Consider the following 57,671-nt stretch of genomic DNA (forward strand, 5'->3'; position numbering starts at 1 on the left):
TGAAATAAAATTTTGAATCAACAGCTTTAAACATTTAAAATCAATACGCATTTGAGATATGGTTCTGATAAATGAGTTTATGATATCTGGAATACTTCTGGGATTTGCATCCGGTATATCGCCGGGTCCGCTGTTGGCCATGACTATTTCTGAATCACTTAAGCATGGTTCACATGCAGGAATTAAGGTTGCAGTGTCCCCGTTTATAACAGATATTCTTATAGTTTCCATAATCCTGCTTTTCCTTCTGAAATTTGAGAATTACGATCCCGTTATTGCATTAATCAGTCTGGCAGGTTCCCTTTATCTGATTTCCCTTGGAATTTCATCCTTAAAAACAAAGAGTGTTAATCTTAAGCTTGATACACAAAAACCTGATTCTTTAAAGAAAGGAATTATTGCCAATTTCCTCAGTCCTCATCCATACCTTTTCTGGATTGCAATAGGCGGGCCAATACTTTTCAAAGCCCAGGAAGCAAGTACTTTTTCAGCGATATTTTTCATTGCAGGATTTTATGCTTTGCTTGTCGGGTCTAAAATCGTTATTGCAATGATGGTGGGAAAATCAAGAGGATTTTTAAAAAGCAAGTATTATCTATATACAATTCGCTCATTGGGAATTGTTTATATGGTCTTCGCATTCTATTTCCTGAAAGAAGGATTGGAGTTGCTGAATTAAAGAAGAAACTGCAAGAATCTATGTAATGATTCCAATAGCCTGTAGCACATAACAGCAAATCTACATGGGGAATATTGTTATTAATACATATTTTTCTTGTCAACTTTATTCTGCTAAAACAGATATAATTAATTATGCCCTGACAACTATAAAACCTGAAATTGAAGTAACTTTTAAGTTGATTTTATGGAATAAACATTTTTGTTCGTGCCAAATAATTAAAAAATCCTGTTAAAATTCCTTATTTAAATATTATCTTTTTCAAAAATTAAAATTTCCATCTCTATATTTAGCAATAAGTTAACACCGTTATCAAAACATATATATGCTTCATTATATAATTATTTCTATATATCATATGTGAGGGAGTTTCTATGACAGAATGCGAATTACTTTCAAAATGTGGTTTCTTCAACAAATACCAGAATGCTAAACAGGCAGCATGCAGTGGTTTCATTGCCATGTATTGCAAAGGGCCAAAAATGGATGTATGCAAAAGAAAAGCTTACAGGGCAGAACACGGTGTTGCACCGCCGGATGACATGATGCCAACCGGTTCTATGGTCATAGAATAATGTCGTTTTCCTGTATTCACAGGAAACCTATTTCTTTAGTGTTACTTTTTTGTTGTATTTCTATCTACAATAAACATATTTATATATTAGTCTCTATCAATTAAAAATTAGGTATTTTATATTATTGACTTATTCTGAGGGGGTTTTAAAATAGGAAACTTACTGGAAGATTTTTTTGAATTGAAAAAACATGGTACTGATGTAAAGACAGAAATTATGGCCGGAGTTGTAACTTTCATGACACTGGCCTACATTATTGTAGTAAATCCTGCAATTCTGGAAGCTGCTGGAATACCATTTGGTCCTTCAATGGTTGCAACAATTCTGTCTGCGATATTTGGAACACTGATAATGGGTATATATGCCAAAAAACCACTGGCAATTGCGCCTTATATGGGTGAGAATGCTTTTGTTGCCTACACGGTTGTAGGTGTGTTAGGATACTCATGGCAGACAGCTCTTGGAGCTGTATTCATAAGTGGTGTGCTTTTTACGGTTCTGACACTTTCAGGCCTGCGGGGGAAAATGATAGATGCTGTCCCTGACAATCTCAAATACAGTTTTGCTGTTGGTATTGGTCTTTTTATTACTTTTATCGGACTTGTTAATGCACAAATAGTGGCACTTGGAGTCGAAGGAGCTCCTCTGCATGTGGGGGCTCTCAACACAATACCTGTTGCTCTTGCACTTTTCGGCTTTCTTCTGATAAGTGTGCTAATGATAAAGAACGTTAAAGGTTCCATTCTCATTGGCATCCTTGTAACGGCAATATTTGGATTCATTCTGGGTGTTGCACAGGCACCTGAACAGGTGATCAGTATGCCACCAAGCATCGCACCAATACTCCTTCAGCTTGATATTACAGGTGCACTTACCTGGGGTTTTTTTGCTGTGATACTTACCATGTTCACAATGGACCTCATGGATACAATGGGAACTCTGGTCGGTGTTTCAATGAAAGCAGGTTTCATGGATGAGCAGGGAAATCTTCACGACCTCGACAAACCATTTCTGGCAGACTCCCTTGCAACAGTCTTTGCTGCTCTTGCAGGTACAACAACTACAGGAACTTACATTGAATCTGCTGCCGGTATTGAAGAAGGTGGTCGAACAGGTTTAACTGCAGTTGTTGTTGCTATACTTTTTGCCATGGGACTTTTCTTTTCTCCGTTGTTCTCAGCTATACCTTCCGCGGCAACTGCACCTGCATTGATAGTCGTAGGTCTTATGATGATGAGTGCAATTAAAAAAATAGATATGGAAGACCTCACAGAGATGATACCTGCAATGGCAGTAATAGTTCTTATGAGTTTTATCTACAATCTAGGAGTAGGTCTTTGTGCAGGTTTTGTTTTGTTCCCGTTGCTCAAACTCATAAGTGGAAAAGGCAGTGAAGTTAAACCGATTGCATGGGGACTTTTTATCCTGTGTTCAATGTTCTTTATCTTCTACCCTTATTGAGGAATCAAAGTGCATAAAATCTGCACGCTTTATTTTCTTCCTTTTTCATTTTCTTTCAGGATATTACAACACCATATTTTGCAAATACTTTTGCAAACGCAAGCCTGAGCTTTTCAGCATCTTCCTTTAACAGTGTGGAATTTCCGGTTGATGCAGATTCTCCAAGAACTTCTATTGCAGTATCTACAGTTGCCAGTGACTGGTTGTAATTATCATCTGCGCTTGGTGGTTTTTCTGCATTTTTAACATCCTGCCATTCACTTTTAAGAGTTGGAATATATGAGCTAACTGTTTCTGTATCATTTACATTTGCAGCGTCAATTGCTTCCTCCATGTTCATATGGAATCTAGTAAGATAATCTCCCATATGCAGAACGTTGTTTCTTTCATGCAGACTGAAGAAAAGATCCCTCATAGGTTCAAGTCCCTCATGGGAAGCTTCTATATCTCCCTCTTCAAGCATCTCCTGTGAATGCTTTGCTATCAGCACTGACCTTTTGATCTCTATCTCCCAATTCCTGTCTTCAGAATACATTTCAGGAGGATTTTCTCCGTATGTATCATATACATAGCTCAACTTGTTCACCAGTTCATTAATGGAGGATTGTGATGCGTTTACGTTCTTCTGGCTGGTTGATATAAGCGCATTAACGTAAGCTGTGTTAGCTTCTTCCATTATTTGTTCAAATTCAGTTTCATTCACAACTACAACAGGATCTTCAGTTTCTTTTGTCTCATCCGTATCTTCAACACAACCGGATACCAGAGCAAGTGATATTGCAAGAAAAATACATGTGAACAATGTTAACAGCATTCTGATCTTCATATTGGCAACCCATGAGAAGAATGCTTTAAAAAATAAAATATTTTTCCAGTCTAAATAATGTCATGGTAAATTCTTCTGAGGTGTGGGTACCGCTTAAGACGGGTGAGGACAACTAGGAGGATTCAGAGAAAGAAGCCACACCTCAGAACTAAAATTCACTATACCACTGCTATATTATATTTAATGTATTTAATAATTTGTGGTGTATATATAAATCAATTTATAACTATTTTCTCACTTCGCATTTTCTGTCCTGCTGTATGTCCATATATGTTAGTCCCCACTGTGCCAGGGCTTCAAGTACAGGGATGATGGTTTTCCCGAAATCTGTGAGTGAATACTCGACTCTGGGAGGTATTTCAGGGTACATTTTGCGGTTCACAATTGCGTCATCTTCCAGTTCACGAAGTTGTTTTGTCAGCATACGGGGGGATATGCCGGGTAACATCTGCTGAAGTGTATTGTAGCGAAGAACATCTTCTTTTAGCTGCCAGAGTATAAGTGGTTTCCATTTTCCTCCAATAACGCCAAGTGTTGCTTCCACAGGGCATCCACAGTCGGTTTTTTTAGTATTTTCCATGTTTTCCCTCCTCTTTGTTTTCTTTATTTCTTGTCCTTTTCTTGATGTTATTATTACTATACTTTTTGTTAGTGACTATCAAAAAAGACTGTATGCGGTATAAATATAGTGCATACACATCTACATTTTGAATATTTTACAGTAATTTACGATTCAAGCTTAAAGGAAATGGTCAAAATGAAAGTAGTAGGTTTTGTAGGAAGTCCAAGAAAGAACGGTAACACCGACGTACTTGTCCAGCAGGTTCTTGACGGAGCTGCAGAAGCAGGAGCAGATGTGGAGAAATTCTACATTAATGAAATGAACATAAAAGGATGCCAGGGATGCACATACTGCAGGGAAGTTGATGCATGCAAACTAAAAGATGACATGTCTAAAGTCTACGATGCTCTTAAAAATGCGGATGGCTTTGTATTCGGCTCCCCTATTTATTTCTTCCAGTTCACAAGCCAGATGCGTCAGGTAATTGACCGCTGCTGGGCACTTGTAAATCCTGATTTCACACCCCGTATCGAGGCTGGAAAGAAGGCTATTATTGTAAGTGCACAGGGCAACCCGGAACCAGATGCTTTCAAGGGAGTCTTTGAAGAATTTGGCCAGATACTCCAGATGTTTGGAATGGAAGTTAAAGGTACCTTTGTAGATGTCGGACACCATGCACCTGGTGAGGCAAAAGAAAATGCAGAGCTTATGGGCCAGGCTAAAACCGCAGGAACCCAGCTGTTTGCTTAATTGATTTTGTATTCCTAAAGGACATGCATCCTGCATGTCCCTTTTTCTAAATTCAGGTTTTTTACTGAAAAATCTTTTTTGCGGTTTTAATCCTCGTCATTTACTGCAATAAATTCCGCATAAACCGGGTAGTGATCAGATACTGCCACAGTTTCATTATAATCAAGTCCGTATTCAAGATCAAACCTGAAAACACCACTATTGCCTGTGAAGTCTGAACTGTCAGTCAGGATTATACGGTCATAACTGTAATCAGTGGATTTTGTAGTTGTATCTACACTGTTGTTTATTATCCATTCATATGTATCGAGATCATTTGTTGAATCCTCATCAAAATAGGAACCGTCTGCATTCAGATCCCCAAGGATAATAAAATCCTTTTCATAAGGATACTCATTTTGTGAATATTCCAGAACGTCATCCAGCGCATTAATTTCTTCAGTGGCTTCATCGGGATCAGTGTGAATCACCATAAGGACTGCGTCAAAGTTACCTTCTGTGGAGCTGAAAGCTGCAATAAAAGGTTCCCTGTGGAATGGGTCTGTTCCATTTGCTTCGGGATACGTCTGAGGATCACCGGTAATTTCGACAGTATCAGTATTGAATATGTATGCGTATTGCTCTTTTGAGGATGTTCTTCCAAGTCTCTCACTGATTACATAATCGTATTGATACCCATCAGAGTTCACCATGTCCATAAGTGCGGGTAAGCTTGTCTGAGATGCGTCTCTTATTTCCTGTATTGCAATAATGTCATAGTCATGGACTATCTTTACAATGGTTTCCATAACTTCTGTTTTTCCTGCTTTTGTTACTCCAAATACCTGGATGTTGAAAGAACCTATTTTCAGCATTTCCACATTATTTGTAACCGGTTCCGGTTCAGGAGCAGTTTCAATGTTTGTGTTTTCTTCAATATCTCCTACGGAAGTAAGTTGCGATTCTTCACTGAAGTTCTTATGGTCATTGCTATATTCATCGGCAATTGTATTATTTTCTGTAATGTCACTAATGTTGTTTGTATTTTCATGGTCATTTATGACCATAGTTTCAGGCAATTTAGATTCCAGGTCAGACAGGCATCCTGAACTTACACAGGCTAATATAATTAATGTAACAAGTGTAATAAAAAGTATAATATTCGGTTTATGCATCGTATGATACTCCTTTTGAATATCATATGATTGGTTGCTATTGATTTATACTTATAGTTTCTCTAAATGAGTCAATTGCATATTTTTTAAGAACTGTTGAATATAAAAAATCCGAAAATGCGGATATCTGAATCTTTTAAAAGACTCAGATATGTAAGTTACAGGGATTTGCTGAAAGTTATTTTTCAAAAAAAGAATTATTCTGGTAAAAAAGCGATAATTCGATGTGTTTTTAAAACTCAGGATTCAATAATCCCTGCTTCTTCCAGTTCTTTTTTGAGTTCAAGGTGATTGTTGTCAACAGGACAACCTTCTAGAATATTTTCAGAAACAATTACTGGTACCGGGTTTTGCATATCCGGATGGCTACAGTAATATGCAGTTCCAACCCTTGCTCTTCCGGGAACACCTGCACATTTAGAAAATAGGGGAATATTTTTTTTATAGCTACATGTCCTACAGTCCATTTTTCTTCTCCTAATTGTAATTTTGATAATTTTAGCACAGTATACTAATTAATATATTTTCAAATTTTATATATTTGTGTTCACGTTTATATTCCTTGTGTTCTCCTTTGAATTCCATTTCGATACATTATTATTATCAATTTTATATTTTTTAGACTAGTCCGGTCATATTTTATATAGTATGTCTTCCATATAGTTACTAAGACAATGGGAGCTGAAATTACCACCATCGTCTCATTATTGTACCATACCAACCAGTTTTTGATATTTTGAGAACACAGGCTCCCATTGCTCCATGGAGCAATACTCTATTTTACCAAGTCGTTTAAGACTGAAAACTCATATTTATGAAAGTTAATGTACTAAATATCTGAAAAAGGAGGCAAGGATGATAGACAAAAGATTTCTGCATGGGTCAGTACTTCTTTTTATAGGAGTTCTGATAGGACTTAGTGTAAGCTCTCTTTCATGTGGTCCTGTACCGGTGGAAGGTCTGATTTTTGTGGAGAGCGTTATGTCCGGTCACTCTGGAAACGATAGCTTTACTGAAGTATATAACTACAACATGACGTTTTACAATAGTGGCAACGAAGATATCTATGTAAATACTATCGAACCTGTTCTTTCTTCTGACTCCAGAATACTTTCAACTCAGCAGTCATTAATCAGTGAAATTGAACGGTATGTTCCCGCAGGTTCGGTTGTGTCGATTGAAGGCAGTATTTTAATCAATTCTGAGAACTCAACTAAAGAAGAAATCACTGGAATTGAAATTATTAAATGCATAAATATGACCTCTACGGAAACGATTCATTGTTTTAATTATCCACCCGCATGATTCCTGTTGATTAAATAGAACATATGGATACGATACTAATATATGATTAAATGCCATAAGCCTCATTATAGGCAACAGGTGTTAAAATGAAGCTTGACCAAAAGGATAAGGATAGGATTGTATCAATTGTAGCGTCACGCTATTTTTCTGAACAGGGCTGGAAATGGATTGATCTTAATACTGATATTTCAAAGATACACAAGGCACATGATGACCTTCGGGATCAATATGCTGCATATCCTTATATGAGCAGGGACTGGTATGTCAGCAATTCCGCTACAAAAAGTACACATATGTGTGAAAACTGGGAGGAATTGAGTGAACTTGTGGAGTTTCTGAATGCTTACGGACATCATTTTGATTTCCTGGTGAAAGATTCTAAAAAATCCTTATGCATCGCCAGTACAGATGGAAACCTTAGTCATGAGGAAAAAACAGCTATCTCGGCTGCCAGGAGATCAAGGTATAATGTTTTTGTTTTCAGGGTAGATGTTCCTGAAGATATAGATTTTGAGCTGATGCAGATAGGCGGGGGAATGTAAGTAGCCATTCCCAGCGACATATTCATATTATGTGTGCACAATTTCGGCCTACCTTTATATAGGATATATCAGTATTATACGCTTCGTGGTTACATTTATGTAGCAAGTCATATTGTAAGTGACCTGTTGCTTTATAACTATTATAATAGTATCGATTATAAAATTTATAGTTAAATTTACATTTAAAATCAGAATAAAATTAAACTTTGAGAGGAGTTTTAATATGGAAGCATTAATTTATCTTGCCCCTCTTGCTGGTCTCGTTAGTTTGTTATTTGCTGGTTTCTTTGCAAAAAGTGTCCTTAGTGAGGATGCAGGTTCAGAGAAAATGCAGGAAATAGCAGGTGCCGTCCAGGAGGGTGCGATGGCATATTTGAATCGTCAATATAAAACAATAGCAATCGTTGCTGTCATTCTTGCAGCACTTATCTTTGCTCTTCTTCCTGAAGGTGGCAAGATAGCTGCCGGTTTCCTTGTTGGTGCACTAAGTTCTGCAGCAGCAGGTTACGTAGGTATGAACGTGTCTGTAAGGGCAAACGTCAGAACCGCAAGCGCAGCATCAAAGGGCCTTCAGAAGGCAATGTCCGTTGCATTCCGTGGTGGAGCTGTAACAGGTCTTGCTGTGGTCGGTCTTGCACTTCTCGGTACAAGTGGTTTCTACATACTTTACGGTGATGTGGATCTTGTAGTCGGTTTCGGTTTCGGTGCAAGTCTTATCAGTCTCTTCGCAAGGGTTGGCGGTGGAATATTCACCAAGGCAGCCGATGTGGGTGCAGACCTTGTAGGTAAGGTTGAAGCAGGAATTCCTGAAGATGACCCACGTAACGCTGGTGTAATTGCTGACAACGTAGGTGACAACGTTGGTGACTGTGCCGGTATGGGTGCTGACCTTTTCGAAACATACGTAGTAACAGTTCTCGCATCAATGCTTCTTGGATCACTCATCCTTGATACATTCTCTAACGCAATTCTTTACCCATTGATTCTTGGTTCAGTGGCAATCTTTGCTTCCATCATTTCTGTTTTCTTTGTGAAGGTAGGCAGTGATGGAAAGATTATGAAAGCTCTTTACAAGGGAGTTGCAGTTTCAGCTATTCTTTGTTTGATTGCATTCTACTTCGTAACTCAGTACCTTGAAATGAGTATGAGTTTCTATTATGCAGCTGTTGTGGGTGTAGTCATCATGGTTCTCATGGTGGTTTTCACTGAATATTACACTTCAACTTCATTCCGTCCTGTAAAGACAATTGCAGCAGCATCCGAAACAGGTGCCGGTACAAACGTAATTTCCGGTCTTGCAATTGGTTTTGAGAGTACAGCACTTCCTGTAGTCATCATCATTGTGGGTATTCTGGCTTCATTCTTCATAGTAGGTGGAGCAGCAAGCCCTGCAATCGGTCTTTACGGAATTGCAATCGCAGCAGCAGCAATGCTCTCAACAACCGGTATGATAGTAGCTCTTGACTCATACGGTCCAATCACTGACAATGCCGGTGGTATCGCAGAAATGGCAGGTATGCCATCCAGCGTACGTAAGATCACTGATGCACTCGATGCAGTAGGTAACACCACAAAGGCTGTTACAAAGGGATACGCAATCGGTTCAGCAGCTCTTGGTGCACTTGCACTTTTCGCAGATTACACAGGTAAGGTAGGCCTTACAGGTGCAGATCTCAGTCTTACAAAGCCAGTAGTTCTTGTAGGTCTCTTTATTGGTGGACTGCTTCCATTCGTCTTCAGCGCTGTAACAATGCAGGCTGTAGGAAAGGCAGCATTCAAGATCGTTAACGAGGTTCGCCGCCAGTTCCGTGAAATTCCAGGAATCATGGAAGGAACTGCAAAGCCAGAATATGGTAAGTGTGTTGACATCGTAACAGCAGCAGCAATTAAAGAAATGGCAATACCTGGTGCTCTTGCAATCTTCACACCACTTATTGTAGGTCTTGTACTCGGTCCTGCAGCTCTTGGTGGTCTTCTTATCGGTATTATTGTCTGTGGTCTTTTACTTGCACTCACAATGGACAACGGTGGTGGAGCATGGGACAATGCCAAGAAGCTTATTGAAGACGGAGAGCACGGTGGAAAAGGCTCAGAAGCTCACAAGGCAGCTGTAGTCGGTGACACTGTTGGTGACCCATTCAAGGACACATCCGGACCTGCACTTAACGCTCTGATCAAAGTAGTGAACATGGTTGCAATCCTGTTCGCATCTCTGTTCATCGGTGCAGGACTGTTCTAAGTAAAATAAACAAATAATTCCGGCTTTTGCCGGAAACTCTTTTTCTTTTTATTATATCTGTTTTCTGCTCTTACCGTATTTGATAATTTCAGTACGCTAAGCATGTATTCTATAACTGTATCTTAAATTAATACTAAAATCAGACAAATGCTATCAAAAATGCAAAGCTGAATCTCAATTTGTTATTGAAAGTATATACAGAAAAGTCATATAAAAAAGATTATTGTGTTTGCACGGGTGGTTGGGTTTAATGTATTTGGGGAGTGGGGTTTAAGTGTGGGAGTGGGTTTAGTGTATGAAAAGAGCCACCCGCGCATGAACAATTTAGTAAAGGCATAATTCTATTTATATCTTTTGTTTTGTCCTTGCACTTTTACTCAGAAGTAATTTTTTTACACACTTTATGATCAATATGGCATTTCTGTTTTTCCGGAATAAATATGGGATGAGAATATATAATAGAGAAACGTACTGTCAGTATCTCCGGAGCAATATTGATGGTAGAAGACATTGGAACACTCGTTCGAAAGGGATTTGGAACATGGACTGGCAATCTCAACCTGTGTGTGCCATTCATATTGAAAATAGTGACATCTATTCTCTTTTTCATGTTTTCTGTGGGATTATTCACGATACTATTCATTGTTCCTGCAATGTCAGATACAGTAGATCCGGCAAACATGACACAGGATGAAATGCTTGACCTTATGTATTCCGTATTCTATGAACACATGCTGTTTATAGTGATTTTCTCGATTGTCCTGTTTTTAATATACCTGGTAATTGATGCTTTCATAATGGCCGGTGCTATTGGAATGGCCAAAGAGGCACTGGAAAAAGGACATACCAGTGTAAACACCATGATAACAACCGGAAAGAGGAATTATATTAATCTTTTTTTTGTTAATATACTGATACTCTTGCTGATATTTGCAGGCGTAATATTCCTCGTGCCAGGTATTCTTTCCATAGATGATATCAGTATTCTTCTTTCAAATCCTGATATGGCTGTTGCAAGCGTTTCATTGCTAGCTTTGGGTATAATCATATGGGCATTTTACATAATTATTATCAGCCTGTTGCTTTTCGCTGTAAATTACGTGCTTGTAGCCGATGAACTTGACCCTATAACTGCAATCGAAACAGGAGTATCATTTGTGCTGTCCAATAAGATGGCATCTGTTGGACTATGGTTGATTATTATGGGAATCTCATTTGTTCTCGGATTTATAGGACAAGTCACATCATATGTAGAAATACTTGCACAACTATGGTCACTGTTTGATCTTCTGCTGAGTACGGTAGTAATCCAGCCACTGATAACTGTATGGATTACACGTTTCTATCTTGACAGGACAGAAAGGAAATTGTATTCTTTTGAGGATTACTTATTGTACGACTGATCTCGTTTTAGAAGTTTACATGCCTGGCAGACATTCTCAGTGCATGCCTGGCCGCATATAATGCACTTTTGAAGTCCTTCCTGAGGATATTCTCTTCCAAGTATTCCTGAAACCTTGTCAAAACCACTTAAAAGTGCATACTTAGTACCGGGGTGTTTCACTTCGAATTCATTCAGCATTGCTCTTATTTCTTTTCTCATGGCCTCATGTGCATATGGACACCCGCCAAATCCAAGGGGAAGATCATGAAGATAAGCATAAAGAGCAATCTCTTTTTCAGGTATATGTCTCAGTGGCTTCATCCTGAGAACCAATCCTTCAAGTTCCTTGGGAGGAGCAAGTCTGACCATACGGGAAACGTCACCTTTCAGGTGATTTAACAAAATAGTCTGTGCTTCATCGTCCAGATTGTGGCCAATTGCAAGTTTTGTGGCTCCGACTTCAAGTGCAATCTTATTAATTAGTGATTTTCGAAGTACACCACAATAGCTGCATGCCCCTTTTTCTCTCTTCTGGGGTGCAATCTTATCCATGGTGGTGTCATATTCATCTCTGAATGAGCGGACAATGTGTCTGACACCAAGTTTAGATGTAAGTTCCCGTGCAGATTCAATAGTATCAGGACGATAGCCTGCAATTCCTTCATCTATGGAAATTCCCACAAGCTCAATATCAGGTCTTTTTCCAAATAATTTATGAAGAATATAGAGTGTTGTACTACTATCCTTGCCACCGCTCAGTCCAATGGCTATGACTTCATTTCTCTTGATGCTGTAATGTTTTCTGATGGTAAGTTTTATCTTACGTTCAACATCCTCTATGAAATGCTTCCGGCAAAGGTGCATTCCGGAATATTTCTGGAAAATAATTGCATCATTGTTGCATTTATTGCATTTGATCGTTTTTGAATCCATTATTTATGCACATGAAATCTTATTATATAAAATTGTCCTGGCAATTTAACTCCTCCCAATTATTGGTAAGCTCTTATAATTGCAAATATATTTTAGATCCAAATCATAAAAATTAAGTATTACTCTAATAATTCTGGGCAAAAGCATTCAGGAAACTAATAATGTCGCCACTAACAGAGGTATCCATATTCACATTCCTATTATCAGTATTTGCAGGTTATTTCCTTGGAGTTATATCAGGCCTTATTCCGGGGATACACACCAATAATTTTGCACTGGTTTTGCTGACGTTTTCTCCGTTTCTCTCCGAACATGGTCTGCCTCTAATCTGTGTAGCAGCAATGATTCTGGCAAATTCGCTTTCACATACCTTCCACGACATAATTCCTGCAATATTTCTGGGTGCTCCGGGCGATGACCTGGCACTTGCAGTATTGCCCGGGCACACATTATTGCTTGAAGGCAGGGGAGCAGAAGCAATACGTTTGTCTGCTCTTGGAAGCGCAGGATCTGTGGCTCTGGCCCTTATTACTGCATATCCGCTTTCCATGGCATTCAGTTCTGTTTATCCTTTTATTCAGGAATACATTGCCTGGATTCTGGTTCTTGTTGTTTTAATCATGGTATTTACAGAAAAAGGAGAACCTGGCAAACAAGGTCTGCTTCAAAGGATGAGATATCCCTTAAGTGCGTTACTTGTATTCATGCTCTGTGGATTTCTTGGTGTTTTTGCATTCGATAAAGAAAGTCTCATGCACCCATTTCTGTCAATAGGTGAACCTTCAATACTGCTTCCTCTTTTGAGCGGTCTTTTCGGTTCATCCCAACTTATCATCAGTCTGATGTCCCAGCCCCTGATACCTTATCAGTTTAAATCAAGAATGGAACTTGAGAGAAAACGTATCATCAGGGCAATTGTAGTAGGCGGAACTTCCGGTTCACTTGTAGCCTGGTTGCCTGGTGTGTCTTCATCAATCGCCACAGTGTTTGCACGTCTTTTCATAAAAGAGGATTTTGACAGAAGTCTGGATACTTCACCAGATGATAACTTTTCAACTGACAGCGTAACAGATTCAGCAAAGGAATTCATAGTTTCTATTTCAGGTGTAAACACCTGCAATGCAATTTTTGGCTTGCTGGCTCTGGTGGTAATAGGCAAATCCCGCAGTGGTGCCATGGTGGCTATAAATGAACTTCTTGGAGGTATTGATCTTAATCCTCCTCTGGTTATTCTTTTTCTTCTTGCAATCTCACTGACCGCTATACTGTCTTATTATTCCACGGTCTTTTTAGGAGATAATATCCATCGACTGCTTTATGGTTTTGATTATTCTATAATCTGTTATGCCGTACTTGCACTTTTGTTTTTCATGTGCCTTGCATTCACAGGTCTTTTTGGTCTGATGGTATTTCTGATAGCAACTCCAATAGGAATGCTCCCGTCATTTATGGGTATAAGGAAATCACACTCAATGGGGGTTATTATATTGCCTGTGATACTTTACTTCATCTAATCTGGATTCACTAGATTTGAAAAAATAAATTATTATTCTGATACTACTGTGTCATCATGGGAATATGCAGGAGAGCAGCAACAGAGGAACCTGAGTTCATTTTCTCCTGTGTTTGTGATATTATGTAGTGTTCCCGGAGAGATACAGACTGAATCCCCGGATTTTACTTCAATAGTCTCGTGTCCAAGTGTAAGTATTCCTGTGCCTTCCAGGATATGATATATCTCTTCTGTCAAATTATGGCTGTGTAAAAGAGTGGAATTGCCAGGTGTAACTCTGGCTTCTGCAAGGCTCTGAGAAAAATTCCCATGAACCAGAGGATGGATCAGTTCTCTTATAACAGAGCCATCTTTTGTAATATAAGCCTCAACCTTGTCACAGGAACTCATTATCGGCATATGGTCTATTCCTCTTTCTCAAAACCTGAGATTATTTCAAGCATATTATTCTTGATATCAGTTACAGAATCGACCCATTTACCTCCAACATCAATAGGTGAAAGGCCGTTGAAGTCAGCTTCTACAAGATCGGGATCATATGGTATCTGGCCAAGGACAGGAATTCCAAGCTCTTCCAGCTTTGGTTTAATGTTAGCGGAAGTTCCCTTGTTAATGACTGCTGCAAGATGTTGAATCTCTATTCCTTCTGAAAGTTCCTTAATCCTCTGGGCAGTTTCAATGGAACGCATACCAGGTTCCACAACAACTATCATAAGGTCAATTCCACGTGTGGTCCCTCTTCCCAGATGTTCGATACCTGCTTCCATGTCAAGTATTACAGCGCTGCTGTCCTTGAGGACAACATGTCTGAGGAATGCTTTCAAAAACGCTGAGGCAGGACACATGCAACCGCTTCCACCTCTTTCCACAGTTCCCATTACAAGCATTTTGACATTATCAGGTCCAACAACACCAAACTTATCAACAACATCATCAACTTTCGGGTTGAACTTGAACATGCCTCCTTTTTCTCCGGCTCTCTCTTCAATGAGGTCCTTGTAATCGGTAAGAGGTTTCGGAGCATTCTCTATTCCAAGGGATGAAGCCAGATTCATATCAGCATCCGCATCAATGGCAAGCACATCATAACCATCCCTTGCCAGCATTCTTGCCAGAGTTCCGGATAGTGTTGTCTTGCCAACTCCGCCTTTTCCCGTGACTGCAATTTTTACCATGCTCAGAACTGAGAATTTATGTGAATTATATTTTCCGGTTACAGAGGGAAAAAGGAGAGTTCTAAATCTCCTTCACTATCCTGAATCCAAGCACATATGATGTGCTGTCAGCATCAAGGCTGCCGCGGAAAGAACTTTTACAGATATTAGGTCCGTCCATAAGGCTTCCGCCTTTTCCTACACGATTTATACTATTCTCATCTTCCCAGGCTGTTCCATCTGTCGGAGCACCATCATAATTGTCATGCCAGGTGTCCTGTACCCATTCCCATACATTGCCATGCATGTCATAAAGTCCCCATGAGTTGGCTTTTTTCTCTCCCACTGAATGGGTTGTTCCATTGGCATTTATAGCACACCAGCCGTAAGAATCAGACCAGCCGTATTCATCCAGATCGGTGGCTTCATTTGTAAACGAAAAATCCGTGTCATTTCCGGCCTTGCATGCATATTCCCATTCAGCTTCGGTTGGAAGACGATACCTGTCAGTATTTTCCATTTCATTCAGTTTGCTAATAAATTCCTGTGCATCATACCATGAAACCTGCTCTACAGGAAGTTCATCTCCTTCAAAGAGTGAAGGACTGGTTCCCATGACAGCTTTCCATTGTGCTTGTGTGACTTCGTATTTTCCCATGTAGAATGAATTTTCAATACTGACTTCATGTGCCGGGTCATCAAAAGCAACTAGTGGAGTTGAGTCAGAACCCATGTAAAAATTGCCAGAGGGAATCAGGACGAGATCCATTCCTATGGAATTGCTGATTTCCTGTTCCAATTCGTTACTTGTACTATCATTTGTAACACAGCCTGATAATAAAATCACAGAAATTGATAGTACAAAAACAGATATGAGTTTCACAACGTTTTTTCTTGCCAGGAATTTCAAACAGAACACCTATCACACACGATTCTAAAAATCGTATATATAGGTATTCTAATGAGTTTGTATTCCTGTCTATTCTTTACTAAGCTACTATTTATGGTCTATAGTTGTTTTCACTTTTATACAAACTATATAGCTACCTTAATAGTAACTCTTAACTCTTGTATCCATTGGGATTTTATTCTATGGTGCTTACAAGCTGAAGCATTTCATCAATTTCATTTTCACCATCAATTGAGAACACGGTCCCGTTTATAATTCCTGCATCAACTGTATATGCTCCGTCAGGAACGAATCCCATCACAAAAGTGCTGGACTCATCATTTGAGAATGAAGTAAAAAATCCCATCATTTTCATTCCGGATTCTGTGGAGTTGCCGGAAGCGGTGAATATCTTTACAACAGTTTCCGTACCATCGTCCAATGTTATTGTACGTGTGGAAGATTCCTGTGTGTTTTCAATATCATTATTTTCCCGAATTTCATTCATTCTGCTGTCCATTATTTTTGAAACCAGTTCAGTTGGCAGTTGTGCTCCGGAAGGTAATGAAAGGCGATATGTAATAATCTGTGCACTCAGGCTTTCAGGTATATCTATGGAAACCGGAAGATTGTTATCTTCTTTGAATTCCAGGACCTGCTCATTGATGTCCGATGTAAGCCTGTCATTATGATATTTGACAGTTGCAGAATTGAAAACTATTGATGTTGTCTCTGTAATGTTTTGCTCAAGAGATTTTTCCTCCATGGATATTTGTGACCATCCATAAGCTTCAAGTGCAGCATCATCTATTGTTGCAGGTGTGGTCTGTGCGGTTTCAAGACATCCGGAAATAAATAAAGCAGTAACTGTCATTATTGCCACTATTATAAGTATAAATAATCTTTTTTTATGCTGGAGCAAAACTATCACCAATAACCGTATGTATCTATTAATATATTAACCCACTTAGTCTTAAATAATGTTGGGTCCCCTTCTTTTTATAGATGCAAAAATCATATAGTTTATATTGTTGATGGTTAATAACCATATAGATAATAGATGTATGATATTGAATCACGTTTCAGGCAGATAAGAAATGTAATGATCTATATTCTGTTCCTGAACCTTGCCGTTTCTTTTGCAAAGATTGCATACGGAATGTATACCAATGTCCTGAGTATGCAGTCTGACGGTTATCATTCTCTTTTTGATGGTGTTTCAAATATAGTAGGCCTTATAGGTATACAGATTGCAGCCAAGCCACCTGACAAGGAACACCCCTACGGTCATCGCAAGTTTGAGACTCTGGCATCCATAGTAATAGCAGTTATACTTGCAGTTGTAGCTTTTGAGATTGTGCATTCCGCTTTTAATAGGTTTGGAACCGGAAGTACACCAGAAGTAACTGTAATTAGTTTTGCAGTAATGCTTGGAACAATGTGTGTCAATTACGGTGTGACAACTTACGAGCGCAGGAGAGGTATTGAACTTAACAGTGAAGTTCTTCTTGCAGATTCTGCTCACACTAAAAGTGATATCTATGTTTCACTTTCAGTTATTATCGGCCTTGTAGCCATCCATCTGGGATACCCATTTATTGATCCGATTGTTTCTGTTTTAATAGCACTGGTCATATTGCATGCAGGAGCAGAGATAATCCTCCATAGTGTGTCAATTCTGGCTGATGAGTCACAGATAGATACTGAGAAAATAGCAAACGTTGTTAGAAATGTAGAAGGTGTCATCGATTGCCATAAAATAAGAACCCGTGGTCCTCCGGGGAATGTTTTTGTTGATCTGCATGTAGAGGTTGATCCTGAAATGACAACATACAAGTCACATACCATATCCCATATTGTGCAATACAGGATCAGGGAAAATTTTGATGGAATAGAGGATGTTCTTGTCCATATAGAGCCGGCTCACACTCGGTCGGTATAAATAGTATCAAGAGGTCTATACAATTATGCCAGGAAATTCATTCGGACATTCTTTCAGAATAACAACATGGGGTGAATCGCATGGAAAAGCCCTTGGAGTCGTTGTTGACGGCATACCTGCAGGACTTGAACTTTCAGAAGAGGATATTCAAAAAGATCTTGACAGGCGAAGACCGGGCCAGAGCGAAGTTTCAACACCTCGTTCCGAATCTGATTCTGTAGAGATCCTGTCCGGTGTAATTGATGGAACAACAACCGGAATGCCGGTTTCCATGATGGTCTGGAACAAGAATGCAAAATCCAGTGCATATGATTACATAAAGAACATCCCAAGACCGGGACATGCGGATCTTGCTTATACTGAAAAATATGGTATCCGTGATCACCGAGGTGGTGGAAGGTCATCGGGCAGGGAAACCATCGGCAGGGTTGCCGGAGGTGCTGTTGCCAGGAAACTCCTGTCACAGAAAGGAGTTGAGGTTTTTGCTCATGTAACAGAACTTGGTGGTGTAAAAGCAAAATCACTCTCATTTGAGGAAATACGCAGCAACGTTGATAGCAATGTTGTACGCTGTGCTGACCCGGAAGCTGCTGAAAAAATGCTGGAGCAGGTAAACAAAGCCCGTTTTGAAGGTGACAGTATCGGTGGTATTGTGGAAATTATTGCTACCGGTGTTCCGGCAGGACTTGGTGAACCAGTATTTGACAAACTGGATGCGGATATTGCCTGTGCAATGATGGGGATAGGAGCTGTAAAGGGTGTTGAGATTGGTGCAGGTTTTGAATGTGCCGGAATGAAAGGCAGCCAGATGAATGATCCTATTAGACTCAATAATGGAAAGGTAACTCCTGCAGAGAACAACGCCGGCGGAATCACGGGTGGAATATCTACAGGGATGCCTGTGGTCTGCAGGATAGCAGTAAAACCCACTCCTTCCATATCAAAGTCCCAGAAAAGTGCTGATATGGATGGAATGAAAGAAATCGATGTAGAAATACATGGCCGCCATGACCCGACAATCCCGCCAAGAATGGTTCCGGTTGCAGAGTCAATGATGGCACTTGTGCTTGCAGATCATATGATCAGGAGTGGACGTATTGGTCCTGACTCCCTTCTATGATTTTCCACCAGAATTTGATTATAATTCGATTTTCATTATTCATTTTTAGTTGATGGGGAGATATCCAATCTCTTTGATTATTACTTGTCCCTGTTCACTCAGTACATAGTTTATATACTCTCCAATTTCCCCTTCTGGTTCACCGTTAGTGTAATACTGAAGTGGTCTTGCCAATGGATATTCTCCTTGCAGGATTGATTCCTGCTCCGGATGGAAAACTCCTTCTGAGGTTTCAAGGCCAAGCATTTTCACGCTACTATCAGCATAAGCCAGTCCTATATAACCAATGGCTGCACTATCTGATGCAACAGTCTGTACAATAGCTTCCGTATTTGGTTCGGTCACCGCTTTAGAACTGTAGTCTTCATCTTCAAGTACGTGTTCTTTGAAAAAAGCGTAAGTTCCTGAACTGGTATCGCGCACAAGCACTTCAATTTCTTCATCCTGGCCACCAAGCTCTTTCCAGTTAGTAACTTCTCCGGTATAGATTTTTTTCAGTTGCTCAATAGTTAAACTGTCAAATGAGTTATTTTTATTGACTATAACTGCAATTCCATCCCATCCGATGACTGTTTCTACAGGATTTATTCCTTTATCTATGGCACTTTCAATTTCAGTATCTTTTATTTTTCTTGATGCCATGGCAATCTCCACTTCTCCTTCAATAAAACTGGCAATTCCAAGGGATGATCCTCCTCCAATAACAATTATCTTATTTTCAGGATATAGCTCCATGAAAGATTCAGATTCAGCTATTGAAACCGGTAAAATGGTGTCAGAGCCTTTAATGAAGATCTCATTTAAAGTAGTGTCTGTGCTATCAGCCGTGTAATTATTTTGATTGCTTGATATCGTATTTTTTATATTTTCATCATTGTTTTGTCCGTATAATGAAAATAAAGATATCAATATGAATAATGCTATTATAATGGCAAATATTGTGTAGTTTTTATTTTGAGACAATTAACACACCCATTATTTAGATAATCGTTTCGATATATAAATACTGTCAATTTATGATAAACAGGTGATTTTATATAGTTTCAATCCCAGTTTAAATAAATTATGTTGCGTAATATAATTATGTAGGTATTTTTAAATATCAATTAAGACTGTTGGGATACTGATATGAAAAACAAGCCAATAATACGTTGCAGTGGATGTATTTTTGTACTGCTACTCATTTTTACAACAGTAATCATTTCCAGCGGTTGTTTTGAATCTGAGGAAGCAGTGACAGTTTCTCTTAAAAATACCGAAACATTAACACAATCTGATATCAACGATAAACCTGTGCGTATCGGCGTATTCGCCATGGCGTCTCCAAAAATAACAATGGAGTATTATAATGATTTTTTAAATTACCTGTCTGAGCAGACAAACCTTGAGTTTGAACTTGTGCAACGTGATAATCCTGCTGAGATCAACTATCTGCTTGAAACCGGTTATCTTGATTTTGTATTTGTGAGAGAGGAAGATTATCTTTCAGGACATGATGATTTTGGTCTTGAAATTGTCGCAGTGCCTGTCATCAATGGTGATCTGTATTGTTCATCACTGGTAATCGTAAGAGGGGATTCCGGGATAGATTCCCTTGAGAATCTCCACGGAAAAAAATTTGCATTCAATAGTTATCGTTTTAATAGGGGTGACATTGTTCCGGATTATATGCATCCTTTTATTGACGGTTCACCGGACGACTTCTTCTCCGGTTATATTTACAGCAATAGTCAGGATAATTTTATAGATATGGTTCATCAGGGAAGCCTGGATGGTGCTGAAATTGATTGTATAATGTGGTCTTACATGGTTGAAAGTTCATCTGAAGATTACTCTGATCTTAGTATAATTTATTCTTCTTCAGGTCAGCTTGTTCCTGTAGTTGCTGTGAATCCGGATATTGATCAGGAACTAAAGAATGATGTAGCTAAGACATTGCTTGGTATGCATGATTCCAGAGAAGGTCGTGAGGTTCTTGAAGAAATGCATTTCAATATGTTTGTTGAAATGGACCATGAAACATATGCAGAGTACGGAAATAACTTGTGAGGAGTAAAATGGAAGATAGAAACAGTAACATAATGGAAAAACTGGTCACAAGCATTGATGACTTCAGTATCCGTACCAAACTCATCCTCACTGTTGTCAGTATAATCCTTGTACTCGGTGTCCTTATGGGTTCTTACCTTAATGTCGTGCAGACAAATATGATGAAAACTGAGCTCAATGAAAAAGGAATTTCAATAACCCGTAATCTTGCAGAGAATAGTGTAAACCCTATACTTACCGATAATCAGGTTCGTCTCCAATGGCTTGTGAAAACCATCAAAGAGAGTGAAACTGAGGTTGTGTATGTATTCATAACTAATGAACATGGTGAAGTCCTGGTTCACACGTTTAGTGGTGGATTTCCTGTAGATCTAAAGGGAATAAATCCTGCAGTAGATGAAACCAATACACTGTTGCTTGATACTGAACTGGGATACATCAGGGATATTTCATGTCCTATTCTTGAGGGAAATGCAGGGGAAGTTCATGTAGGAATGTCTCAGGAGAACATCAGGACAACGGCTGATAAATTCACAAGATATCTCATTTTGTTTGTACTATTGCTTCTTGTGGTTGGTTCCTATGTTGCGTATCTTGCAGGTTCTGTAGTTTCCAATCCTATTCTGGAATTGAAAAAATCAGTAGAAACATTCGGAAAAGGACATCTGGATCACAAGGCCTGCATAAGTTCAAATAATGAAATAGGCCAGTTAGCTAAATCTTTTAATGACATGGCAGACCATATTGGATACCTTATTGAGGAAAAGGAGAAGGCATCAAAAGAGATACTTGAAACACGTAATTATCTGACCAAGATAGTTTCAGGGAGTCTCGATGGAATAATTGTTATCGATAATAGTGGTAAGATAGAATTTGCCAATGAAGCTTTCATCCAGATCTCTGAAACAAGTATGGACCGGATTGTCGGTTATGATGTTCTTTCTTTTGTTATTGATAATAAGGATTTGACATCTTTTTTTGAATCTCCTGATAAGAATATCACTTTTATCAGAGAAATGAATTTCCGGGCCGGTAACGGCAAAATGAAATCAATAATGATGAGTATAGCCGTTGTTGAGTACCGCAATGAGCTAAAATATGTTGCAGTTGCCAAGGATATTACTGAAATGAAAAAACTTGAGCAAATGAAGCGTAATATAATAGCAAATATTTCCCATGAATTGCGCACTCCTTTGAATATCATGAAAGGCTATGTAGAAATTGCCATTGATGAAGAGAATATGCAAAAAAGGAATTCTTTCCTTGAAAAGTCACTGAAAGCGCTTGAAAGACAAAACTGGATGATACAGGATCTTCTGGAGGTCGCCAGGTCTGATGATGAACTCGAGAAAATGGATATGGTCAAAACAAGCATCAATAGTATTGTTGATATAGCTTTCAAGTCTTTCAATGGTAAAATGGAAGCCTCAGGACTTGATATCAATGTTATCAAGGGCAATGATATGTTTGTACAGGGTGATCCTGAAAAACTGGCATATGCCTTAACAAAGGTTTTAGACAATGCTTTGAAGTTCACAGGCAAAGGCGGAAGTGTAGAGATAGGCACTTTGCAGGAAGACACCGGAGCTCTTGTCTATGTAAAAGACACAGGTGTTGGAATTCCGGAGGATCAACAGGATCTGATTTTTGAAAGATTTTATCAGGTTGATTCCTCGTCGACCCGTAAATATGGCGGCAACGGACTTGGTCTGGCTATTGTTAAAAATATCATTGACCAGCACGGAGGAAAAATCTGGGTTGAGTCTACCGTGGAAAAAGGAAGTACATTCTATTTTACAGTTCCTGGATTTTGATACTAAAAAACCATTTTCATCTATATAGATTATGTATATTCTACCTATCTATTAAGGTAAGCTTTATAGCCCAAATCCTGTCCATTAGTCATATCTTCCTTTGGGTTGTGAAAAGATGGATACAAGAAAAGTACAGATCACAGGAAAATCCACATATGTGGTTACCCTCCCCAAAAAATGGGCCACTCGCTCAAAACTGGAAGCTGGATCCCATATTTCCATTTATTATCAGGAAGATGGTTCTCTGCTTCTTAAACCTCCAGGGGTAAAATCTTCTAATAAAACAAAAAAGATAAAATTTAACAAAGAACTTGAGCATATAAAAAGAGATCTTGTAGGTCTGTATATAATAAGTGATCACCAGACAATAGAAATTTCAGGTAATGATATTCCGGCAGCAGCACGCAGGGAAATTAAAGACCTTTGCCATCGTCTTGTAGGTCTGGAAATGGTTGAAGGTGATGAGAAAAAAATAGTCATCAAGAATTTTCTGGACACGGAAGATTTCACCATTGAAAAAGGGCTCAAGAGGATGTCTTCACTCGTTTATCTCATGCTTGATGAACTAGCATCTGCCTTTGAGGAAAATGACAAAGAATTGTGCAATCACATAATATCCCGTGATGATGACCTTGACAGAATGTTCCTGCTTGTATCAAAGCAACATGTAGAGCGTCTGAACCTTAAGAAACCTTCAAAACATGATAAGCAGACTCTGGTTGAATCATTTTATTACCGGCTTGCTGCCAATGACATAGAAAGAATCGGTGACCACATATCTAAAATATCATTGCATTTCTCTTACATTAGTCTGCCTCAGGAAGTACTTGCAATACTTGTTGACCTGTGCAGGGAGTGTCAATCCCTTTTCATGGATAGTACCGAAGCTTTGCGCCAGTCAGACAGTGATATTGCAAACAATGTAATGGGGAGAGAGGACATCTTCAACAAAATGCTCATAAGTGCTGCCCAGCTCCCAACTGAGGAGTCTATAGAACTTATAATTGACAGTTTCAGCAGGATAAAGGATTATGCGTCAAATATTGCAGAGTCTGCTATCGATTTATCGCAATTATAGACTCATCCCTCTTTTTCTCTGCGTGGGTGTAATTATTGATTACTCCCTTACCTTCTATTTTGCAGGCAGCATTGAAAGGATACTGGAATATGAATTCAGCCCGACACTGGTATTTGCAGTCAGGCACAACATCGTTCTTCCATATCTGGCTTTAACTGTTGTTTTCTATTATTTCATGGGATATACTATACTGAAGTTCCTTGAAGATGAGGAGATCTACCCGATAGGTGTTTTTATTATCCTACTCATGAGCCTTACACATGTTCTTGGTGGTCTGTCATGGTTTGTGCTAAGTGAGACGTATTCTAATATGATTTTCATGCTTTCCATGACTTCCATAATCATTGCCATATCGGTATTCGGATATGAAATATTTAAACGGGGATGACCTGGGAACGTGGTTCATGGATAACTGGAGTTATCCCGAAGGGTCCGGTGAAGCCGGCGTTTTCCCAACAGAAAAAACAATATGTTCTGCAAACAGTTTGTACTTTTTCACAGTGTCGTCTGTAGAATTCTTGATAAGTACAATAGTTCTTGTAATAATCTTCTATTAAGAATCATAGGAATGTGCCGCCTTCGGCGGATGCTTACTTTTTTTTAGCTTAATGGTTGTTTTTGTAGAAATGAAAATGGGAAATGGTTGCTTCATTTATATAGTCTATTTAGTACACAATAGTAGAAATGGTTGTATGTAATTCCTTTGTGCAAGGGATATATGATTACGTGTGTATTCTGCAAATTATGAAGAGAATAGTCAGTTTGCTGGCAGCGGTGGTACTTTCCCTATATACCTTCTATTCAACATGCTGGTACACAGCCTCCTCTTTTTTTAACATGGCTGTACCCTTTGTTTTCGTTACTCTAGCGGGATATGCACTGCTGATATACGTTCTGTCCAGAAAAGTATCCAAAAAATCACAATAACGGAGTGGAGTTTGTGAGAAAAACGAAAATAAGCATACTCTGTCTGTTATGCATGGTAGTATTACTGCTGTTCTCTTCACATCTACCTCTTGCATCTGCAAATACAGAGTGTCCATGTGATGATCTTGATTATTGCATCGAATGGGTAGATGAAGGTAGTATCAGTGTCCAGTGGGGCCAGGTTGAAACCGTTGCTATCAATGGTGAGGTTTATACATTCAGAGCTGATGATTTTGATGAGGACTTGAATGCTGCTCTGATTTCCATTGAGCGTGATGGGATTGTGCGCAAAGAGTTCCTTTTCCTGACTGGATCATCTGACAGAAGATGGCTTGAATGGGACAATGAAGTAGCAGTTGTTATTGCTGATATAACTCTTGATGGCTATAAGACTCCATCTGTAAAACTGGAATTGTATTCTCGTGGCCGTCCTTCACTTGAAATTGAATTTGAAGCAAGTGAAGAGACAGTTCAGGGTGTTGATGTTTCTTCTGAACAGTATGCTCCTGGAGAAGAAAAGCAGATTGATGTTACTATAAAAAACACAGGGGATGCATGGATCGAGAATGTTATTCTTGAGATCGATACTGATGAGATGAGGGTACGTTCAAGAGGAGATTTTGAATACAGGGATGGTATCCTAAAGGAAAATCTGGGTTGCCTTGCAGTAGATGATAGTATTGAGATGAATTTTACAGTTGTGGCTCCTGAGTGGGATGGTGTAACTTCTCCTTATGATCTGGTTTATTACATTAATGCTACTGCAAATGGGTATGATATAAAAGAAAACGATTATCAATTCACTGGTTCTCTGGAGCTTGGTTGCACAGATCCTGATATTGAGGTTGTAATGGAATTAACTACAGATGAATTCAATATGACTTCTTGGTATGTGAATAACCTTGATATAAATACTGCCAGCTATAGTTCAAGTGATTATGAAATAAGGGATGCAGAAGAATTTACATTTTTAAGGACGCGTATTTTTAATACAGGTCTTTACACTCTAAGCAATATTGATGTTGATTTTCCAGAAATATCTGAAGATCTGGTTATAGCTGAAAGCTATGAATCGGGGGATTATTCCACAATGGAAGATAATGGTCAATACTATCTGGGTCTAAAACTTGTGGCTATTAAATCCGGTGACTATTCATTTGATGAAGTAGTTGTACAAACAAGTTTCTTCGGTGAAAATCTTTCGTGGAAATCCGGATCAGAAAGTCTGAAAGTGCATGGTCCGCATATTGTGCTTGATAAAAAGCTAACAAGATCCGATTCTGACTACACTGTTTCTCTTGATATTTCCAATGATGGCGACCGTGCAGCCTGGATCAATCTGGTTGATACTATTCCTGATGAATTGGATTATGTAAGCGGAAGTTTGGAAAAGAGTCTGGAAGGAAGTGATCTGCCTCTTAGTGAGTGGGATCTCAGTACAACGGTGGTTAATGGTACGCAAACAGTTTCTGTAACAGGGGTATTGCTCCCTCCTGGTTCATCACTTTCCATGTCTTACGAGTTCTCTTCTGATGAAATACCGGATCTGCCTGCAGCTATTTGCAAATTCAAATCGATATGGAATTATGAAGGTGAAGCCCAGTCTTCTTATTATGTAGGTGGTGTTGAGGTTAAACAGTACTGGAAACCTCTGAATGGTGGATGGGTAACTGAAGCTGATATTACCGAAAATAGTACTGTTGCAGTGCCCATAACTGTTGTTGAAGATGAGCCAGAAATTGTGAATCTTCCTGAAGATGATGCAGAGGATGAATTTAATTCAGTTGATGATGAAATGCCTGATACTTCTGATGTTGTACTGGAAGTAGAAACTGAATCTTCAACTTCATTCTTATCAAAAATTATCTCTCCTATCATCAATATATTTGACAAAGCACAGCAATTAGTAAGCAATATTTTTAAAGGTGCTCTTAGTGGAGTATCTTCTGTTTTTGGTATTGCTGAAGGAGCTGCTGTAGATGCTGTTGAAAACTATCTCTATGCAGTTGTTATAGGTATAGCACTTGTCGTATTCCTTCTGGTATACACTTTAATTTCAAAATAATCCTATTTTCTTCTTTTCTGCAAATATTTTATTTATTCAATATACATCTACCTTTTTTTGTATGCTTCTTGATTAATTGAATTATCAAAAAATATGATGGCTCTTGGTCATTTTTATAAATGCATTCTTTCTTAATAATAGAATATAGTTCTCTATGTTGCATTTATATGGAATTATTTGTTGTATATGCACCAATATATAGAGATATTGGAATTCTATATGGTTTATTGTACTATATACATTCCTTGTACAAGCATTATATATCCGCATACCAATTAGGTGCCAGAGCGATTAAAACCCGCTCTGAATAGGAACATAAAATAAATTGGTGTACGATAAATATGTTTAAGAAAATTTTCAACGATGAAGCTGGTGTTTCACCTATCGTTGCTACCCTCGTTTTAGTAGTAGTAGCAATCGCAGGCGCAGCAGCTGTAGGAACCATCATGGGTTCATTCTCAAGTGACGTATCTGACGAAGCAAGTGCAGCTGACGCAACCTCAGCAGCATCAACCGAACTCCTTATCGCAGGTTCAACAACCGTTCAGCCAGTTTCTGAACTTCTTGCAGAAGCATACATGGATGAGCACAACGGTATCAAGGTAACAGTACAGGGTGGTGGCTCTGGTGCAGGTATTACCTCAACAGAACTCGACATCATTGACATCGGATCAGCATCCAAACCAGTAGATACAACCACAGATCACCCTGATCTTCAGGTTCACCAGATTGGTGGTAGTGCTGTAGTAGTAATCGCAAACGGTGCACTTGAAGGGTACAACACAACACAGGCTGAGCTCTTTGCAATCTACTCCAACTGTACAGATGGTAAGTCATACTATGCAATATCTGGTAGCAACTTCACCTCAGCAACATCCGGTTCACAGGTAACAGTATACCAGAGATCCGAGGCAAGCGGAACAGAAGAAACATTCGCAAAGTACCTTGATGGTGCATTCGGTGATGCAAAGGATGTAGATGATTCCGAGGCACTCGGTGCAGTAGGTAACGCTGGTGTACTTGCAGCTGTCGAAGACACAACAAACTCAATCGGTTTCGTAGACTTTGGATTCGCAGTCAGCTCCGAATCTGTAACAATCGTTGGTGTAGACGGATACAACGATGTAACTGAAGACAACGTACTCGACTGCCTTGCAGGTAAGGATACCTATCAGGAAGATCTTACAAGACCACTCAACTACCTCACAAATGGTAACCCATCAACAGTTGAGCAGTCCTTCATCAACTTTGCAATGTCTCCAGTTGCAACACAGTATTTCGAAGATGTAGGATACTTCTCAATCATTGACTTCAGCTAAGTTTGAACTGAGATTTGTGCAATAGCACAAATCTAATCTTCTTTTTTTATTTAAAACGATGAGCATGAATAACAGAAGCCGACTTTTACATACTATTAATCTTATTATTTTATCCTCTGCTATATTTACAACATTTTTTGGTTCCGGTACCCAAGAAGCGAACAAAAGAGTACTATACAACAGCTCTGCAAATCTGATATTTTTTGCATGTGCAATTATTGTATCACTTATTGTGATTTTTTTTGTAGGGTTCATATTCTACACTGCCTTCCCGGTGTTCCAGAGTCAGGGAATAATTAATTTCCTCATTACTGATGAATGGAACTATGGTAGGAATACCTATGGCATCAAAACATACATTATGGGCACCCTTATAATGACCATTGTAACTCTGATAATGGCAGTACCTATAAGTATTTTTACAGCAATATTTCTGTCTGAGATTGCATCTCTCCGCCTTGCTTCCTCAATAAGACCTTTCATCGAATTACTTGTAGGCATACCATCTGTGGTCTACGGTATATTTGGTCTTTTCGTGCTTGAAAATATTTTTCAGAATTATATAGAACCAATCCTTTCTTCGGTTCTGGGTTTCATTCCGATATTTGTTGATGTGAACCCCCAGTCGGGACTGGGTGTGTTGCTGGCATCAACAGTTCTGTCAATAATGGTCTTCCCAACAATTACAACAATTTCTGAGAATGCCATACGTTCTGTATCTGTAGAGAACAGGCATGCTTCATTATCTTTGGGTGCCAACAGGTGGGAGACTATAAGTAAGGTAGTCCTTCCAGCAGCCTCCAGTGGAATAATGACTGCAGTGGTACTTGGAATGATGAGGGCAATGGGTGAAACAATGGCTATAGTGATGTTGCTGGGCAATGCAAATACCATTCCTTCTTCAGTAATGGGTCCCGGTTATGCAATGACATCGAAGATCCTCAATGATATTGGTCATCACTTCAATGAACCAGGACCACGGGCTGCATTGTTTGGAATTGCAGCAGTCCTTTTTGCAATTGAAATCGGTTTTGTTCTTGTCTCAAGATATCTGGGTGGTAGAAATGAACTATAGAAAAACAAAAGAGAAATTTTATATATTTCTGTGCTATTTCTCGGCAGTTCTGGCAACAATGGCCCTTTTCGGGATACTTGGAAAGATTGCCTTTGAAGCTCTTCCAAGTCTGAATCTGGAATTTTTACTTACTCCTGAAAATGAAGCTAAAGGGTTTGGAGGCGGAATAGCAAATGCAATAGTGGGAACAATTCTGCTTTCATTGCTATCTACAATAATGGCTTCTCCCATTGCAGTAGGAACTGCACTATATATGAAGCGCTATGCCAAGAATAAGCATCTAATAAATAATTTTAGTTTCATTATCGATGTACTTTCTGGAACTCCTTCAATTGTTCTTGGAATATTTGGATTGATGATCTTTGTTTATCATATGCGCTTCATTACCGGTGGTTTTTCACTAATTTCCGGTGCAATTGCCCTTACGATTCTGATTCTACCCGTAATTGAGCGCTCAGCAGAAGAGGCTATTAAATCTGTTCCGGCAGAATTGGAGGAAGCAAGCTATGCACTGGGAGCTACAAAATGGGAAACAATAAGCAAAATAACCCTTCCAAATGCAGCTACAGGTATTGTCACAGGTATAGTTCTCAGTGTGGGAAGAGCTGCTGAAGAATCTGCAGTTGTGGTTTTGACTGCCGGTTATTCTCAGTTTATGCCCGAGTTTGGTGTATCTGCAAAAGAGAGTATGCTTTTTGGAATACGTATATCTCCATTACAGAATTTGGTAGCTTCACTTCCAATTACAGTGTACCATTCATTTGAATTCCCAAGTATGGTATCTCCATCAGAGGGTTTTGCAGCTGCATTTGTGCTAATAGTCATTGTTATGCTAATAAATGCCATTACCCGTCTTATCGTCTGGAGGCGCAGAATTGGCTAAACTTCAACTGCGCTCTAGATTCACCAAAAAAAAGTCATCTGAGGCAGTTGAAACAGCAGATGACAGGGCATCAGTCTCTGATGCTGGATACGTGTCAGACTTGCCAGTTGAAACAATTGAATCCGCAGAAGAGGATGATTTTTCCGGCAATGGTCACATAAGCGAAGAGGAAATAATTTCAGTCTCAGACGAACCTGAAATCATAGATAATCAGGAAATATCTGAGGATTTTTCCCTAAATACTGAAGACGATATTAATGATGTTTCTTTGAAACCAGAACCTGATATTATTGTTGAGGAATCAGAAGTCTCAGATCCGGATGAAAAAACAGAAAAAAAGAAAAAGTTTGGTTTTAAGATTGGTAAAAAGGAAAAGAAGCCAAAGAAATCTTCCAAAAAAAGTGATTCAGTAGCTTCAATAGAAGAGCCTGAAGTACAAAGCTCAAAACCTGTAAAAAAGAAATCAAAATTCAATCTAGATCTGAACCTGAATTTCGGTAAAAAAAAGAAAAACCTTCCAGAAACCGAAAATAACGATGATGTCGCATCTGGAGAAATACAGGGACAAGAGTTAACTGAAGAATCTGCTGTTTCATCACTTGTTAAAAAGATAGAGCAGATAATATCTCCAAAACCGGAAATTATCGAAGAGATGGAGTTCATCGTTGGTGAAATCACAATTCCTGCACCGGGAGTTCCACAAAAGGAAGTAAACATCACATATGAGGTTACTTCCGGGTTCCAGTATGTTCATATTGAATTTACCGGGGAGTCTCTTCAGTATCAGTGCCTTGAACCTCCGCTCAGTGAATCTGAAAAAGAGGCAATGTTCATTGTGCAGAATGCTTTTGATAAAATGGCACACTCTGAGATTCTTCTCGTTGAGGAAGAAGATCGTGTCGAGGCTCTCAGGGATAGGTTTGATCTTATAGTTGACATCTACCGTCTGAAACTTACCGAAACCCAGAAAGACAAATTCTTCTATTACCTTCACAAAAAATACATGGGCTTTGACAGGATGGACCTTTTGATGAAAGATCCATATATTGAAGATATTACCTGTAACGGTCCCTTTACTCCACTTTATGTCAACCACAGGGTTTACGGTTCTGTTGCAACGGATGTAATCTATGAAGAAATCGAACTCAACAATTTTGTCATGAGAATGGCACAGGCAGCAGGCAGGCATATTTCCGTGCTGGAGCCTATCAGGGATGCAACACTTGTGGATGGGAGTCGTGCAAATCTGACACTTGGAAAAGAGGTCACAAAAAGAGGTTCCACATTCACCATCAGGCGTTTCAGATCCAATCCGGTTTCATGCATTGATCTGATGAATTACAAGACCTATGATTCTACAGTTCTCGCTTATTTCTGGCTCATGGTGGAATACAAACGTTCCGTACTTGCAGCCGGAGGAACAGCTTCAGGAAAGACAACTACCCTGAACGCTCTTGGTGCTTTCATTCCACCGGAATATAAGATTGTATCCATTGAAGATACTGCGGAAATGAACCTCATGCATCCAAACTGGACTCAGTCTATCACAAGAGCAGGTTTTGGAGGCAGTAGTGAAGGTGGTAAATCCGCGGGAGATATCGAACTTTTCGACCTGCTTAAAGCTGCTTTGAGACAAAGACCAGAATACATAGTGGTTGGTGAGGTTCGTGGTGCTGAAGCCGGTACACTTTTCCAGGCAATTTCCGTTGGTCACCCATGTATGGGGACGATACACGCAGGTTCCATTCAGGAACTGCTATCAAGGGTTGAATCCGAACCAATGAACGTGCCAAGGAACCTTTTTGCCAGTGTTGATATGGTAATTTTCAACTCCATGATCAAAGTTGGTGAACATTTCCTCAGACGTGCTCTGAGAATTGTAGAAATAGTGGAACTTGATCCTGAACGTGGCGACCTCATCACAAATCCTGTATTTAAATGGAATCCCATCACGGATGAGTATGAGTACAGTGGCAGCAGTGCAATGTTTGATGACATCAATGATGAATTTGGTATCGATCAGTATGAACTGGTAAGGGAAATGGATCTCAGGGCAAGATATCTGGAAGGGCTTGCACGTGATGGAATTACTGATTATGAGGATGTGGCCAGAGCCATCAGAAGGTATTCACGAGAAAAAGATGAATTGCTGGAGATGACTCACTAAATGGTCAAGACCCAGGATGTCGATGTCCATCAGGCTTTCAATGATGGAAGTACTAACAAGTATATTGAAAAATATAAGATGTTCTGTTATGTCTTTGGTAAACACATAGACAAAAAACCACAGGATGACATCGCTAAGTCACTCTATCAGGCAGACATGGTGCTTACTCCGGGGATGTTCATGTCTCTGGCATTGGTTACCGCAGGTCTGGCTTCAGGAATAGTGTTTTTATTATCAGTTTTACTTTTTACAAAATCATCATCTCCACTTGTCTACATATCTGTACTTACCTTCCTGACATTCGGACTAACCGTAAGCGGTTTTCCGTTCATGTTATACAACAAAGTTTCCAACAAGAACATGAATATTGAGCAGGAACTGCCTTTCACTCTCGGGTACATGACCATTCTTGCAAGTTCGGGTTCTTCACCTATGGATGTTATCAGGAAAGTTGCAATCGAGGACTATGGTGACGTTTCAGTTGAATTTGGTAAAGTAATGTATCGTGTGGATGTTCTTGGTGAAGATGGTGTAAGTGCCATGAATCACCTCATACGCAACACATCATCTGAATCCCTAAGGGCAATATGCATTGATCTTGCCAATGCCATGCAGTCCGGTGGTGGCCTTCGAACTTATCTTGAAATGAAATCCAGGGAACTCATGGACATGAGGAGAAAAATGCAGCAGGAGTTCGTGGATTCTCTTGGAGTTTACGGTGAAGGTTATCTGAGTGGAGTAGTTATGAGTGTTGTACTTGTAGTCCTGATGATCGTGGTTACAAGTGCTCTTGGAATTGATCTTGGTCCATTTACGGCCAAACAGATGTTCCAGTTCTTCGTTTACTTCATGTTACCTTTCATAAACATCGTTTTCCTGATTTTATTATGGATGAAATATTCAAGGAGCACTCTATGAATATTGAAAAATATCGTCTGACAGCAGAGCGTTATCATCAAATGCTGACTATACGTTATGATATCAAGCGTGAATATCTCACATTAGGTATCCCTGTCTTTATTGCATTAATGATCGTGGTCATGGCTTTAATTACCGGTCATTCCTTTGTAACTGATGAAGCTGCAGCTGGCGGTGCAGCAGTTAGTGACGAAGCTGCTGCTAAACAAGCTGCATATGAGCAACTTGTAGCTGAAATGGAGGCTGCAGAAGCTGCAGAAAGAGGTGAGGTTGTAGCCACCGAAGAGGAAGAGGTAGAACCAGAAACTGAAGAGGATAAACCAAAAGATGATTTGGATCATATTATGGTGTTTGCAATACTTGTGGCTATTATTCCATATTCTATAGATTCATTCATAGAAAAAAGAAATCTTCAAAAAAGAGAAGTCGCTTTCAGTGAGTTTCTGTATAAACTATCCGAACTGATGCGTGGCGGTATAGATCCTGTCAAGGGTTTTATCAATCTCTCCAAGACTAATCTTGGAGCAATCAGCACTCATGCACAGGATGCTGCATCTTCAATGGTGCTTGGAAAATCCTTTGAGGAATCTATGCACAGAATGTCAGATTCAATGAAAAGCCGTCTTGTTTCCAGATATATTGACGTCGTCGTTCAGGCTGCTTATACTGGTGGTAATGTGGCTGACCTGTTATTCCGGACCTCAGAGGACATGAGATCAGTGATTGCTATCCAGCGAGAAAAGGAAGCAAATTTGAAGCAGTATATTGTAATTTTCTACCTTGCTCAGGGTATTATCGTAATGTTGACATATATTCTCTCAACATCCCTGTTACCTCTTATTCAGGGTGTTGGAATGGAAATGCTTGGTGGTGCAGGTCTTTCGGATATTGACTTTGAGCGTGGTTTTTTCCATATGATTATACTTAATGCTCTCTTTGGTGGACTTATAGTCGGACAGATTACAGAAGGTGAGATCAAGCATGGATTCAAACATTCAGCTATATTGATAGCCTTGAGCTATGTTGCATGTGTTACATTGCTTCTTCCGGCAGGTGTGGGTAGCACATACATGGTTACTGTAGTTTCAGGCGATGCACAGGAAGTTATGGGTGGTATTCCCTTACAGCAGCCAATTATATTCAATATAACTGATGTAGATGGAAATCCTGCTGCAGGTACGTTTGTCAAAATGACAATAACACCCACTGGAGTGATCACAAGTTCTATGACTGAGGATGACGGAACAGTAACTGTGTCCCCGGTTCCGGGTTCAACTGCAGGTACGTATGTTGTAACTGCAACAGCTGGTGAATCTCAAGGTACAGCAACAATAATTGTGAATGAAGGAGGAGGGGATTAATCTCCTTTTTTTAAAAAAGAATATAAGTTTTAACCAACTCTTTCTCTCATATCCATGGTGATTCCCTGGCTGGTTACATTATATGCAATCATTTTATTCAGGGGAATGCTGCCTTTCATTTTTGGAATGTTGATGTATCTGTTGATTTTGCCAGCTATATATTCGGTTCTGAACTGGATGACACCGTCGACCATGGAGCGGATTATCTTCTCGGCTCTTTCCGGAAGTATGCCCATGTCGGCTGAAAGCAGGAATGTGATGTTTTCTTTTCGGCTGATGCTGATTAATGCTTCAATGGTTTCGGATATGACTTCTGTATCTTCATGAACAAACAGTGCGGCGAACATATCAATGATGCACACGTCGGCTTCACTTATGTTATGCAACAGTGACCCGTTATTCTCCCCGTGGAGCCTGCTGTAAAGCCTGTGACGCTTATAACACATATCCAGAAGGGCAATATGGTCTGAAAAGTTGCCTATGGCTGTTAGGAGCTCAGGTTTTGTAATAGAATCAAACTTGTTCATTTCTTCTTTCAGGTCATTTTCTGAGTTTCTGGTAGATATATAGAATACCTTTTTTCCGCTTCTTAGAGCATCAGAAGTAATCTTTCGGAAAAAGACACTTTTTACATCTCCTATGTCTTCTTCTACCAATAGTACCACATTGGAAGGTACGTTTTTTAAACCAAAGCTAGTCAGCACCATCAAAACCCTAAAAGTAATCATTGCTTAAATGGTTTTGGAAGAAAATGCCAAAAACTATAGACTATAGGGTTCTATATATATTACAGAAACAAAGTATATAATCGGTAATACACTTCTCATCACAGATGGCTGGCAACGATATGAAAGCGTTTTTTAACGACAACCGCGGTGTTACTGTTGTATTTGGCACTCTGTTATTGATATTGATCACTATTATCGCTGCTTCAAGTGTTGCCTACATGATATCCACTACCCAGAAGCAGGCTATGGATCTTGAAAGCCATCAGAATTCAGTTGAGAACGAAAACCTCAAAATAGTTTCCATTGATCCACAGGGTAACGGTTCTAAATGGGAATCGATTGATCTGAAAATACTCAATCTCAATATTGAGGATTCCTACATATCGGCAATCCGCATCAATGACGGATATTTCCTTTATTTCCGGGCTTATGATGATTATTCATCTGAAAATTTTGATACTTATAATGGATATCCGGCGGTTTACAATGCAAATCACAGATTGAAAATACCTGCAACTAAAAGTAAAACCGTTCATCTTAATTTTTCAGACATAGATGTTCAGGGAATTGAAACAATTGATACTGCAGCATGGACTAATAATAGCATAGATTTTACATATTCTCTTAAAAAACATCCATGGGATGCATTTGGAGAATATCCATTCACTTATAATCTGACCTATGAAAACGGAACAAATTGTATCGAAAATGGCAACATTACATTGAGCAATGAGACTCGTCAGATAACATTTCTGGGAAATAATTCAGGTGGAACTCTAATTAACACATCAAATTATAATCTCGAATATTCATTGAATTTCATATCGTATCCGGGCTCATCACCTTCTAAAGAGGATCCGGTTAGGGTCGAAATTATCACTTCATACATTAATGTTTTCAGGGAAGTTTTCTCTCCGCCAATGCCGGTGGCAGCAGTACAATTCAAAGTTGAGTATCTGCAAAATGGAAATGGAACCCAGAGTCCCAATAGCTACCTTATATTGGATGCTTCCGATTCCACAGATATTGACGGTTTCATCACCAGCTATAAATGGGCCATCTGGAAGGATTCAGGTAATGGGACAACAACTCTCTATGATTATGACCTTCAGGGAATGGTTGTAAGGCCTACTGGAATTGACCCATATAACGATCATAACGTAACCATCGATCTACTGATAACAGACGATGACGGCATGACCTCCAGACTAAGTCAGGTATCTGGTAACCTGACAATTCTTTAAAATCATATAAAGGAAGGATTCACATAGCAGACAAAAGAAAGATCCAGTTAACAGGTGGCTCTACTTATATTGTTTCTCTTCCCATTGAGTGGGTAAGGGAAGGTGGGCTTACTGCAGGCGATACAGTGCTTCTCACCGTAAGACCTGACAGGTCACTGCTTATAAACTCTGATCAGAGTAAAATGAAAAAGAATGTCCGCTCAAAGGTGGATATGACTGCATCTGAGGATCAGGAAGAGAATTTCAGGTTACTAGTTGCTAACTATCTTGTAGGTTATGACATTATCAGGATACTTTCTCCAGGTGGATTTTCTGCTGCTGAACGCAAGTATCTGAAAGAATCTGCACGCAGACGTCTTATTGGTATTGAAATTGTAGAGGAAACCAGAACAGAGATAATACTCCAGAACCTGCTGAATTTCCAGGATATTTCCCTTGAAAAGTCTCTTCAGAGCATGTTCCGCATTATTTATTCCATGATGGAGGACTCCGTTGTGGCATTAAAGGAAGCGGATATGGAACTTGCAAAAGACATTATTCAGAGGGATAATGATGTTGATAAGTTCTATCTTTTAAGTGTCAGGCAGATAAAAGCGGCACTTGATGATTCAACACTTGCAGGTAAGATTGGTATTAAGGATTCCAAGGACTGTCTGGGTTACCGTCTTATCATTAAACTCATGGAACGCATCGGTGATCATGTGCAGGGAATTTCCCATAGTGTTATCCAGATGGACGGTGAAAAAGGGATTCATGATGAGATTATAGAAATGGGTCTGCTTTCCCAGAAATTGTTCCAGGACTCTTTTAATGCGGTAATGAGCATTGACACTGACCTTGCAAATCATGTTATGAGAACTTCCAAGATGTCAATTGCTCTTGGAAACAAGATTATACAAAAGTCTGAGCACAGTGAAAAAGCATATTGTCTTTCAGGTGAGCGCCAGAGAAAAATAATAGAGAGTTTCCAGCGTATATCAGAATATAGTGCTGATATAGCTGAAATGGTTATCAATATGAAAGCTACCCATATTAAGCAGGCCGTATCAGAAAAGGCCCAGGCACTCGAACAGGCTTGATCTTACTGTAATTACCATTAGGTTATTGACCACGAGTACAAGTCCGAAAATGCTTACTCCTGTTCTTGACAGGTTCCATAATTTTCTGGCATAAGAATGAACTGATGCTTTTATAGAACAATAGTTCCAGTAAACTACTGCCAGTATCAGCATTTTTACAACCAGCAAAGACCATAGTCCGTGGCTTGCCATAATTCCTGAAAGAATCCCGTTTTCTTCAAATCCGTATCCATTGCTAAGCGCATGGAATGTTGTCAGAAAATCCCCTATTATGTAAAGCAGGATAATGTACCTGGCTTCGTATAAGAATTCATATATCGCTTCTGTGTTGAACAATCCTTTACTGTGTGAGTTGATATTATTAGGAAGCATATTTTCTTAGAAGCTTGCTCATATATATTGGTGGAATGTAGTTATTGCAGGAACTTATGTTCATATATTTCTTAAAATCGAATAAATAAAATTAAAATATATATTTAAATTTCAAATTATATGTATCTATATAATCTTTGAACATGAAATTTTAGCTTATTTTGGCTAAAATCCTAAAAACCGTAAATTAAGAATTAATAGAAAATAAAAGATACAAAAACAAAAAAGAAAGGTAAAATAAAAAAGAAAGAAAAAGGTTGCATATCAGAGATTCAGTTTGCTCATCCTTTCAACTGCTTCATTGATTCTTTCAACGGAGCGTGTAAGTGCAAACCTGATATAACCTTCACCATATGTTCCAAAGCCAACTCCCGGGGTTGCTACAATACCCGCTTCCTCAAGAAGCAGTTTTGCAAATCCCATTGAATCGTAGCCTTCAGGAACAGGTGCCCATACGTAGAATGTTGCTTTAGGTGCTTTTACATCAAGACCAATTTCGTTTAATCCCTTGAGCAGAGCATCTCTTCTTTCCTCATATATGGTGTTCATGTCAGCAACACACTGCTGTGAACTGGAAAGTGCAGTGATACCTGCCATCTGGATAGCATCGAAAGCTCCGGAATCAACGTTTGACTTTACCTTACCTACACCGGCAATTATGTCTTTGTTGCCCACAGCAAATGCAAGTCTCCATCCTGTCATGTTGTAGGTCTTTGATAGTGAGTAAAGTTCGATTCCAACATCCATTGCACCGTCAACACTCAGGAAGCTTGGTGCCTGGTAGCCGTCGTAGGTCATTTCTGAGTATGCGTTGTCGTGGATTACAACAATGTCGTTGTCCTTTGCAAACTGAACAACCTCTTCAAAGAACTTTTTGTCAGCGATTGCTGATGTTGGGTTGTTAGGATAATTCAGGAACATTAACTTTGCTTTTTCAAGTTTGTCCTTTGGTATTGCATCAAAGTCAGGAAGGAAATTATTCTCTTCCAGCAGAGGCATGATACAAGGCTCTCCACCTGCAAACTGTGTTCCTATCTTATATACAGGATATGCAGGATCCGGGCAAAGTGCTACATCTCCCGGATTAATGAATGCCAGAGGAATATGTGCTACTCCTTCTTTTGAGCCTATCATTGTAAGTACTTCTGAAGCAGGGTCAAGTTCAAGTCCTCTTGCTTCTTTACACCAGTCTGCTGATGCTTTTCTGAAGCTCATCATACCTGTATATGATGGGTATGTGTGTGTTTCCGGCATGCGCACAGCTTCACACATGGAATCTACGATATGATCAGGTGTCGGCTGGTCAGGGTCACCAACTCCAAGATCTATTACGTCTACTCCCTTAGCTTTTATTGCTGCTTTAGCTTCGTCTATTGTGGCAAATAAGTATGGGGGCAATGAGTTAATCCTGTCAGAATACATTTGTTCACCTATAAATTCAAAATATTTTAGCCTAATGGCATCTTAGGCACCTCATCTATGATTCGCATCTATTTAATATGATGGTATAAGGCAGAACCTTTCCTTATTTTTGCCAGATCCTGCACACAACAAAATCTATTAATAACAAAAATATATATTATAATTATATATTACTCAAACATTCACGTGGTGCGGACAATTAGCGATGATGAAAAACTGTGCACTCTGGAAAAAAGAGAACGAGAGCTGGAATGTATTTACAGTATCTCCGACCTCTTTGATCTTCATGTGCCTATTGAATCTCTGTTAAAAGGAATTCTCCAAAGATTACCGTCTGCTTTTTTGTATCCTGAATTTGCAGAAGCCTGTGCAATTCTGGACGGTAATGAATACCATACCGAAGGTTATGAAAAACATCGGGATTCATTGTCCAGTGAAATATTAGTCCATGGGGCTAAAGCCGGCACTATCCGCGTTTCCTACAAAAGAGATCTTCCTTTTCAGGACATAGGTCCTTTTCTTCACAGTGAACAAAGATTACTGAATACTGTAACCTCACGTCTTTGCAAGGTTATTGAAAGGAAAAAAGTTGAAGCCGCTTTACTTGATTCCGAGAAAAGATACAGACTAATATTTGATGCATCACCACTGGGTATTTTTGTAGACCGTAGAGGAACTATAACTCACTGTAACAGGAGTTTTATGAATATTTTCCAGCTTCAGAAAACAGATGTTCTGGGTTCGGAAATATTTGATTTTGTCAATGATGATTCACTTAATAGATTACTGGCAGGTAATTCGCCAGATCTGCGCCCTTTCTATGAGAACGAATATTCTGCCACTATCTCAGGCAAAGAGAAATACCTGAGATCTTATTATGTGCCACTCAGGGGAAAAGAAAACAATATTGATGGTGGCATCTGCCTAATAGCAGACATTACAGCCAACAAGAATTTTGAAGAAGAACTGGAAAACCAGAAAGAACTTCTTACAAGCACTTTCAATGCACTTCAGGATCTTATCATTGTGATAGATCGTGATATGAATATTGTCACAAGTAACTGGAAAGGCGATATAATTGAACCTCAAAATCCGGAAAATCTGCATCCACCGGTATGTGAATCATTAGGGCCTACTTTAATGCCATGCGAACCCTGTCCGATAAAGGAAGTGTTCTCAACAGGTTCAATGAATGAATTTGAACACACAGATCCCAGTGACCACAGGGTGCGGGATTTCAGGATATTTCCGGTCTATGATACTAAAGGTGACGTGATGATGGCTGTAAGCCATATTCGTGATATCACCGAGCGCAAGGAAACAGAGGATGCTCTTAAGAGATCAACAACTGAACTGGAACATGCTTATGAGGAATTGAAATCACTCGATAATCTTAAGGATGAGTTCCTTTCCAACCTGCGACATGAACTAAACACTCCACTTACATCCATTAAAGGGTTCAGCGAACTTCTTTATGATGGTACTCTCGGTGAATTGAATGAGGACCAGATGAAAGCCATTGAACGTGTGGTTGTAAAAACACGTAAATTGCAGAATCTCATTAATTCGCTACTGTTTGTGAGTACCAACCAGAATGGTAACGTTAAATACAACTTTGAGCAGATTGATCTCGTTTCAGTATTAAACGGAGTATTGAATATTTCCACTGACTCTGTAAATGAAAAGAATCTGTCAATTATGACAGATTTAGCTTTTGATTCCTGTTTAATCGATGGCGACAGGACTTACCTTCCACAGGTATTTCACAATTTGATTGACAATGCCATAAAATTCACTCCTAAGGGTGGTGACATTACTATTTTTGCATCAGTTGAAGAAAACCAGGTTCATATTGTTATAGGTGACACGGGAATTGGTATTTCTGAAAATGATATTCCTGCCCTTTTCACAAAGTTCTATCAGATAGATAGTTCTTCAACCCGCAATTATGGCGGAAATGGTCTTGGACTTTACATCAGTAAAGTAATAGTAGAAAGTCACAATGGAAAAATATGGATAGAAAGTGAGGACGGGACAGGAACCGATGTTCACATATCCCTTCCAATAAAACAGGAAAATCAGTTCTCTGCTTCTTCAAGGTCAGCCTCATTATCTGCTGAAAGACCTGTGCTCTGATAATTCTCATTCTCCGGCAGTTCCAGATAGAAACTGTCACAACTGTCAATTTCAATTGTACCTGAGCTGATTGTATAATCAAGTATGTGTCCTCCGGCTGTCCTGTCTGTTGTAATGAAATGCAGGTGGTATCCCGGGACATTTATTCCGTTAACAAATTCAGGCATCCAATATCCTACAATTGTTCCTTCGGTATCATTAAACTCAAAAACTGACTGGTCCTTAGTTACATCAACAAGTCTTGGATATGGTTTTTCCTGGGCAGCTACACTGCGGGTTTTCATGTATGAGAAATTCCCAGTAACCTTAACGGCATACATAAGGTTCTGGCTAGGAAGCATATCTTCAATAAATGCTGCCAGTTCCTGGCTGTTCATTTCTGTTTTTATGCTGTCCTGGATGTCTGTCTCAAAGAAAGTAACTGCTGCAAATGGTGAAGTTTCAGTATCCTGAACTTCGTAAACGTTACCATCAGCTTTTACCTGATAGATAACCCCGTCAAGTTCCAGCATTTCCCCGTCAAGATTATCAAATGTACCCAGGCCAAAATCACCATTCTCTTTAAGTTCTCCACAGGTTATTTCGCCGTCATAGACTCCTTCAAGGAGTGCATCGATAACTGAGAACTGGTAGATTGTATCTATCTGTGTTTCTGTGCCAGTGACCTCGTTTTCTCCGCTTTCGCCGTTGGAAGCCACATCTTCAGTCTGTTCATTTATGCACCCTGCTCCTAGAACGGACAATAAAGCCACAAATAAAAGAATGTAAAAGTTTATTTTTTTCATATTGATTCCTCTCAAACGGTAATCTGTAGTTAAATGAAGTAGCAGGCATCATACTGTTTGCCTGAAATTATTTATTGTAAAAAAGAAGATTCTGCAGGCAATTATGCTGCAGCAGTTTCTGTTATGATGTTTTCAAGGTTCAGAAGAATGAGTAATCTGTCTTCCATTTTACCGACACCCTTCAGGTATTCTGCATTGATTTTCTGTGTGATAATCTCAGGTGTCTGTTCAATATTGGAACCTTTAAGGCGGATAACTTCGCTTACGGAGTCAACAACAAGTCCTATTATAGTACCATTGATGTCAACAACCACGATTCTTGAGTCGTCTGTCATCTCTGTTTCATTCATACCAAAACGCCTGTCAAGATCCATAACAACTATGATCTTACCTCTCAGGTTAATAACACCTTTAACGTATTCAGGAGATCTTGGTATCCTTGTAATGTCAGGCATGCGGATAATTTCCTGTACCTGCATGATGTTGATGCCGAACTCTTCAACACCTAAGTTGAAAATAACAAGTTGATGAAGGTCATCGTCAATATTTTCAGTATAACTTTCAGTTACATTAGTCATTAATTCTCACCTCAGTGAAAACGGAAACGTATTAGCACAAATACATCCCGGATATAATTATTCCTAGCAATATTATATTCAAGTTAGTATATATAGCTTATCTTAAACTCCTCTGACAATATCATATGACATTTTCCTCTCAGCAAGCTCCAAAAACCGATTCTTATTTAAGTATCTAGACCAATACCACGCTAAAAATCAGGATTACTTTTATTTATATTTCACAATCACGAGGGTTCAAATGAGCGATATTTTACGGAGAGGACGCTTATCTTCAACACCTGATGAAGATATGCTTAATTTTACATCATCAATGTCTGCTGACAAATGGATATTTGAGGCAGATATCCTTGTTGACATGGCTCACACGGTCATGTTGCATGAACAGAGAATCATCAAAGAGGACGATTGCAGCAGTATTCTGGCAGGACTGCTGAAAATCAGGGAAGAAGGCATTGAGCAGCTTGACCACAGTTATGAGGATATCCATATTTCACTGGAGTCCAGACTAATTGACATGGTAGGCGAGGATACAGGAGGAAGAATGCACTCCGGTCGCTCCCGAAATGATGAGGTTGCAACCTGTATCCGTATAAGACTCAGGGATGAACTTCTCTCCCTGATGGAGGAACTTTCAGGTCTTAGAAATATTCTTCTCCAGCGTGCATCTGAGAACACAGAAACACTCATGCCAGGATTTACTCACCTGCAGCATGCACAGCCAACAACTTTTTCACACCACCTTGTTGCACATTCAGATGCAATAGGCAGGGATATTGAGCGTGTTATCAGTGCATTCTCAAGGGTGAACAAATCCCCACTGGGATCAGCAGCTTTCGCATCGACCGGTTTTAATCTCAACCGTGACAGGACATGTTCACTTTTAGGATTTGATGCTCTTCTTGGGAACTCAATGGATGCTGTAAGCACCCGTGACTTTTTGATTGAATCTGCATCTGTGATGTCCAATATTATGGTGAACCTCAGTAAGATGGCAGAGGAAATTATTATCTGGTCAAGTTCTGAATTTTCCTTTGTTGAACTTGATGATATGTATGCATCCACATCATCAATAATGCCACAGAAGAAAAACCCCGATTCTGCTGAACTTGTCAGGGGAAAGGCAGGTACGGTAATCGGTTCACTCATGGCTCTGCTTTCTCTCTGCAAGGCACTTCCTTTAAGCTACAACCGTGACCTTCAGGAAGCAACACCTAATATGTGGCGTGCTGTTGAGACTACCAGGAGTGCTGTCCGTATCACAAAAGGTATGATAGCTACTATGAATGTGAATGCCGAAAGCATGGCTGAAAAGTCAGTTCTTGGTTTTACAACAGCAACGGAACTCGCAGACACTATGGTGAGAGCTGGCGGAATTCCATTCAGGACAGCCCACCAGATTGTTGGCGTACTGGCAAGAGGGGATGGAAACCCTACACTTGCTGATGTTGATGCAGTAGCAAAGGATGTAATTGGTGAAACTTTGAGCAGTCGAGGCCTTACTGAGGAAATGGTAAAGGAAGCCCTAGATCCTGTTCTTAACATCAACAGGCGTTCAATCACAGGTGGTCCTGCACCTTCAGAAATGGAAAAGGCAATAAAGACCCGTCTTGAAGATCTTGAAGGTACAAAGACAAGCATCTCAGAGCTGAACGCCGGTATTGAGGAATCATTGAAGGTTCTTTACGGAATTGTTGAAAAGTATACAGGACAAAAGGCTTGAGATACTTATTTACATTTAATTCCTATCATAGAGTTAGAATTAATATTCAGATTTGACTTAGACTTACAGGTAATCAAGTGATGATCATGGATTATGAAGAGGGCGACAGAGTAAAGGTCGAGAAGTCCGGCGTGGAATACGAAGGCATTGTTATGCCAAGTACAACCGGTCATATTATTGTCAAGATGGTCAGTGGATATAACGCAGGTATTGAGCCTGAGGGTGCCACTGTTACAGTAGTACAGAAAAAAACTGACATGGAAGAAGCTGCAAAAAAAGCAGTAAACGAAGTAAAACCTAAAAAGGGTCTTCCAAAGGTATCCATCCTCTCAACCGGTGGAACCATTGCCAGTAAAATAGACTACAGGACCGGTGCTGTAACATCACAATTCTCAGCAGATGATATTCTTCAGGCAATTCCTGAACTTACAGAGATCGCAAACTTCAGTGGCAAGGCAATCTACAACATCCTTTCAGAGAATATGAAGGCAGACTACTGGCAGGAGCTTGCCAGGGCTGTTGTTGAAGAGATCAAAAATGGAGCCGACGGAATTATTGTTGCCCACGGTACTGACACCATGATGTATTCAGCAGCTGCATTGTCATTTATGATAGACACTCCTGTGCCAATCGTGTTTGTAGGTTCCCAGAGAAGTGCTGACAGGCCAAGCAGTGACAATGCCATGAATGCTATATGTGCTGCAAAGGTTGCTGTAAGTGATATTGCAGAAGTGACTGTTGTTATGCACAGCGAGTCATCAGATGATAAGTGTTCAATCCACCGTGCAACTAAGGTACGCAAGATGCACACATCAAGAAGAGATGCTTTCAGGTCAATTAACTCTGAACCAATAGGATATGTCGATTATTCCACCGGGGAAATTACAACCGGTCTTTCCTATGTAAAGAGGAATGAAAGGGAACTGGCACTTATGGATTCAATCGAACCAAAATGCGCTCTTGTAAAATTCACTCCTGGTTCAAGTCCGGATATTCTCGGGTTTTTCATCGATGCAGGCTACAAAGGCATCGTTATCGAGGGAACAGGACTTGGTCATGTATCTACAGACTGGATTCCACAGATAGAGAGAGCCACCGAACAGAAGATCCCCGTAATAATCACTTCCCAGTGTCTCAACGGCAGGATATGTGACAGGGTATACGACACAGGCAGGGACATCTTAAAAGCCGGAGCAATTGAAGGCGAGGATATGCTTCCTGAGGTTGCACTTGTTAAGATGATGTGGACTCTTGGTCAGATACAGAATTATGATGATGCAGTTGATATTCTTAAACAGGATATCAGGTGCGAGATTAATGAGAGGAGCCTTGAGTAAGGCTCTATTTTGTTTTTTGAAGATAATTAATCTCTTTTATTTGATAGAATTCAGTAGTCTCTGTGTTTCGGAGTCAAGTTTATGTTTTCTAGTTTGATATCTTCAAAGACTTCATTATGCTTGTTGTAAATGACATCATAGGAGTCTTCTGATACATTTCTGATGGTAGTTGTAATCCCTTTTATTCTTTTGAAAAGATCTTGGTCAAGAGGAAAACCATCACAAATAAGGGTCGGAGTATAATATAAGGTATTTTCTATTGTTCTACGTGCGTATGGTTCTTTATTGAGACCTTTTATATTTAACAAGTAATTTAGATTGTCTATTATTAACAAAACACTGTTTCCTTTCCGTCCCAGATGGTGTACTTTTGCAAGAAGGTTATGTATCTCATTTTCTTTAAACAAGTCAATATTAATTCCTATATTGGTTGTTTCCCTTCCTTTTGGGAATGATAGTTTTTCGATATCTTCATTATGTACAGATAAATTTTTAATTCCCGGTGTGACCCTTTCCCATTCAGGGTACTTTAGTTCATTCAACATATTTTCATTTGATAGTATTAACGCAGAATTATAACTAGCATTTACAAACTTCTTAATGAAATAGGCTTTATCTTCATCGACAAATGATTCTAAATTTATTACTTGTGAAATAGAACCATCATAACAAATCTTGATTGAGTGTGTATGGTCTTTTTCTGGATAATACATAGATATATTATTTTCAACAGCCATTATAAAATTTTCTATTAAGGTTGTTAATTATTCTCCAATATACTTTAAATCGATATTTATTTTAAACCGCAGTTTATCAGTCTTTTTCATAATACCATACCATTTGAATTCCATAATTCTAGAGGTAGTTTTCACCAGTTAATTGTCTCTACATTTTTAATAGTAAAACGTTTTATGAATCATTGTTTTGGCAACCTTTATAACGAATAAATTAGGTATTAGCAATTCAGTCTATTATATAATTACATTAATCAGGTGAATATTATGACATTAGCAAATCTCAGGACACACTATGCGTCACAGATTAAACCCGAGGAACTCGGTGACCAGAAGGTTACCGTGGCAGGATGGGTTCATGAGGTCCGTGACCTTGGTGGAATTTGTTTTGTTGTGGTCAGGGACCGTACAGGCAAATCCCAGATCACACTGGTGAAAAAGAAGACAGACCCTGAACTTCTGGACAAGGCAAGAAAACTTGTAAGAGAATCCGTTGTTTCAGTAACCGGAAGTGTAAAGCCGGAAGGAAAGGCACCAAATGGTTACGAACTCATTCCGGATGAAATAACACTTCTCAACGAAGCAGACTCACCACTTCCAATGGACACAACCGGAAAGGTAGAAGCTGAACTTGACACACGTCTTGATTCAAGGTTCATTGACCTCAGACGTGAGAGAACAACAGCAATATTCAAGGTAAGGCACGAAGTCCTCAAGGCAGTCAGAGGCTACCTTACAGACAATGGTTTTATTGAGACTTCCAGTCCTAAGGTTGTAGCAACAGCAACAGAAGGTGGAACATCACTTTTCCCAATCACATACTTTGACAGGGAAGCTTTCCTGAACCAGAGTCCACAGCTCTTCAAGCAGATTCTCATGTCAGGTGGACTTGACAGGGTATTTGAAATTGGTCCTATCTTCAGGGCAGAAGAACACGACACCCGCAGACACCTTAACGAAGCAACATCCATTGATATCGAAGCAAGTTTCTGTGATCACTTCGATGTAATGGAAGTCCTTGAGGAAATGGTTGCTTACGTCTATGAGCAGGTAATTGAGAATGCATCCGATTCACTTGGAGTTCTTGATGTTGAACTTAAGGTTCCACAGGTGCCATTCAAGAGAGTAACCTATGATGAGGCAATTGAGATTGTCAACGCAAACACAGACGAGATGCTTAACTGGGGAGATGACCTTGGAACAGCTGCCGAACACGCAATCGGTGAGTACGTATTCAAGGAAACAGGGGAATCGCATTACTTTATCATTGACTGGCCAACAGAGATTAAGCCATTCTATGCGATGCCATACGAGGATAACCCGATTCTGTCAAAGGGATTCGATATGATGCACAGGACAATGGAACTTTCATCCGGTGCACAGCGTATCCACATTCCTGAACTTCTCATCGAGAGAATCGAGTCACAGGGTCTTGACCCTGAAGGATTCGAGTTCTATCTCAAGGCTTTCAGATATGGTATGCCACCACACGCTGGTTGGGGTATCGGTTGTGAAAGACTTGTTATGACCATGCTGGGTACTGAGAACATCCGTGATGTCGTACTCTTCCCAAGGGACAGGCGCAGACTTTCCCCATAATTCTTTTTAAGGTGATACTTATGAAGGAAAGGAATCCAACAGGAGAAAGTCCTGAGAAGAAAGCTGCAGGAATTGCTGCAGCAGACCTTGTGCAGGATGGCATGGTTGTCGGTCTTGGTACCGGTTCAACAACAGCCTACACAATAGCTGAACTTGGCAGGCGTGTTGACGAAGGTCTTGATATCCTTGCAGTTGTAACATCATACCAGTCAGAAATGCTTGCAATTCAGACAGGAATCACTCTTACATCACTTGCAGAACATCCAAACCTGGACATTGCCATTGACGGTGCAGACCAGATTGATAAAGGTCTGAATGTCATCAAAGGCGGCGGAGCAGCACACACACGTGAAAAGGTTGTTTCACGTTCTGCAGAGCGTTTTGTTGTAGTTGCAGATGAGTCTAAATACAGCGAGCAGCTTAATCACTATGTGCCTCTGGAAGTACTTCCATATGCAAAGGAGTATGTTTCACAGCAGGTGTGCAGGATTGGCGGAAAGCCTGAGCTTCGCCTTGCAGCAAGAAAAGACGGTCCTGTAATAACAGATAATGGTAACTTTGTAATCGATGCAAGTCTTGGAACAATTGAGAATCCTGTTGTAACAGCAGCTATTCTTTCCCAGGTTGCCGGAGTTGTGGAACACGGAATATTTACCAATGTAGACGAGGTTTACATCGGTAAGAAAGACGGTTCCGTAGAAATAATGGCCTGATCTGAAAAGATCAGGTTTTATTCAATTTATTGTTATTCTTATTTTGTTTATTCTTCGCCTTCAAAAGGACAGGCACACATTTCAAATAATGCCTCTTCTCCTGTGTGTGACCCTCTTGCAATGAGTATATCTCCGGCTTTTACAACAGTTCTCTTATTAGGTCTGTAGACCCAACGGTCATCTCTTTTTATAGCCATCACATGCACGCCGGTTTCAGTTTCCAGCTTCAACTGACCAAATGTCTTCTCGATAATTGGTGAACAGTCCTGAACTACAAGTTTAGTTATAACTTCATCTGATTCCCTGACAGCGATTGTGATGATCGGATGCAGGTCGATGTCTCTGAGAACCGTATCTGCAATTGTGTATGCTGCATCTGAAATTGCCTCTGCGGAGTTTGCAAGCTGAAGAAGTCCTCTGAGAATATTAACATCGGGCACGTGTTTTGCAGTTTCAAGTACCCAGTGCTGGAGTTCATGCTTCATGCTGTCCATTTCAGATTCAAGAGCCTTTACTTCATGGGCTATGTCTTCATTATCAAACAGAAGAGCAGAATATGCAAGTCCTACTGACAGTTCTCCCATGTTCTTCATTTCCACAATTATGTCAACGGCTCTCTCAAGGTCGATAAGGAATCTTTCATGTTCCATGGTCCTTGGTACATATTTGCGGTTTGTAACGAGCTCTATAAAAAGTGGTACACCTTCGTCATGTCCTCTGGAAAAAATAACGTCATCAGGTCTTATGCGGGTTGCATGATTTGGATCGTATATCCATTCGTCGTTGCGGCGTATGGCAATTATCCACATTCCGGCTTCGGTGTCAAGTTCAATATCTTCAAGGTTCATACCTGCGAGTTTTGAATCTTCACTAACCGTCGCTCTTGTGATGGTTTCCTCAGCTTCTCGCATTGCCAGTTTTAACTCCATTGGAATGCCTATGTCTCTGAGTACTATCTGAGCAATATCTCCTGCTGCGTTGGCAATATTTTCCGATGCACGTGCAACCTGGAGCACTCCTGACATTTCCTCTGCTTCCTCAACACGTCTTGTGCTGAGCATGGCAGCTATCTTCATATGATAGTCAAGCGTGTCCATCTTTCCTTCGAGGCGAACCACCTCTTCCGCAATATCCTCGTCATCATAGACCATGGCTGAATATGCCAGGTCTACCATGAGTTCGGATGTATCCTTCATCTCTATCAGGAGGTCCTTGAGATTACGTGGAACATATCTTATTTCCTTTGGACTCATAGATTTCTACCGTTCATTGTATTCTAAATATGTATTTACTTGTTATATATTTTGTATTTATATCAGATTATATAAGGTTCATGATGTGCATAGCCATAAAAATACCGCTGACTCCTATAAGGTCACCAAGTGTGGCGATAAGAGGAATTACTGTATCATCGGGGTCAACACCGAATCTGTGAGATGCAAATGCAATGGCTATAGTGGCTGAAAATACTGCCAGAAGTTCAAATGTACCTGCGAGGAGGCAGAGTGCCAGAAGTGTCAGGAATGAGATTCTCATGTCAAATAGCATTCCGGTTATCCAGACGGTGATACTGACAAAAACACATGCAACAAGGCCAACTATAATGGCAGCATAGACGCTGTTCCTGACAACAGGACTCCTGTGCAGGTGACTTCCAAGACCCATGTGGAAGGATGAGGAAAGTCTTGCTCCAAGCATGCTGCCGGTGTCTCCACCGATTTTGATAAGTGCCGGTATAAGCACCAGTATTATTGGCATTGATACTATCTTGTCAATTTCGATATTTAGTATCTGGCCTGAGAATATGCCTATGATGGATGTTACCAGAAGGATTGGGAATCCCCTTCCAACTATGCCTTTGACTGTATAATAGGTCATATCATAAGCACCACCTTTGCAGCCATGAAGATCATTACCATGGATACTATGTCACCGATGGTGGCAATAGCAGGCGTTACAACGTTGTCCGGATCAAATCCGAAACGAAACATACCAAGTGCCAGCAGCACTGCAACAACTGAGAGAATAAGTCCTGAAGAAACTCCTGCCAGAACTGCGATAAGCGTAAGAGTGATTGCACCTGCACTTTGCATTCCAAGTGCAATAGTTATTATATGGCCGGTAATTCCAAGGATCACCGACATGATAAAACTTAGAAGAAGGGAGCCTGATACATTATTGACTAGCTCTGGATTTCGGTCAATTTTTGTAATAAGACCCATGTGTATGGCACTTCCAAGACGGGAACCAAGGGTGCATGAGATGTTTCCACGCATACCAAGTACTGCCGGTGTTATCACAATAAGTCCTGGAATTAGTTCCAGTTCATTGCTCATTCCTGAAAGAATAAGCCCGGATATTACTCCTCCTATTGTTGCCATGAGTTCAAATGGCAACGCCTCACGCACTATGGAGCGGACACTTCCGTAATCTCCTATGTATTCCTCGACGACTTCTATTTCATATTCTTCGTCTTCATCACTTGTGTCGTAAGCCATTACAATGCCCTATTTCACTTTGTTATTATTTATACGTATCAGGCATCTATGAGCTTTTTCTCATAGTTTCTTCCTTCTATGGTTAAGCATAAAACTAATGTTCTCCTTTCCAGAAACGAGGAAATCCCATGTTAAAACATATAGTTATGTGGAAATTGAAGGAAAGTGCAGAAGGTAACAGCAAAGGTGAGAATGCAAAACTCATGAAAGAGAAACTAGAGGCTCTTAAAGCGAAGATACCTGAGATAGGTGTTATTGAAGTAGGAATTAATGCTATTCCTTCAGATGCTGCTTATGATGTTACTCTTTATTCTGAGTTCAGTGATGAGTCAGCTTTCAAAACATATCAGGTTCATCCTGAACACCTGAAAGTTGCTGAGTTCGTTGGAAAGATCAATGATAACAGGGTAGTTGTAGATTATTTTGTCTGATAACTTCACATTTTTATTATCTTTATTTTTCATTTTTCTGGTTTTTATATATTGGGGCTGAGGTATGACTATGAGAAGGCCTGAGAAACAGATTGCAGACAAGGAGACGTTAGGGACTATCCTCAATAAATCCATAGTGTGCAGGATAGGTATGTGCAGGGACAACATCCCGTATGTTGTGCCAATGAATTTTGCATACCATGGCAATGCTCTTTATCTGCACGCTGCAAAGGAAGGTAAAAAGCTTGATATGATGGCTGAAAACCCCCATGTCTGCTTTGAGATGGAATACAAGGCGGAAGTTTCTCCTGCACCGACTAGCTGTGGCTGGAGTATGAAATATTACAGCATCATAGGATGGGGAAATGCTTCCATTCTCAACGATCCTGAAGATAAAACCAAGGCTCTGAACCTTTTAATGGATAAGTATGCAGACGAAACTAATGATTCTTACCCGGACAGCGTTCTCAGCAAAACTGCCATAATTAAGGTTGAGATTACTGAACTTACGGGCAAGTTCTCAGGTTATTCCAAACCTTCCACTTGCGGCAGTGGAAATGAATGATTTTGTCCTTTTGCTTTTAAAGGATACTCAACAATCCGGGCAGATTTTTAAATTTATGCCGGATTTTTCTGTGATATACACATTTTAATCCTTTTTTCCAGCTAATCCATCAATAAAGGTTATATACAACTAGTTACATCTAGGGGTTGCTCGAGGGCGAAAGCGCCACCGAACAACTTAATCGCAAAACAATGGGCCCGTGGTCTAGCCGGTTATGACATCGCCTTTACACGGCGGGGGTCATGAGTTCGAATCTCATCGGGCCCACCAATTTCTACTACTTCTTCTGATACTGATTCTTGTAACGCTTCGAGTTGCTTCTCTAACTCTTCGACTCTTGCTTCTAACGGACTTGTGGACACGGAGTGTACACTTTCCTGATCAACAACAACTAGGAAAGCCTGCTTACCCTCATGAGATGTAGGAATAATCTGTGCATTTTTTCCAATAATGCTGCCATATTCCTTCGGTAATCTGATAGACGGATAGATTCTGGTTTTGCTAGCTTTATGGGCAGTAACTTTGCTTGTATACATAGTGTACACTATGCTTTATTGAATTAAATTTTCTCTGGTCTATTTTTAGACAGTTTTGTGCCTGTGCGGGCGCTGTTCTGCCTAGGCGCGATTTCCAATATTTATCCAGTTATTGTGTTGGATTGTCAAATTGAAGGCAATATTTAAACAGTGATTAAGGCTATGAATAAATCATTTTTTAAAAGAATCACTTTCTCATCCGCAGAGAAGTCCAGGCTAACCTCTGCTACTGTGGCTAAGGAGTCTATTCAGAACAGTAATTGAATCAGTGTTGTTTAGCATACTGCAGGACTGCAGTCTCTAATACTAAGCAGTAATGATTTAGTTTAATGCTTTGTGGCAGGCGCTGTTCTGCCTAATTATTCCTTCTTGGATACTGTAGATATAGTAAGTAAAAGTTTGTTATAATTCATTTTATTAACTTGCTAAAAACTCTTTTAACTTCATAAGCTACTATCGCTACTTTTTTCTTCTGAAATAAGTTCTACAGCTCCTAATCTTAGATAAACAAATAAAATTAATGATGCAAATACCTCATTGAATTCAATATATTTTAACAGACCATGTGCAAGACGGTTTCTTAGATTAATAGAATCCTTTTCAATAAACAATATTTTCAAAAAATCGTTAAAGTCTTCTCCAACTATATTTTGTACTTCTTCTTTCCTTAAATAGTTACCAAGGTCTCCTTCTCGTATCCCATCCATGTCTGTAATTGTAGTTGGAATACCTCCTATATACATTAAATTTCTAATGATATTTTCAAGTTTTGGAACCAAAATATGCATGCATGTGACATAATCACTTTTAAAATATGCTTCTATTCCTGTTTTGGCAGTTTCCAAATCATCTTGAACTAATAACTCGTTATTCGATAAATATCGAAAAACAACCTCTGAGCTAAACATTTCTTTTTCAGTCAGTCTTTTAAATATTATATTCAATACAACTCCTATGAACTTCATGTGATTGGAATATTGGAATCTATATTGGTGGTTTTTTATAGCTTCTGGAGAAGAACATGCTTTTACATCATTGCCGTCACATGTGGTAACTGTTGGAATTATACCAATAAGTGGATAGGTTGCTAAAATTTCTTCTGTTAATTGCATCATGTCTTTTTTCTTAGGAACAAATTCATCATATAACGCAATCTCTAACGGAATTTTATCAAATTCTAATGTTGAGAAATAAGAAATAAGTTTATTAATGTGATCCATTGGTAGTTTTACATCAACAGAATTTTTTGAGTATTCTACCTTTTGTGATTCGGCTTTTAATCTCAACTTTACTTCCTCAATTTTAGGATGATTTCCAGCTAATTCATAGTAACCCAGTGCCTCCTTTAGGAAAGCACAAACAACAGCATGCTCATCTTTTCTCAATTCTGCATCAGTTTCGTATGTAATTGCAATTTTTTCAAAAATAGCTGCCAACTCTTTTTGAGTTCCTTTTTTGTTTAGAATTTTTCTTTGTATCTCTAAATAGCTTCTTGCTAAATGCATATTTTTTGAATCATAGAAATATTGAAATCCATTTTCAGTTATTGATATTATTTTTTCATAAGTAGTCTTTTCAAGCAGATTTAAATTATTGTATAATATGTCTAATAACTCAAGGTTCCATCTTAAATCATGACGATTTTCAATAACCTTAATTGTTTCAAAGATATCTTCAACAATCTCATGGACATTATCTAAATGCCCTTTTCCCAAGCTTTTATAGATGTCACTAGATATCTGAAAATTTGCCACAGAAAATAAATACATTTTTTCATTTGCGATATTAGTTGCATTTTCATGGAATTTAGCGGCTGCTGCAACAGCTGCTTTATAGTCTTGCTCAAAGATCCATAATGAATAATTATCCAGAGGAGCAAAAAAAGGATGATTAATGGATTGAATGTATGTTCTAATTTCATTTGAATGTTGTTCATTACCTTTTGCTTTTTTTATTTCAGCAATTACAGAACCAAAGATCATGTTAATAATGTGATCATTATCGTTTTCTTCCAATTGTTCTTTAACCCAATCCAAATCAAACATATTTAACGATAAACTTGCAACAATATAATTTTATTTGCTAACGTTACTGTATTAAGTAAAATAATTCGTAAAATAGTATATATGTAATATCAAGTTTTTTACATATGTAGGAACGTAATCCTAAAAACTAGAACCTGTATTCTTAAAGAGTGGTATTTTTAGATGTTACCTATTATCCCTAAAATTCTTTGCAACTGGTATAATCTGAACACTAGTAATTAGTAAGTCATTACTGCAAGATATCATCAAACCTTTTCACAAGTTTACTATATGCCTCTTTTGCCTGCATTACTTTATTCAGATAATGAGCACTGCCCACTGTCACCGGTGCTCTGCCTTGGATGAAGTCAGCAATACTCTCAGGTATACCTTCGGATATCATAAGATTCAGGTGCCATTTGCGGATGGTCTTTGCAGTAACACGTTCATGCCTCAATTTTTTCATGTAGTGGTTGTAGGTGTAAGGTTTACCTATGCTGTTTAGTACTGGAATGAATGACGTTGGGAAGAATATCTGGAAAGTCCTTTTGGTACCTTTTGAAAAAGCAGATGTTGGATAGTGAGCAACTTCTCCATTAATGACCACGTTACGTTCGTCAAAAGTTTCAACCATAGCATGAACATGTGAAAGCCGATTACCTGAGAAAATCACCAGTTGTAAGATAGGTTTGATATCCACTGCACACGCATCTAAAGCATCTTGTATTTCATCATCTGTTACGTAGATTTCTACAACACCTGATTGTTTAATCTTGATAAAACGTCTCCACTTCTCAATAGTATAGCCAGCCACTTCATCGATATCCTCTTCTTCAAAATAGTTCATGAAGTTGCGCAGCCCACGTTCTGCTTTATCTTTTAGAAGAAGTTCTCGTAGATCCTGCGGTTTAGAGACGGTTGAGTTTTTAAAAAATCTTGTTAGTGAATTGTAGTAATCCCTCTTAGTCGATTTTGTGATGTCTCTATATTGGAGCCACTTTGTAAAAGAATCATGGTGGATGGCCCATTCTTCATTCAATGTAGCTGCATACTGTTTTTTAATCATTTTCGTTATCAGTAGGCCGTTTACACGGCGGGGGTCATGAGTTCGAATCTCATCGGGCCCACCACAATTATCTATTTCTCTTGTAGTTTGTTTTTGCAGACTTCCAATATTTTTTCTAGCATAGTAGTGCTGAGCAGAGCTTAGCAACTCTCAAGTTTACATCTTATTTTGCTTGTTCAAATTCTTAAAAGGCAGAAGTCAGGCATTTAAGCAAGGTATATTGAGTATATCTTATTCTGAATGAACGAAAATTAAATTTTTCTAGATGTACTTTGCACTATATAATATGAATGCTGAAATGGATAGCTTTTTACACTCCATGTTTATGGAGGGAAAGAATAGAATTGTGGGATGAGTGTGTAAAGAAAAGATAGATTGTACTCTATAGAAATCCTATCAAAATAAAACATTTAAGGATATATTGATTATTTGTATATTTTACGAGGCTATCCTGAAACGAACGAATTACTTAAAATAGAAAAGCTCATCATCTCCTTGTATGAGATGTGAGCAAAAATGCATAAGGTTCTAAATCTATGAACTGACACCATTAGTAATTGACTGATTATTACTTGCAATATTACAGCTATCTTCTCTAGGTTCCTCTTCTTTAATGTTAGACAAGATCCAATTTTTATTCTTGTAGAAGTTGTCTGTACCTGTTCCATCTTTTAGAATGCATCCATGTAGAGAATCCTTTTGTGTGATTTTATCCCACAATTTTTCATAATAGTTAGAATATATTCCGACTATGTTTTTGTTTTCAAAGTAAAGGCATTCTTTGAATTGGCCTCTATTACGAGGAACACGGTTTAAAAGAGGATTTAGTATAAACATCTTGTTTTCATCAATTATTTGGCAACTGACAACTGAAAATGGAAATATATCTTCAATGTCATCTATTCTAATGTATGCTAAATGAAGATTCTGATATGCATCTGTATCCATAATGAGTTTTTCTACCCATTCCAGTTTATCTTTAGTAGGGATACTAATGATTCTTTTGAAATCAATTGCAGGATGAGTTTGGATATGTTCCAATACACTATCAAAATAATTTACTCGATCTTTATCACTAAATTTAGGTGAAGTTGGAGCCCATTGATCCAAATGAGTCACCCATACTCTAGTAGAAGATGTGATTACGCTTGCATTTAAGAGATGATAAAAGTCTTCTTGATTATTTATAGGTTTGATAACTGCAGGAGTCCCGCTCTTTAAAAGATCAACATCATCTGCTATTCTATTTATTTTTTCAGTGTTTTCCTTTAAAACAGTAATTTCATTTGAAATCTGAGTTACTTTATCACATGTTAAATCATTTTTTTTAGTATTAGCAATTAGAAATGTCGATAGTGAAACTAATAAATACAGCAATATGTCTATTTTGTTAATTTCTATGCCTTCTATTTTATTA

Annotated in this window: 53 protein-coding genes and 1 tRNA gene (1 of these 54 cut by a window edge); 32 read left to right on the forward strand and 22 right to left on the reverse strand. The window is 39.1% G+C overall.

Annotation, left to right across the window (positions count from 1 at the left end; genetic code table 11):
• The first annotated feature begins 58 nt into the window (after window positions 1–58).
• From METTI_RS13385 to METTI_RS13395, 3 genes are all read left to right on the forward strand, one after another.
• Window positions 59–679, forward strand: a complete 621-nt coding sequence (locus METTI_RS13385; RefSeq protein WP_023846365.1) for a LysE family translocator — start codon at window positions 59–61, stop codon at window positions 677–679.
• Between the two features lie 374 nt (window positions 680–1,053).
• The gene (locus METTI_RS13390; protein WP_023846366.1) at window positions 1,054–1,254 is read left to right on the forward strand and encodes a hypothetical protein; all 201 of its coding nucleotides are present in this window, start codon (window positions 1,054–1,056) and stop codon (window positions 1,252–1,254) included.
• Between the two features lie 180 nt (window positions 1,255–1,434).
• Complete coding sequence (locus METTI_RS13395; protein ID WP_245596133.1) at window positions 1,435–2,715, forward strand: NCS2 family permease; 1,281 nt, start codon at window positions 1,435–1,437, stop codon at window positions 2,713–2,715.
• Window positions 2,716–2,770: 55 nt separating this feature from the next.
• Here the strand turns inward: METTI_RS13395 and METTI_RS13400 are convergent, their stop codons facing one another.
• Together METTI_RS13400 and METTI_RS13405 are read right to left on the reverse strand one after the other, a co-directional pair.
• A complete protein-coding gene (locus METTI_RS13400; protein ID WP_023846368.1) occupies window positions 2,771–3,541 on the reverse strand; it encodes a hypothetical protein in 771 nt (256 codons plus the stop codon).
• 226 nt (window positions 3,542–3,767) lie between these two features.
• On the reverse strand, window positions 3,768–4,121 hold the full coding sequence (locus METTI_RS13405) for a winged helix-turn-helix transcriptional regulator (RefSeq protein WP_023846369.1): 354 nt from the start codon (window positions 4,119–4,121) through the stop codon (window positions 3,768–3,770).
• Window positions 4,122–4,289: 168 nt separating this feature from the next.
• Between METTI_RS13405 and METTI_RS13410 the strand changes: the two genes are divergently transcribed.
• Window positions 4,290–4,853 (forward strand): flavodoxin family protein, encoded by a 564-nt coding sequence (locus tag METTI_RS13410; protein ID WP_245596136.1) that lies wholly within the window; start codon window positions 4,290–4,292, stop codon window positions 4,851–4,853.
• Window positions 4,854–4,939: 86 nt separating this feature from the next.
• On the opposite strand, the gene METTI_RS13415 is transcribed toward METTI_RS13410, so the two are convergent.
• Together METTI_RS13415 and METTI_RS13420 are read right to left on the reverse strand one after the other, a co-directional pair.
• A complete protein-coding gene (locus METTI_RS13415; protein WP_023846371.1) occupies window positions 4,940–6,007 on the reverse strand; it encodes an exonuclease/endonuclease/phosphatase family protein in 1,068 nt (355 codons plus the stop codon).
• A gap of 239 nt (window positions 6,008–6,246) precedes the next feature.
• The gene (locus METTI_RS13420; protein WP_023846372.1) at window positions 6,247–6,474 is read right to left on the reverse strand and encodes a hypothetical protein; all 228 of its coding nucleotides are present in this window, start codon (window positions 6,472–6,474) and stop codon (window positions 6,247–6,249) included.
• A gap of 388 nt (window positions 6,475–6,862) precedes the next feature.
• On the opposite strand from METTI_RS13420, the gene METTI_RS13425 reads away from it, so the two are divergent.
• The 4 genes from METTI_RS13425 (at window position 6,863) to METTI_RS13440 (ending at window position 11,496) form a co-directional block, all read left to right on the forward strand.
• Window positions 6,863–7,312, forward strand: a complete 450-nt coding sequence (locus METTI_RS13425) for a hypothetical protein (RefSeq protein WP_023846373.1) — start codon at window positions 6,863–6,865, stop codon at window positions 7,310–7,312.
• An 86-nt stretch (window positions 7,313–7,398) separates the two neighbouring features.
• Window positions 7,399–7,854 (forward strand): hypothetical protein, encoded by a 456-nt coding sequence (locus METTI_RS13430; protein ID WP_023846374.1) that lies wholly within the window; start codon window positions 7,399–7,401, stop codon window positions 7,852–7,854.
• Between the two features lie 223 nt (window positions 7,855–8,077).
• A complete protein-coding gene (locus tag METTI_RS13435) occupies window positions 8,078–10,093 on the forward strand; it encodes a sodium-translocating pyrophosphatase (RefSeq protein ID WP_023846375.1) in 2,016 nt (671 codons plus the stop codon).
• Window positions 10,094–10,590: 497 nt separating this feature from the next.
• A complete protein-coding gene (locus METTI_RS13440) occupies window positions 10,591–11,496 on the forward strand; it encodes a DUF7847 domain-containing protein (protein ID WP_023846376.1) in 906 nt (301 codons plus the stop codon).
• On the opposite strand, the gene METTI_RS13445 is transcribed toward METTI_RS13440, so the two are convergent.
• Complete coding sequence (locus METTI_RS13445; protein ID WP_023846377.1) at window positions 11,478–12,410, reverse strand: TIGR00269 family protein; 933 nt, start codon at window positions 12,408–12,410, stop codon at window positions 11,478–11,480. The two genes, METTI_RS13440 and METTI_RS13445, sit on opposite strands and share 19 nt — an antisense overlap.
• 161 nt (window positions 12,411–12,571) lie before the next feature.
• Between METTI_RS13445 and METTI_RS13450 the strand changes: the two genes are divergently transcribed.
• The gene (locus METTI_RS13450) at window positions 12,572–13,924 is read left to right on the forward strand and encodes a tripartite tricarboxylate transporter permease (protein WP_023846378.1); all 1,353 of its coding nucleotides are present in this window, start codon (window positions 12,572–12,574) and stop codon (window positions 13,922–13,924) included.
• A gap of 32 nt (window positions 13,925–13,956) precedes the next feature.
• On the opposite strand, the gene METTI_RS13455 is transcribed toward METTI_RS13450, so the two are convergent.
• The 4 genes from METTI_RS13455 to METTI_RS13470 all read right to left on the reverse strand — a co-directional run bounded on the left by METTI_RS13455 (window position 13,957) and on the right by METTI_RS13470 (window position 16,840).
• A complete protein-coding gene (locus METTI_RS13455) occupies window positions 13,957–14,322 on the reverse strand; it encodes a cupin domain-containing protein (protein WP_023846379.1) in 366 nt (121 codons plus the stop codon).
• Window positions 14,323–14,327: 5 nt separating this feature from the next.
• Window positions 14,328–15,098 carry an ATP-binding protein gene (locus METTI_RS13460; RefSeq protein ID WP_023846380.1) on the reverse strand — a complete coding sequence of 257 codons (771 nt, stop codon included), beginning with the start codon at window positions 15,096–15,098 and terminating at the stop codon, window positions 14,328–14,330.
• A gap of 61 nt (window positions 15,099–15,159) precedes the next feature.
• Window positions 15,160–15,987 carry a formylglycine-generating enzyme family protein gene (locus tag METTI_RS13465; RefSeq protein ID WP_023846381.1) on the reverse strand — a complete coding sequence of 276 codons (828 nt, stop codon included), beginning with the start codon at window positions 15,985–15,987 and terminating at the stop codon, window positions 15,160–15,162.
• Between the two features lie 175 nt (window positions 15,988–16,162).
• Window positions 16,163–16,840 (reverse strand): hypothetical protein, encoded by a 678-nt coding sequence (locus METTI_RS13470; protein ID WP_023846382.1) that lies wholly within the window; start codon window positions 16,838–16,840, stop codon window positions 16,163–16,165.
• A 186-nt stretch (window positions 16,841–17,026) separates the two neighbouring features.
• Between METTI_RS13470 and METTI_RS13475 the strand changes: the two genes are divergently transcribed.
• Entirely contained in the window at window positions 17,027–17,908 is an 882-nt protein-coding gene (locus METTI_RS13475; protein ID WP_023846383.1) for a cation diffusion facilitator family transporter, read from the forward strand.
• Between the two features lie 25 nt (window positions 17,909–17,933).
• Complete coding sequence (aroC, locus tag METTI_RS13480; protein ID WP_023846384.1) at window positions 17,934–19,028, forward strand: chorismate synthase; 1,095 nt, start codon at window positions 17,934–17,936, stop codon at window positions 19,026–19,028.
• A 45-nt stretch (window positions 19,029–19,073) separates the two neighbouring features.
• Here aroC and METTI_RS13485 read toward each other — a convergent pair whose 3' ends face one another.
• The gene (locus METTI_RS13485) at window positions 19,074–19,991 is read right to left on the reverse strand and encodes a PstS family phosphate ABC transporter substrate-binding protein (RefSeq protein WP_023846385.1); all 918 of its coding nucleotides are present in this window, start codon (window positions 19,989–19,991) and stop codon (window positions 19,074–19,076) included.
• 165 nt (window positions 19,992–20,156) lie between these two features.
• On the opposite strand from METTI_RS13485, the gene METTI_RS13490 reads away from it, so the two are divergent.
• From METTI_RS13490 to METTI_RS13545, 11 genes are all read left to right on the forward strand, one after another.
• Window positions 20,157–21,077, forward strand: a complete 921-nt coding sequence (locus METTI_RS13490) for a PhnD/SsuA/transferrin family substrate-binding protein (RefSeq protein ID WP_023846386.1) — start codon at window positions 20,157–20,159, stop codon at window positions 21,075–21,077.
• 8 nt (window positions 21,078–21,085) lie between these two features.
• Window positions 21,086–22,891: an ATP-binding protein gene (locus METTI_RS13495; protein WP_023846387.1), complete on the forward strand. Its 1,806-nt coding sequence runs from the start codon at window positions 21,086–21,088 to the stop codon at window positions 22,889–22,891.
• A 115-nt stretch (window positions 22,892–23,006) separates the two neighbouring features.
• Window positions 23,007–23,969, forward strand: coding sequence for a phosphate uptake regulator PhoU (locus METTI_RS13500; RefSeq protein WP_023846388.1), 963 nt, complete (start codon window positions 23,007–23,009; stop codon window positions 23,967–23,969).
• A 22-nt stretch (window positions 23,970–23,991) separates the two neighbouring features.
• Window positions 23,992–24,357: a hypothetical protein gene (locus METTI_RS13505; protein WP_245596138.1), complete on the forward strand. Its 366-nt coding sequence runs from the start codon at window positions 23,992–23,994 to the stop codon at window positions 24,355–24,357.
• 552 nt (window positions 24,358–24,909) lie between these two features.
• Window positions 24,910–26,961: a hypothetical protein gene (locus tag METTI_RS13515; protein ID WP_023846390.1), complete on the forward strand. Its 2,052-nt coding sequence runs from the start codon at window positions 24,910–24,912 to the stop codon at window positions 26,959–26,961.
• 341 nt (window positions 26,962–27,302) lie between these two features.
• On the forward strand, window positions 27,303–28,280 hold the full coding sequence (locus METTI_RS13520; protein WP_023846391.1) for a substrate-binding domain-containing protein: 978 nt from the start codon (window positions 27,303–27,305) through the stop codon (window positions 28,278–28,280).
• Window positions 28,281–28,344: 64 nt separating this feature from the next.
• Window positions 28,345–29,355: a phosphate ABC transporter permease subunit PstC gene (gene pstC, locus METTI_RS13525; protein ID WP_023846392.1), complete on the forward strand. Its 1,011-nt coding sequence runs from the start codon at window positions 28,345–28,347 to the stop codon at window positions 29,353–29,355.
• Window positions 29,345–30,238: a phosphate ABC transporter permease PstA gene (pstA, locus tag METTI_RS13530; RefSeq protein WP_023846393.1), complete on the forward strand. Its 894-nt coding sequence runs from the start codon at window positions 29,345–29,347 to the stop codon at window positions 30,236–30,238. Before pstC ends, pstA begins: the two co-directional genes overlap by 11 nt.
• Complete coding sequence (locus tag METTI_RS13535; protein WP_023846394.1) at window positions 30,231–32,405, forward strand: type II/IV secretion system ATPase subunit; 2,175 nt, start codon at window positions 30,231–30,233, stop codon at window positions 32,403–32,405. The genes pstA and METTI_RS13535 overlap by 8 nt, the downstream gene beginning before the upstream one ends.
• Window positions 32,406–33,323, forward strand: coding sequence for a type II secretion system F family protein (locus METTI_RS13540; protein ID WP_023846395.1), 918 nt, complete (start codon window positions 32,406–32,408; stop codon window positions 33,321–33,323).
• Window positions 33,320–34,684 (forward strand): type II secretion system F family protein, encoded by a 1,365-nt coding sequence (locus tag METTI_RS13545; RefSeq protein WP_023846396.1) that lies wholly within the window; start codon window positions 33,320–33,322, stop codon window positions 34,682–34,684. The genes METTI_RS13540 and METTI_RS13545 overlap by 4 nt, the downstream gene beginning before the upstream one ends.
• A gap of 29 nt (window positions 34,685–34,713) precedes the next feature.
• Here METTI_RS13545 and METTI_RS13550 read toward each other — a convergent pair whose 3' ends face one another.
• Entirely contained in the window at window positions 34,714–35,412 is a 699-nt protein-coding gene (locus tag METTI_RS13550) for an ATPase domain-containing protein (RefSeq protein WP_084324024.1), read from the reverse strand.
• A gap of 104 nt (window positions 35,413–35,516) precedes the next feature.
• Here METTI_RS13550 and METTI_RS13555 point away from each other — a divergent pair, with 104 nt between their 5' ends.
• Both METTI_RS13555 and METTI_RS13560 read left to right on the forward strand, forming a co-directional pair.
• A complete protein-coding gene (locus tag METTI_RS13555; protein WP_023846398.1) occupies window positions 35,517–36,656 on the forward strand; it encodes an archaellin/type IV pilin N-terminal domain-containing protein in 1,140 nt (379 codons plus the stop codon).
• A 41-nt stretch (window positions 36,657–36,697) separates the two neighbouring features.
• The gene (locus tag METTI_RS13560; protein WP_281170064.1) at window positions 36,698–37,735 is read left to right on the forward strand and encodes a phosphate signaling complex PhoU family protein; all 1,038 of its coding nucleotides are present in this window, start codon (window positions 36,698–36,700) and stop codon (window positions 37,733–37,735) included.
• Here METTI_RS13560 and METTI_RS13565 read toward each other — a convergent pair.
• The gene (locus tag METTI_RS13565; RefSeq protein WP_023846400.1) at window positions 37,703–38,107 is read right to left on the reverse strand and encodes a DUF5658 family protein; all 405 of its coding nucleotides are present in this window, start codon (window positions 38,105–38,107) and stop codon (window positions 37,703–37,705) included. The two genes, METTI_RS13560 and METTI_RS13565, sit on opposite strands and share 33 nt — an antisense overlap.
• Window positions 38,108–38,371: 264 nt before the next feature.
• Window positions 38,372–39,529 (reverse strand): LL-diaminopimelate aminotransferase, encoded by a 1,158-nt coding sequence (locus METTI_RS13570; RefSeq protein WP_023846401.1) that lies wholly within the window; start codon window positions 39,527–39,529, stop codon window positions 38,372–38,374.
• A gap of 186 nt (window positions 39,530–39,715) precedes the next feature.
• Between METTI_RS13570 and METTI_RS15360 the strand changes: the two genes are divergently transcribed.
• Window positions 39,716–41,665, forward strand: a complete 1,950-nt coding sequence (locus METTI_RS15360) for a sensor histidine kinase (protein WP_023846402.1) — start codon at window positions 39,716–39,718, stop codon at window positions 41,663–41,665.
• On the opposite strand, the gene budA is transcribed toward METTI_RS15360, so the two are convergent.
• Together budA and METTI_RS13585 are read right to left on the reverse strand one after the other, a co-directional pair.
• The gene (gene budA, locus METTI_RS13580) at window positions 41,608–42,450 is read right to left on the reverse strand and encodes an acetolactate decarboxylase (protein WP_023846403.1); all 843 of its coding nucleotides are present in this window, start codon (window positions 42,448–42,450) and stop codon (window positions 41,608–41,610) included. The two genes, METTI_RS15360 and budA, sit on opposite strands and share 58 nt — an antisense overlap.
• A gap of 101 nt (window positions 42,451–42,551) precedes the next feature.
• On the reverse strand, window positions 42,552–43,028 hold the full coding sequence (locus METTI_RS13585) for a chemotaxis protein CheW (RefSeq protein ID WP_023846404.1): 477 nt from the start codon (window positions 43,026–43,028) through the stop codon (window positions 42,552–42,554).
• 241 nt (window positions 43,029–43,269) lie between these two features.
• Between METTI_RS13585 and argH the strand changes: the two genes are divergently transcribed.
• Both argH and gatD read left to right on the forward strand, forming a co-directional pair.
• Window positions 43,270–44,751: an argininosuccinate lyase gene (gene argH / locus METTI_RS13590; protein WP_023846405.1), complete on the forward strand. Its 1,482-nt coding sequence runs from the start codon at window positions 43,270–43,272 to the stop codon at window positions 44,749–44,751.
• 86 nt (window positions 44,752–44,837) lie between these two features.
• Complete coding sequence (gatD, locus tag METTI_RS13595; RefSeq protein WP_048136309.1) at window positions 44,838–46,088, forward strand: Glu-tRNA(Gln) amidotransferase subunit GatD; 1,251 nt, start codon at window positions 44,838–44,840, stop codon at window positions 46,086–46,088.
• Between the two features lie 50 nt (window positions 46,089–46,138).
• Here the strand turns inward: gatD and METTI_RS13600 are convergent, their stop codons facing one another.
• Window positions 46,139–46,825, reverse strand: a complete 687-nt coding sequence (locus METTI_RS13600; protein ID WP_023846407.1) for a hypothetical protein — start codon at window positions 46,823–46,825, stop codon at window positions 46,139–46,141.
• Between the two features lie 264 nt (window positions 46,826–47,089).
• On the opposite strand from METTI_RS13600, the gene aspS reads away from it, so the two are divergent.
• Together aspS and rpiA are read left to right on the forward strand one after the other, a co-directional pair.
• The gene (gene aspS / locus METTI_RS13605) at window positions 47,090–48,421 is read left to right on the forward strand and encodes an aspartate--tRNA(Asn) ligase (RefSeq protein ID WP_023846408.1); all 1,332 of its coding nucleotides are present in this window, start codon (window positions 47,090–47,092) and stop codon (window positions 48,419–48,421) included.
• Window positions 48,422–48,441: 20 nt separating this feature from the next.
• The gene (gene rpiA, locus METTI_RS13610) at window positions 48,442–49,134 is read left to right on the forward strand and encodes a ribose-5-phosphate isomerase RpiA (protein WP_023846409.1); all 693 of its coding nucleotides are present in this window, start codon (window positions 48,442–48,444) and stop codon (window positions 49,132–49,134) included.
• 47 nt (window positions 49,135–49,181) lie between these two features.
• Here the strand turns inward: rpiA and METTI_RS13615 are convergent, their stop codons facing one another.
• The 3 genes from METTI_RS13615 to METTI_RS13625 all read right to left on the reverse strand — a co-directional run bounded on the left by METTI_RS13615 (window position 49,182) and on the right by METTI_RS13625 (window position 51,632).
• Window positions 49,182–50,387, reverse strand: coding sequence for a potassium channel family protein (locus tag METTI_RS13615; RefSeq protein WP_023846410.1), 1,206 nt, complete (start codon window positions 50,385–50,387; stop codon window positions 49,182–49,184).
• A gap of 67 nt (window positions 50,388–50,454) precedes the next feature.
• Window positions 50,455–51,012 (reverse strand): magnesium transporter, encoded by a 558-nt coding sequence (locus tag METTI_RS13620; protein WP_023846411.1) that lies wholly within the window; start codon window positions 51,010–51,012, stop codon window positions 50,455–50,457.
• The gene (locus METTI_RS13625) at window positions 51,009–51,632 is read right to left on the reverse strand and encodes a magnesium transporter (RefSeq protein ID WP_023846412.1); all 624 of its coding nucleotides are present in this window, start codon (window positions 51,630–51,632) and stop codon (window positions 51,009–51,011) included. Before METTI_RS13625 ends, METTI_RS13620 begins: the two co-directional genes overlap by 4 nt.
• A gap of 128 nt (window positions 51,633–51,760) precedes the next feature.
• Here METTI_RS13625 and METTI_RS13630 point away from each other — a divergent pair, with 128 nt between their 5' ends.
• The 3 genes from METTI_RS13630 (at window position 51,761) to METTI_RS13640 (ending at window position 52,898) form a co-directional block, all read left to right on the forward strand.
• Complete coding sequence (locus METTI_RS13630; protein WP_023846413.1) at window positions 51,761–52,063, forward strand: Dabb family protein; 303 nt, start codon at window positions 51,761–51,763, stop codon at window positions 52,061–52,063.
• A 64-nt stretch (window positions 52,064–52,127) separates the two neighbouring features.
• Window positions 52,128–52,628 (forward strand): pyridoxamine 5'-phosphate oxidase family protein, encoded by a 501-nt coding sequence (locus METTI_RS13635; protein ID WP_084324025.1) that lies wholly within the window; start codon window positions 52,128–52,130, stop codon window positions 52,626–52,628.
• Window positions 52,629–52,821: 193 nt separating this feature from the next.
• Window positions 52,822–52,898 (forward strand) — tRNA-Val (locus tag METTI_RS13640).
• A 709-nt stretch (window positions 52,899–53,607) separates the two neighbouring features.
• On the opposite strand, the gene METTI_RS13645 is transcribed toward METTI_RS13640, so the two are convergent.
• The 3 genes from METTI_RS13645 to METTI_RS13655 all read right to left on the reverse strand — a co-directional run.
• Window positions 53,608–55,209, reverse strand: coding sequence for a DUF4209 domain-containing protein (locus tag METTI_RS13645; RefSeq protein WP_023846415.1), 1,602 nt, complete (start codon window positions 55,207–55,209; stop codon window positions 53,608–53,610).
• A gap of 229 nt (window positions 55,210–55,438) precedes the next feature.
• Window positions 55,439–56,401, reverse strand: a complete 963-nt coding sequence (locus METTI_RS13650) for an integrase (RefSeq protein ID WP_023846416.1) — start codon at window positions 56,399–56,401, stop codon at window positions 55,439–55,441.
• A gap of 387 nt (window positions 56,402–56,788) precedes the next feature.
• On the reverse strand, window positions 56,789–57,671 hold the 3' portion of the coding sequence (locus tag METTI_RS13655) for a hypothetical protein (protein WP_023846417.1). The gene runs 98 nt beyond the window's last position; the window shows 883 of its 981 coding nt (coding positions 99–981); its start codon lies beyond the right edge, outside the window; the stop codon is at window positions 56,789–56,791.

It is taken from the genome of Methanolobus tindarius DSM 2278, assembly GCF_000504205.1.
Classification (GTDB): Archaea; Halobacteriota; Methanosarcinia; order Methanosarcinales; family Methanosarcinaceae; genus Methanolobus; species Methanolobus tindarius.

Excerpts from the sequence above, each read along its gene's own strand:
- METTI_RS13555 (WP_023846398.1), top strand. The coding sequence starts at position 35,517 with ATGGCTGGCAACGATATGAAAGCGTTTTTTAACGACAACCGCGGTGTT.
- aroC (WP_023846384.1), top strand. The coding sequence starts at position 17,934 with ATGCCAGGAAATTCATTCGGACATTCTTTCAGAATAACAACATGGGGT.
- METTI_RS13420 (WP_023846372.1), bottom strand. The coding sequence starts at position 6,474 with ATGGACTGTAGGACATGTAGCTATAAAAAAAATATTCCCCTATTTTCT.
- METTI_RS13500 (WP_023846388.1), top strand. The coding sequence starts at position 23,007 with ATGGATACAAGAAAAGTACAGATCACAGGAAAATCCACATATGTGGTT.
- METTI_RS13585 (WP_023846404.1), bottom strand. The coding sequence starts at position 43,028 with ATGACTAATGTAACTGAAAGTTATACTGAAAATATTGACGATGACCTT.
- gatD (WP_048136309.1), top strand. The coding sequence starts at position 44,838 with ATGGATTATGAAGAGGGCGACAGAGTAAAGGTCGAGAAGTCCGGCGTG.
- aspS (WP_023846408.1), top strand. The coding sequence starts at position 47,090 with ATGACATTAGCAAATCTCAGGACACACTATGCGTCACAGATTAAACCC.
- METTI_RS13450 (WP_023846378.1), top strand. The coding sequence starts at position 12,572 with ATGTCGCCACTAACAGAGGTATCCATATTCACATTCCTATTATCAGTA.
- METTI_RS13425 (WP_023846373.1), top strand. The coding sequence starts at position 6,863 with ATGATAGACAAAAGATTTCTGCATGGGTCAGTACTTCTTTTTATAGGA.
- METTI_RS13570 (WP_023846401.1), bottom strand. The coding sequence starts at position 39,529 with ATGTATTCTGACAGGATTAACTCATTGCCCCCATACTTATTTGCCACA.
- METTI_RS13410 (WP_245596136.1), top strand. The coding sequence starts at position 4,290 with ATGGTCAAAATGAAAGTAGTAGGTTTTGTAGGAAGTCCAAGAAAGAAC.
- METTI_RS13490 (WP_023846386.1), top strand. The coding sequence starts at position 20,157 with ATGAAAAACAAGCCAATAATACGTTGCAGTGGATGTATTTTTGTACTG.
- METTI_RS13445 (WP_023846377.1), bottom strand. The coding sequence starts at position 12,410 with ATGGATTCAAAAACGATCAAATGCAATAAATGCAACAATGATGCAATT.
- METTI_RS13460 (WP_023846380.1), bottom strand. The coding sequence starts at position 15,098 with ATGGTAAAAATTGCAGTCACGGGAAAAGGCGGAGTTGGCAAGACAACA.
- budA (WP_023846403.1), bottom strand. The coding sequence starts at position 42,450 with ATGAAAAAAATAAACTTTTACATTCTTTTATTTGTGGCTTTATTGTCC.
- METTI_RS13645 (WP_023846415.1), bottom strand. The coding sequence starts at position 55,209 with ATGTTTGATTTGGATTGGGTTAAAGAACAATTGGAAGAAAACGATAAT.
- METTI_RS13550 (WP_084324024.1), bottom strand. The coding sequence starts at position 35,412 with ATGATTACTTTTAGGGTTTTGATGGTGCTGACTAGCTTTGGTTTAAAA.
- argH (WP_023846405.1), top strand. The coding sequence starts at position 43,270 with ATGAGCGATATTTTACGGAGAGGACGCTTATCTTCAACACCTGATGAA.
- METTI_RS13600 (WP_023846407.1), bottom strand. The coding sequence starts at position 46,825 with ATGGCTGTTGAAAATAATATATCTATGTATTATCCAGAAAAAGACCAT.
- METTI_RS13430 (WP_023846374.1), top strand. The coding sequence starts at position 7,399 with ATGAAGCTTGACCAAAAGGATAAGGATAGGATTGTATCAATTGTAGCG.
- METTI_RS13435 (WP_023846375.1), top strand. The coding sequence starts at position 8,078 with ATGGAAGCATTAATTTATCTTGCCCCTCTTGCTGGTCTCGTTAGTTTG.
- METTI_RS13470 (WP_023846382.1), bottom strand. The coding sequence starts at position 16,840 with ATGACAGTTACTGCTTTATTTATTTCCGGATGTCTTGAAACCGCACAG.
- METTI_RS13400 (WP_023846368.1), bottom strand. The coding sequence starts at position 3,541 with ATGAAGATCAGAATGCTGTTAACATTGTTCACATGTATTTTTCTTGCA.
- pstC (WP_023846392.1), top strand. The coding sequence starts at position 28,345 with ATGAATAACAGAAGCCGACTTTTACATACTATTAATCTTATTATTTTA.
- METTI_RS13615 (WP_023846410.1), bottom strand. The coding sequence starts at position 50,387 with ATGAGTCCAAAGGAAATAAGATATGTTCCACGTAATCTCAAGGACCTC.
- METTI_RS13545 (WP_023846396.1), top strand. The coding sequence starts at position 33,320 with ATGAATATTGAAAAATATCGTCTGACAGCAGAGCGTTATCATCAAATG.
- METTI_RS13630 (WP_023846413.1), top strand. The coding sequence starts at position 51,761 with ATGTTAAAACATATAGTTATGTGGAAATTGAAGGAAAGTGCAGAAGGT.
- METTI_RS13565 (WP_023846400.1), bottom strand. The coding sequence starts at position 38,107 with ATGCTTCCTAATAATATCAACTCACACAGTAAAGGATTGTTCAACACA.
- METTI_RS13495 (WP_023846387.1), top strand. The coding sequence starts at position 21,086 with ATGGAAGATAGAAACAGTAACATAATGGAAAAACTGGTCACAAGCATT.
- METTI_RS13455 (WP_023846379.1), bottom strand. The coding sequence starts at position 14,322 with ATGCCGATAATGAGTTCCTGTGACAAGGTTGAGGCTTATATTACAAAA.
- METTI_RS13520 (WP_023846391.1), top strand. The coding sequence starts at position 27,303 with ATGTTTAAGAAAATTTTCAACGATGAAGCTGGTGTTTCACCTATCGTT.
- METTI_RS13415 (WP_023846371.1), bottom strand. The coding sequence starts at position 6,007 with ATGCATAAACCGAATATTATACTTTTTATTACACTTGTTACATTAATT.
- METTI_RS13385 (WP_023846365.1), top strand. The coding sequence starts at position 59 with ATGGTTCTGATAAATGAGTTTATGATATCTGGAATACTTCTGGGATTT.
- METTI_RS13440 (WP_023846376.1), top strand. The coding sequence starts at position 10,591 with ATGGTAGAAGACATTGGAACACTCGTTCGAAAGGGATTTGGAACATGG.
- METTI_RS13540 (WP_023846395.1), top strand. The coding sequence starts at position 32,406 with ATGGTCAAGACCCAGGATGTCGATGTCCATCAGGCTTTCAATGATGGA.
- METTI_RS13405 (WP_023846369.1), bottom strand. The coding sequence starts at position 4,121 with ATGGAAAATACTAAAAAAACCGACTGTGGATGCCCTGTGGAAGCAACA.
- METTI_RS13390 (WP_023846366.1), top strand. The coding sequence starts at position 1,054 with ATGACAGAATGCGAATTACTTTCAAAATGTGGTTTCTTCAACAAATAC.
- METTI_RS13635 (WP_084324025.1), top strand. The coding sequence starts at position 52,128 with ATGACTATGAGAAGGCCTGAGAAACAGATTGCAGACAAGGAGACGTTA.
- METTI_RS13620 (WP_023846411.1), bottom strand. The coding sequence starts at position 51,012 with ATGACCTATTATACAGTCAAAGGCATAGTTGGAAGGGGATTCCCAATC.
- METTI_RS13625 (WP_023846412.1), bottom strand. The coding sequence starts at position 51,632 with ATGGCTTACGACACAAGTGATGAAGACGAAGAATATGAAATAGAAGTC.
- METTI_RS13475 (WP_023846383.1), top strand. The coding sequence starts at position 17,027 with ATGTATGATATTGAATCACGTTTCAGGCAGATAAGAAATGTAATGATC.
- pstA (WP_023846393.1), top strand. The coding sequence starts at position 29,345 with ATGAACTATAGAAAAACAAAAGAGAAATTTTATATATTTCTGTGCTAT.
- rpiA (WP_023846409.1), top strand. The coding sequence starts at position 48,442 with ATGAAGGAAAGGAATCCAACAGGAGAAAGTCCTGAGAAGAAAGCTGCA.